The organism is Pedobacter sp. G11 (assembly GCF_003860265.1).
Lineage (GTDB): Bacteria > Bacteroidota > Bacteroidia > Sphingobacteriales > Sphingobacteriaceae > Pedobacter > Pedobacter agri.
Genome location: NZ_CP034190.1, coordinates 57672 through 115342, shown reverse-complemented (window position 1 = coordinate 115342; position 57671 = coordinate 57672). Strand labels below are relative to the sequence as shown.

Annotated in this window: 46 protein-coding genes and 1 pseudogene (2 of these 47 cut by a window edge); 36 read left to right on the top strand and 11 right to left on the bottom strand. The window is 37.0% G+C overall.

All coding sequences use genetic code 11. The annotated features are described in order from the left end of the window. The 9 genes and pseudogenes from EA772_RS22410 to fabG form a co-directional block, all read left to right on the top strand. Positions 1 to 179, top strand: a pseudogene (locus EA772_RS22410) (GxxExxY protein); it begins 119 nt to the left of the window's first position. Positions 180 to 370: 191 nt separating this feature from the next. Further along, positions 371 to 871, top strand: coding sequence for a methionine-R-sulfoxide reductase (locus EA772_RS00465; RefSeq protein WP_010599463.1), 501 nt, complete (start codon positions 371 to 373; stop codon positions 869 to 871). A gap of 219 nt (positions 872 to 1090) precedes the next feature. Beyond that, the gene (locus tag EA772_RS00460) at positions 1091 to 1471 is read left to right on the top strand and encodes a septal ring lytic transglycosylase RlpA family protein (RefSeq protein ID WP_010599464.1); all 381 of its coding nucleotides are present in this window, start codon (positions 1091 to 1093) and stop codon (positions 1469 to 1471) included. A gap of 454 nt (positions 1472 to 1925) precedes the next feature. Further along, on the top strand, positions 1926 to 2897 hold the full coding sequence (locus tag EA772_RS00455; RefSeq protein ID WP_010599465.1) for a ribonucleoside-diphosphate reductase small subunit: 972 nt from the start codon (positions 1926 to 1928) through the stop codon (positions 2895 to 2897). Positions 2898 to 3064: 167 nt separating this feature from the next. Continuing rightward, the gene (locus EA772_RS00450) at positions 3065 to 5449 is read left to right on the top strand and encodes a ribonucleoside-diphosphate reductase subunit alpha (RefSeq protein WP_124910768.1); all 2385 of its coding nucleotides are present in this window, start codon (positions 3065 to 3067) and stop codon (positions 5447 to 5449) included. 174 nt (positions 5450 to 5623) lie between these two features. Further along, positions 5624 to 5845: a cysteine-rich CWC family protein gene (locus tag EA772_RS00445; protein ID WP_116170768.1), complete on the top strand. Its 222-nt coding sequence runs from the start codon at positions 5624 to 5626 to the stop codon at positions 5843 to 5845. A gap of 671 nt (positions 5846 to 6516) precedes the next feature. After that, positions 6517 to 7392 carry a carbon-nitrogen hydrolase gene (locus EA772_RS00440; RefSeq protein ID WP_124910767.1) on the top strand — a complete coding sequence of 292 codons (876 nt, stop codon included), beginning with the start codon at positions 6517 to 6519 and terminating at the stop codon, positions 7390 to 7392. A gap of 188 nt (positions 7393 to 7580) precedes the next feature. Next, positions 7581 to 8657, top strand: coding sequence for an agmatine/peptidylarginine deiminase (locus EA772_RS00435; RefSeq protein WP_124910766.1), 1077 nt, complete (start codon positions 7581 to 7583; stop codon positions 8655 to 8657). A 128-nt stretch (positions 8658 to 8785) separates the two neighbouring features. Further along, a complete protein-coding gene (gene fabG / locus EA772_RS00430) occupies positions 8786 to 9529 on the top strand; it encodes a 3-oxoacyl-[acyl-carrier-protein] reductase (protein ID WP_010599469.1) in 744 nt (247 codons plus the stop codon). Between the two features lie 86 nt (positions 9530 to 9615). Here the strand turns inward: fabG and EA772_RS00425 are convergent, their stop codons facing one another. Then, positions 9616 to 10347: a murein L,D-transpeptidase family protein gene (locus EA772_RS00425; RefSeq protein WP_029204059.1), complete on the bottom strand. Its 732-nt coding sequence runs from the start codon at positions 10345 to 10347 to the stop codon at positions 9616 to 9618. Between the two features lie 221 nt (positions 10348 to 10568). Between EA772_RS00425 and EA772_RS00420 the strand changes: the two genes are divergently transcribed. Then, the gene (locus EA772_RS00420; protein ID WP_124910765.1) at positions 10569 to 12653 is read left to right on the top strand and encodes a hypothetical protein; all 2085 of its coding nucleotides are present in this window, start codon (positions 10569 to 10571) and stop codon (positions 12651 to 12653) included. Beyond that, positions 12640 to 13260: a trimeric intracellular cation channel family protein gene (locus EA772_RS00415; RefSeq protein WP_124910764.1), complete on the top strand. Its 621-nt coding sequence runs from the start codon at positions 12640 to 12642 to the stop codon at positions 13258 to 13260. The genes EA772_RS00420 and EA772_RS00415 overlap by 14 nt, the downstream gene beginning before the upstream one ends. A gap of 54 nt (positions 13261 to 13314) precedes the next feature. Here EA772_RS00415 and EA772_RS00410 read toward each other — a convergent pair whose 3' ends face one another. Then, a complete protein-coding gene (locus tag EA772_RS00410; RefSeq protein WP_010599472.1) occupies positions 13315 to 13614 on the bottom strand; it encodes a septum formation initiator family protein in 300 nt (99 codons plus the stop codon). Positions 13615 to 13719: 105 nt separating this feature from the next. Between EA772_RS00410 and EA772_RS00405 the strand changes: the two genes are divergently transcribed. The 6 genes from EA772_RS00405 to EA772_RS00380 all read left to right on the top strand — a co-directional run bounded on the left by EA772_RS00405 (position 13720) and on the right by EA772_RS00380 (position 24666). Further along, positions 13720 to 14298, top strand: a complete 579-nt coding sequence (locus tag EA772_RS00405) for an RNA polymerase sigma factor (protein ID WP_124910763.1) — start codon at positions 13720 to 13722, stop codon at positions 14296 to 14298. A 145-nt stretch (positions 14299 to 14443) separates the two neighbouring features. Then, positions 14444 to 15595 (top strand): FecR family protein, encoded by a 1152-nt coding sequence (locus EA772_RS00400; protein WP_124910762.1) that lies wholly within the window; start codon positions 14444 to 14446, stop codon positions 15593 to 15595. A 199-nt stretch (positions 15596 to 15794) separates the two neighbouring features. Beyond that, on the top strand, positions 15795 to 19061 hold the full coding sequence (locus EA772_RS00395) for a TonB-dependent receptor (protein ID WP_168187446.1): 3267 nt from the start codon (positions 15795 to 15797) through the stop codon (positions 19059 to 19061). Between the two features lie 18 nt (positions 19062 to 19079). Further along, complete coding sequence (locus tag EA772_RS00390) at positions 19080 to 20726, top strand: RagB/SusD family nutrient uptake outer membrane protein (protein WP_124910760.1); 1647 nt, start codon at positions 19080 to 19082, stop codon at positions 20724 to 20726. Positions 20727 to 20813: 87 nt separating this feature from the next. After that, on the top strand, positions 20814 to 22397 hold the full coding sequence (locus tag EA772_RS00385) for a discoidin domain-containing protein (RefSeq protein ID WP_124910759.1): 1584 nt from the start codon (positions 20814 to 20816) through the stop codon (positions 22395 to 22397). A 94-nt stretch (positions 22398 to 22491) separates the two neighbouring features. Further along, positions 22492 to 24666 carry an alpha-N-acetylglucosaminidase gene (locus tag EA772_RS00380; RefSeq protein ID WP_210405062.1) on the top strand — a complete coding sequence of 725 codons (2175 nt, stop codon included), beginning with the start codon at positions 22492 to 22494 and terminating at the stop codon, positions 24664 to 24666. A 169-nt stretch (positions 24667 to 24835) separates the two neighbouring features. On the opposite strand, the gene eno is transcribed toward EA772_RS00380, so the two are convergent. The 4 genes from eno to yihA form a co-directional block, all read right to left on the bottom strand. Further along, positions 24836 to 26131 carry a phosphopyruvate hydratase gene (eno, locus tag EA772_RS00375; RefSeq protein WP_116170781.1) on the bottom strand — a complete coding sequence of 432 codons (1296 nt, stop codon included), beginning with the start codon at positions 26129 to 26131 and terminating at the stop codon, positions 24836 to 24838. 383 nt (positions 26132 to 26514) lie between these two features. Then, the gene (locus EA772_RS00370; RefSeq protein ID WP_124910758.1) at positions 26515 to 28221 is read right to left on the bottom strand and encodes a M3 family oligoendopeptidase; all 1707 of its coding nucleotides are present in this window, start codon (positions 28219 to 28221) and stop codon (positions 26515 to 26517) included. Positions 28222 to 28375: 154 nt separating this feature from the next. Then, the gene (locus tag EA772_RS00365) at positions 28376 to 29233 is read right to left on the bottom strand and encodes a UbiA-like polyprenyltransferase (protein WP_124910757.1); all 858 of its coding nucleotides are present in this window, start codon (positions 29231 to 29233) and stop codon (positions 28376 to 28378) included. 228 nt (positions 29234 to 29461) lie between these two features. Next, positions 29462 to 30085, bottom strand: coding sequence for a ribosome biogenesis GTP-binding protein YihA/YsxC (gene yihA / locus EA772_RS00360; RefSeq protein ID WP_124910756.1), 624 nt, complete (start codon positions 30083 to 30085; stop codon positions 29462 to 29464). 169 nt (positions 30086 to 30254) lie between these two features. Between yihA and ubiE the strand changes: the two genes are divergently transcribed. From ubiE to murI, 13 genes are all read left to right on the top strand, one after another. After that, complete coding sequence (gene ubiE / locus EA772_RS00355; protein WP_210405061.1) at positions 30255 to 30986, top strand: bifunctional demethylmenaquinone methyltransferase/2-methoxy-6-polyprenyl-1,4-benzoquinol methylase UbiE; 732 nt, start codon at positions 30255 to 30257, stop codon at positions 30984 to 30986. Continuing rightward, positions 30983 to 31780, top strand: a complete 798-nt coding sequence (locus EA772_RS00350; protein ID WP_010599486.1) for an outer membrane beta-barrel protein — start codon at positions 30983 to 30985, stop codon at positions 31778 to 31780. The genes ubiE and EA772_RS00350 overlap by 4 nt, the downstream gene beginning before the upstream one ends. Positions 31781 to 31872: 92 nt before the next feature. Next, positions 31873 to 32631, top strand: coding sequence for an SDR family oxidoreductase (locus EA772_RS00345; RefSeq protein ID WP_010599487.1), 759 nt, complete (start codon positions 31873 to 31875; stop codon positions 32629 to 32631). 80 nt (positions 32632 to 32711) lie between these two features. After that, positions 32712 to 33152, top strand: a complete 441-nt coding sequence (locus EA772_RS00340; RefSeq protein WP_010599488.1) for a GatB/YqeY domain-containing protein — start codon at positions 32712 to 32714, stop codon at positions 33150 to 33152. Between the two features lie 191 nt (positions 33153 to 33343). Beyond that, entirely contained in the window at positions 33344 to 34108 is a 765-nt protein-coding gene (locus EA772_RS00335) for an alpha/beta fold hydrolase (RefSeq protein ID WP_010599489.1), read from the top strand. Next, complete coding sequence (locus EA772_RS00330) at positions 34108 to 34770, top strand: CBS domain-containing protein (RefSeq protein WP_010599490.1); 663 nt, start codon at positions 34108 to 34110, stop codon at positions 34768 to 34770. The genes EA772_RS00335 and EA772_RS00330 overlap by 1 nt, the downstream gene beginning before the upstream one ends. Before the next feature lie 9 nt (positions 34771 to 34779). Then, entirely contained in the window at positions 34780 to 35661 is an 882-nt protein-coding gene (locus EA772_RS00325) for an NAD kinase (RefSeq protein ID WP_124910755.1), read from the top strand. A 2-nt stretch (positions 35662 to 35663) separates the two neighbouring features. Then, positions 35664 to 36461, top strand: a complete 798-nt coding sequence (locus tag EA772_RS00320) for a DUF6089 family protein (protein WP_124910754.1) — start codon at positions 35664 to 35666, stop codon at positions 36459 to 36461. Positions 36462 to 36480: 19 nt separating this feature from the next. After that, positions 36481 to 37221 (top strand): isoprenyl transferase, encoded by a 741-nt coding sequence (locus tag EA772_RS00315; protein WP_010599493.1) that lies wholly within the window; start codon positions 36481 to 36483, stop codon positions 37219 to 37221. A gap of 152 nt (positions 37222 to 37373) precedes the next feature. Then, positions 37374 to 39914, top strand: coding sequence for an outer membrane protein assembly factor BamA (bamA, locus tag EA772_RS00310; protein ID WP_124910753.1), 2541 nt, complete (start codon positions 37374 to 37376; stop codon positions 39912 to 39914). Between the two features lie 98 nt (positions 39915 to 40012). Next, positions 40013 to 40540, top strand: coding sequence for an OmpH family outer membrane protein (locus tag EA772_RS00305; protein ID WP_124910752.1), 528 nt, complete (start codon positions 40013 to 40015; stop codon positions 40538 to 40540). Between the two features lie 61 nt (positions 40541 to 40601). After that, positions 40602 to 41180: an OmpH family outer membrane protein gene (locus EA772_RS00300; RefSeq protein ID WP_010602608.1), complete on the top strand. Its 579-nt coding sequence runs from the start codon at positions 40602 to 40604 to the stop codon at positions 41178 to 41180. A gap of 173 nt (positions 41181 to 41353) precedes the next feature. Beyond that, on the top strand, positions 41354 to 42172 hold the full coding sequence (gene murI / locus EA772_RS00295) for a glutamate racemase (protein ID WP_124910751.1): 819 nt from the start codon (positions 41354 to 41356) through the stop codon (positions 42170 to 42172). 168 nt (positions 42173 to 42340) lie between these two features. Here murI and EA772_RS00290 read toward each other — a convergent pair whose 3' ends face one another. The 4 genes from EA772_RS00290 to EA772_RS00275 are packed head-to-tail and all read right to left on the bottom strand — an operon-like array spanning position 42341 to position 49225. Next, positions 42341 to 43480, bottom strand: a complete 1140-nt coding sequence (locus EA772_RS00290; RefSeq protein ID WP_124910750.1) for a cytochrome-c peroxidase — start codon at positions 43478 to 43480, stop codon at positions 42341 to 42343. Positions 43481 to 43484: 4 nt separating this feature from the next. Continuing rightward, complete coding sequence (locus EA772_RS00285) at positions 43485 to 45044, bottom strand: DUF6850 family outer membrane beta-barrel protein (RefSeq protein ID WP_124910749.1); 1560 nt, start codon at positions 45042 to 45044, stop codon at positions 43485 to 43487. A gap of 49 nt (positions 45045 to 45093) precedes the next feature. After that, on the bottom strand, positions 45094 to 46416 hold the full coding sequence (locus EA772_RS00280) for a DUF4876 domain-containing protein (protein ID WP_124910748.1): 1323 nt from the start codon (positions 46414 to 46416) through the stop codon (positions 45094 to 45096). 10 nt (positions 46417 to 46426) lie between these two features. Beyond that, positions 46427 to 49225 (bottom strand): TonB-dependent receptor domain-containing protein, encoded by a 2799-nt coding sequence (locus EA772_RS00275; RefSeq protein WP_124910747.1) that lies wholly within the window; start codon positions 49223 to 49225, stop codon positions 46427 to 46429. A gap of 210 nt (positions 49226 to 49435) precedes the next feature. On the opposite strand from EA772_RS00275, the gene EA772_RS00270 reads away from it, so the two are divergent. Together EA772_RS00270 and EA772_RS00265 are read left to right on the top strand one after the other, a co-directional pair. After that, a complete protein-coding gene (locus EA772_RS00270) occupies positions 49436 to 51337 on the top strand; it encodes a class II glutamine amidotransferase (RefSeq protein WP_116170794.1) in 1902 nt (633 codons plus the stop codon). A gap of 199 nt (positions 51338 to 51536) precedes the next feature. Continuing rightward, a complete protein-coding gene (locus tag EA772_RS00265) occupies positions 51537 to 52100 on the top strand; it encodes a hypothetical protein (protein WP_124910746.1) in 564 nt (187 codons plus the stop codon). A 10-nt stretch (positions 52101 to 52110) separates the two neighbouring features. Here the strand turns inward: EA772_RS00265 and EA772_RS00260 are convergent, their stop codons facing one another. Beyond that, positions 52111 to 52737, bottom strand: a complete 627-nt coding sequence (locus EA772_RS00260) for a LysE family translocator (RefSeq protein ID WP_010602889.1) — start codon at positions 52735 to 52737, stop codon at positions 52111 to 52113. 143 nt (positions 52738 to 52880) lie between these two features. Between EA772_RS00260 and EA772_RS00255 the strand changes: the two genes are divergently transcribed. From EA772_RS00255 to EA772_RS00240, 4 genes are all read left to right on the top strand, one after another. After that, complete coding sequence (locus EA772_RS00255) at positions 52881 to 54314, top strand: MFS transporter (protein ID WP_124910745.1); 1434 nt, start codon at positions 52881 to 52883, stop codon at positions 54312 to 54314. Positions 54315 to 54376: 62 nt separating this feature from the next. Beyond that, on the top strand, positions 54377 to 54832 hold the full coding sequence (locus tag EA772_RS00250) for a dCMP deaminase family protein (RefSeq protein WP_116170797.1): 456 nt from the start codon (positions 54377 to 54379) through the stop codon (positions 54830 to 54832). Between the two features lie 147 nt (positions 54833 to 54979). Further along, entirely contained in the window at positions 54980 to 56509 is a 1530-nt protein-coding gene (gene guaA, locus EA772_RS00245; protein ID WP_010602892.1) for a glutamine-hydrolyzing GMP synthase, read from the top strand. 107 nt (positions 56510 to 56616) lie between these two features. After that, a protein-coding gene (locus EA772_RS00240; RefSeq protein ID WP_124910744.1) for an ABC transporter substrate-binding protein crosses the window boundary here: on the top strand, positions 56617 to 57671 show its 5' portion. Its footprint extends 157 nt past the window's final position; 1055 of the gene's 1212 nt are visible here — the first part of the coding sequence; the start codon lies at positions 56617 to 56619; the stop codon falls past the right edge of the window.

Below are 57671 nucleotides of genomic sequence, written 5' to 3'. Positions count from 1 at the left end.
GTTTCTACGCGGATTTCATTGTATTTGATTCGGTGATTTTAGAAGTTAAAGGTAAGAGTGGAATAGCAAGTGAAGGCTTAGCGCAGACAATAAATTATTTAAAATGCTCTGATTGTAAGGTTGGTTTAGTTTTAAACTTCGGCAAACCAACTTCGGAAATTAGGCGTGTCGTGTTTTAATTGACACTCTATATTACAAGGTTAGATGTTGCCCTTTTATAACTTTTCCGAGTACTCCGTGTTTCTGTGGCGATTTTCTTATGTCTTGGTGTTTTGTCTTCACATCACGCTAATTTATCATCCCTTTGTAAACACTAAGGCAAACCATTAAACCTACAAACCAAAACAAAAATTGCAGCGTATATTGTAATATGAAAACGATGTTAAATAAACTATTTTTGATCTCGGCTGTTGTTTTAACTACAGGTCTTTCTGCTTGTGCTCAAAAGCAAGAGAAGAAAGCAGCAAAGCAAACACAGCCATCAGAAAATATTATAAAGAAGAAAATGAACTGGAATACATTAACACCCGAAGAAGAGAGAGTAATTGTTAATAAAGGAACAGAATATCCTGGTACAGGGAAATATGAGCATACTACAGATAAAGGAACTTATACCTGTAAACGGTGCAATGCTGAATTGTACCGCTCGGAAAGTAAGTTCGATGCCCGCTGTGGATGGCCTGCATTTGATGATGAAATTAAAGGCGCTGTGAAGCGTATTCCCGATGCAGATGGATCGCGTACAGAAATTGTTTGCGCCAATTGTGGCGCACACTTAGGGCACGTTTTCACCGGAGAAGGATTTACAGATAAGAATACACGTCATTGCGTAAATTCAATTTCGATGAACTTTGTGCCTGATAAAAAATAAGGTGATGTAGTGAGGTTAGGTAGAGGCGTACAACGATGAGTTGTACGCTTTTTTTGTATGATTATTTTCATAATCAAAAAGTTTTTGACCTGCGAAATATTTTGATTTAGCGACTTTTCAAGGCGTATCGTGTAGTGTTCAATTCCTGAATTTTTCCACAATTTATTGATTATAAACTAAATGCTTATATTTGCAGGCTCAACAAAGAAATTTTAGCCTATGAAGTATTTTCTGTTATTAAGTTTTTGTTTCCTGTTTTTACAAGGTAAAGCACAAAATTCTGACGCATCAAATGAGCCAGATAGTATTCAAAAAACAGTTCTTGCAACTTACTACCACAGAAAATTCGAAGGCCGCCGAACCACAAGCGGCGCAAAATACAGAGCTAAAAAATTCACAGCGGCGCACCGTACTTTACCCATGGGTACACTGGTAACTGTCACCAATCCAGACAACGGAAAATCGGTTGTGGTAAAGGTGAACGATCGTGGGCCTTATTCCAAAAGACTTGCTATAGATTTATCTGAAAGTGCTGCCAAAGAGATTGGTATTTATACTAAAGGAATAGCGAAAGTACGTCTGGCTTATACCTTAGAGTAGTATTCCAATTTGCTCTATTTACGGGTAGTTTTATAGGCTAAATTTAAGTTATTAACACTTGTTTTGGTTTGCTAAACCCTTGAAATTAAACGATTAGCTTTTTTTTCGCTTGAAAATGATATTTAGCTGATCGTTTTTCCCCAGTTATCAAGCGGTGTGTTAACAACTTTGATTCACAAAAAAGGCCTGTCGTATCTATATTTGTTATAACAAAGTTCTTTAACTTCTTGCGCTTGAAAACAAATATAAAAGCTTAGTTTTTAGTAATTTATCTGTACATCTCTCAGATCGTAAATTTAAATTGTCCTAACTAAAAACTCAGTTGTTTGTCAGTCGCAGGGGTTAGCACTTTCACTAGAGTTTTAATACAAGACATTTCAGTCACCATATAAAATTGGTGGATGCGTGGTTTTGTCGGCTCTAACTAAATTGATTAAAAGATAAAGTATCAGCTATGGAACAGGAATTATTACTACAAGAAAACAAAGACAGGTTTGTGCTGTTGCCGATCAAATATCCGGCAATATGGGAAATGTATAAAAAAACCGAAGCTAGTTTCTGGACAGCAGAAGAGATTGATCTTTCTGACGACCAAAAACACTGGGATAATTTGAATGATGGCGAAAGACATTTCATTTCTCATATCCTTGCTTTCTTTTCTGCTAGTGATGGTATCGTAAACGAAAACCTGGCTGTAAACTTCATGAGTGAAGTGCAGCTGCCAGAAGCACGTTGTTTCTACGGTTTCCAGATCATGATGGAAAATATTCACGCAGAAACCTATGCTTTATTAATTGATACATACATTAAAGATCCTGAAGAAAAAGATCGCTTGTTCCATGCTATTGATACTGTTCCGGCAGTAAAAAGAAAAGCAGAGTGGGCTTTGAGATGGATTGAAAATGGAACTTTTGCAGAACGTTTGGTAGCATTTGCTGCGGTTGAGGGTATTTTCTTCAGCGGAAGTTTTTGCTCTATCTTCTGGTTGAAAAAACGTGGTTTAATGCCAGGATTAACTTTCAGTAATGAGTTAATCTCTAGAGATGAAGGTTCTCATTGCGAGTTTGCTTGCCTATTGTACAGCATGTTGAGCAATAAATTAAGTGAAGAAGCTGTTCACAGCATCATTAGCGATGCCGTAGAAATCGAAAAAGAATTTATCACTGATGCATTACCGGTTGCCTTAATCGGAATGAATGCCAAATTAATGAGTCAGTATATCGAATTTGTAGCCGATAGATGGTTACAGGAATTGGGTTACAAAAAAATCTATAATGCAACCAATCCTTTCGATTTTATGGAAATGATTTCATTGCAAGGAAAAACCAACTTCTTCGAAAAACGTGTGGGCGATTATCAAAAAAGCGGTGTATTAACATCAGCTGACAATAAAGCGCAGGCGTTCTCTTTAGATGAAGATTTTTAAGACAGCTTAAAGCAGAAAGACTAAAGTTGAAAGTTTGCCCTTGCCGTCATTGCGGGGAATGAAGCAATTTTAATGCAAGAGAAAAATAAACAAGAATTATAAACGTGATTAAAAAGTCTTGATACTTAATACTCACTACTAGATAAAAAAAATAAATCTCATAAAATATGTTCGTACTAAAAAGAGATGGCCGGAAAGAGCCGGTACAATTTGACAAAATCACAGCCCGTATTCAAAAGTTGTGTTATAGTTTAAATTCGGATCTTGTAGACCCAATCGATGTAGCCAAAAAGGTAATCGAAGGTTTATATGATGGTGTAACCACATCAGAGTTGGATAACCTTGCTGCAGAAACTGCTGCTTCGTTAACTACGAAACACCCTGATTACGCCTTGTTAGCATCGCGTATCGCGGTTTCTAACTTGCATAAAAACACTACAAAATCATTCTCGGGTACGATGAAAATGTTGTACGAATATTTCGACCCGAAAGCACAAAAGCCAGCACCGCTTATTGCTGATGATGTGTATGAGATTATTGCAAAAAATGCAGATATTTTAGATAGCTCTATTATCTATGACCGTGATTTCGGTTTTGATTATTTCGGTTTTAAAACTTTAGAAAAATCTTATCTGTTAAAAGTTAACGGTGCAATTGTTGAGCGTCCTCAACATTTATTTATGCGTGTTTCTGTCGGTATCCACAAAGAAGATATCGAAAGTGCAATTAAAACATATAACTTAATGAGTGAGCGTTGGTTTACACATGCTACACCAACATTGTTTAATGCCGCTACACCAAAACCTCAAATGTCATCATGTTTCTTGTTAACCATGCAAGATGATAGCATTGAAGGTATTTATGATACCTTAAAACAAACGGCTAAGATTTCACAAAGTGCTGGCGGTATTGGTTTAAGCATCCATAACATCCGTGCAACAGGTTCTTACATCGGTGGTACAAACGGTACAAGTAATGGTATAATTCCAATGTTACGTGTATTTAACGATACTGCTCGTTATGTAGACCAGGGCGGAGGTAAACGTAAAGGTGCTTTCGCAATTTATTTAGAGCCTTGGCATGCAGATGTTTTCGAATTCCTAGACTTGCGTAAAAACCACGGTAAAGAAGAAATGCGTGCCCGTGATTTATTCTATGCCCTTTGGATTAACGATTTGTTTATGCAACGCGTTAAAGATAATGGCGATTGGACATTATTCTGCCCACATGAAGCACCAGGCTTAGCAGATTGTTTCGGTAAAGAATTTGAAGATTTATATACTAAATACGAAACTGAAGGCCGCGGTCGTAAAACCATTAAAGCACAAGAACTTTGGTTTGCCATTTTAGATTCTCAAATCGAAACCGGTACACCTTATATGTTGTTTAAAGATGCAGCGAACAGCAAATCTAACCAACAAAACTTAGGTACAATTAAGTCTTCTAACTTGTGTACGGAGATTATCGAGTATACATCTAAAGATGAAGTTGCCGTTTGTAACTTAGCATCACTAGCTTTACCTCGTTTTGTAATTAACGGGCAATTTGACCACCAAAAATTATACGATGTAACTTATCAGGCTACTTTAAACCTGAATAAAATCATCGACCATAACTATTACCCGGTTCAGGAAGCTGAAAACTCAAATATGCGCCACAGACCAGTTGGTTTAGGTGTGCAAGGTTTGGCAGATGCCTTTATCTTATTGCGTTTACCTTTCGAAAGTGATGAGGCAAAACGCTTGAACAAAGATATCTTCGAGACGATTTATTTCGCGTCGATGACAGCTTCTAATGATTTAGCAGTGAAAAACGGTCCTTACCAAACGTTTGAAGGTTCGCCATTATCAAAAGGACAGTTCCAGTTTGATTTATGGAATGTAACACCAGATAGCGGAAGATGGGACTGGGAATCATTACGCAAAAAAGTAGTGAAAGATGGTGTGTATAACTCACTATTGGTTGCACCTATGCCAACTGCATCTACATCTCAAATCTTAGGTAACAACGAATGTTTCGAGCCATATACTTCAAACATCTATACGCGTCGTGTATTAAGTGGGGAATTTGTAGTGGTAAACAAACACTTATTGAAAGATTTAGTAGCATTAGGTTTATGGAATAACGATATGAAAAACCAAATCATATTGGCTAACGGTTCAATCCAGGCAATTCCATCAATCCCAGATTACATTAAAGAATTATACAAAACGGTTTGGGAAATTAAGATGCGTAACATCATCGATATGGCTGCAGACCGTGGCGCTTACATTTGTCAATCGCAATCTTTAAACTTGTTCGTAAATGCGCCGAACACTTCAAAATTAACTTCAATGCATTTCTACGCATGGGAGAAAGGTTTGAAAACCGGTATGTATTACTTACGTACACAGGCAGCATCTCAAGCAGTTAAATTTACTGTAGAAAACCAAGGTGGTAAAGCTATTGAAGCGGTAATTCCTGCTCAAATGACTCAAGATCAAGTTGCAGAAGAAATCGTTGACGGACCAGTTTGTTCAATGGAAGAAGGCTGCATTAGCTGTTCAGGTTAAGCGGAAAGCTTAAAGTAGAAAAACCAAAGCGAAAGGCTTGTTACTTCGCAGTCACTGCGAACTACAAGCAATCTTAAAGCAATAAATACGTTAGGTTTTGGGCAAACGCTCAAAACCTTATTTTTTGTTCATATTTTTGCAAGACAATCAGGCTAATCTTAAGCCTTATCTGATATGCCTTCAACCTTACCACATAGCAAACACGAAATCATTCCCTGCGAAAGATGCGGAACGGCTATTGAATGCAAAGCAAATTCATACACTAAATGCCAGTGTAGCGTGGTCCAGTTAAGCATTAACGAGGTTCAATACATTTCCGAATTGTATGATGGCTGTTTGTGTGCGAAATGCCTATTCGAACTGCAACAGGAATATAGAGAAGAAATAGGCGTCTAAATTCTACAATCAATTTGAGTAAAGTTTTGAAGCGTTCGTCATTGCGAGGCACGAAGCAATCTTTTTAGATTAATATTACTTTAATGAGATTGCTTCAATCGAAGAAAAATCGAACTCGCAAAGACGGAAATGGAGTGTCTAAATTTAGTTTGAAAAGCAGTTTTCTTTTTGGTATCGACAATCCCGCCATTGCTTCAATCTTTTAAAAACAATTTCTGTCATGCTGATTACGACGTATCTGTTTCATCGGTTGCAGATGCTTCGTGCCTCAGCATGATAGCCTATTCAATGTTGTTGCATTTAAAAGGATTTCCGCTGCCGTCGGGTTTAAATAACAACCTTTGGTGGTCTTGGCGATTTGCAACCCAAAATAGTAGCAAAAGCTATTCTTTTCTAAACGGGATAGAAGTGATATCCTTTTTTTGTTGTACTTCGCCAGGCTCAGTGTGACAATCGCAAAAAAAGATTTAACGGATAGACCGACTAACAGCTAATAAGGATTACTGCATTTGCTTTCCAAAAAACAATTACAAAATTATGCCGTTCTACTTTTAAACAAAATAGTAACTTTGACGAAAATTTTGAATGAACGAATTTTGAGTGAGGGGATGGCGTACAAGCAATAACATTCTACCATTTAATCATTCTCTCATTCTCTCATTTCAATAAACATGAAGAAAGTAAAAGTTGGCCTGGTACAAATGACTTGTACTAAAGATAAGCAGGAAAATTTAGATAAAGCGATTGTAAAAGTAAGAGAAGCAGCAGCAAAAGGTGCACAAATTGTGTGTTTGCAAGAGCTTTTTACTTCTTTATATTTCTGCGATGTTGAAGATTACGATAATTTCGATTTAGCTGAAAAAATTCCTGGTCCATCAACCGATGCTTTGCAGGAGGTAGCGAAGGAATTGGGCGTAGTTGTGATTGCTTCGTTATTTGAGAAACGTGCTGAAGGTTTATACCATAACACCACTGCTGTTTTAGATGCCGATGGTTCGTACTTGGGTAAATACCGCAAAATGCATATACCTGATGACCCTGCCTATTACGAAAAATTTTACTTCACTCCGGGCGATTTAGGCTATAAGGTTTTTGAAACCAAATTTGCGAAAATCGGTATCTTAATTTGTTGGGACCAATGGTATCCGGAAGCTTCAAGAATTACAGCTTTAATGGGTGCAGATATCATGTTTTATCCGACAGCGATTGGTTGGGATACTACGCAAGATGAAGAAACTAACCAAGACCAATATAATGCCTGGCAAACGATTCAGCGTTCACATTCGGTAGCAAACGGCGTTCCTGTGGTAAGTGTAAACCGCGTAGGTTTTGAGCAAGAGGGTAGGATGAAATTCTGGGGTGGAAGTTTCGCTACGAATGCGCAGGGTAAGTTGCTTTATCTGGCATCACACGACAAAGAGGAAACTGAAGTGGTGGAATTGGATTTAGACCAAAGCGATTTTATGCGTAAACACTGGCCATTTTTAAGAGACAGAAGAATTGATTCTTACCAGCCGATTACGAAAAGATATATTGATGAGGGCTAAGCTGAAAGGGTGAAGACCAAAGCTTAAAGCAAAATCTTTAAAATAGTCTCTCGCTAAGAGATAATTAATTTCAAAATAATAATGTGCTCGTCATCGCGAGGTACGAAGCAATCTCAATCAATAAATCAAAATAGATTGCTTCGTACCTCGCAATGACCAAGTAAAAACGTCAGTACTAATACAGACATATGTCAAATTTCCCTCCAAGAAAAGAGTTAAATCTAAACCAATTCGATTATTCTCCAAAGCAACAAGGTTATGCTTTTCCAGCAGAATGGGCAAAACATGAGGCTACCTGGTTAAGCTGGCCACATAAAGAAGCAAGCTGGCCGGGAAAAATTGAAACGATTTACAAGCCTTATTGTGAATTTATTAAAGTTGTTGCCGAGGGCGAAAAGGTTCGCATCAATGTAAAAGATGAAGAAATGAAAGCTTTTGCAGTTGCTGAATTAAACAAAGTTGATGCAGATTTATCGCAAATTGAATTTTATTTTAACGAAACCAACGATGCCTGGTGCCGTGACCATGGGCCCGCATTTGTGTTAAAAGGAAATGAAAAAGCGGTAATAGATTGGGGTTACAATGCCTGGGGTGGAAAATATCCTCCTTTTGATTTGGATGATGTAGTGCCAACCAAAATCGCAAAACATTTCGACCTGCCTTTATTTACTCCTGATATTGTGATGGAAGGTGGTTCGGTTGAATTTAATGGCGCTGGCACGGTTTTAACGACAACATCTTGTTTGCTGAATGAAAATCGTAATCCACACTTAACAATAGAGCAGATTGAACAATATTTGCTTGAATATTATGGACAAGACCAGGTTTTATGGTTAGGTGATGGGATTGTGGGCGATGATACGGATGGACATATCGACGATATTACACGTTTTGTAAATGAAGATACTGTTTTAACAGTTGTAGAAAGTAATCCTTTGGATGAAAACTACATTTTGTTGCAGGAGAATTTGGAAGCATTAAAAGCCATGAAATTGAAAGATGGCCGCTCATTGAATATTGTGGAATTACCAATGCCTTCGCCGGTAATTTTTGAAGATACACGTCTGCCAGCTTCTTATGCTAATTTCTATATTGCTAATGCTGCAGTTGTTGTGCCGACTTTTAATGATGTGAATGACCAAAAAGCTTTAGATATTATACAAGGTTGTTTTCCAGATAGAAAAGTGGTTGGAATAAATTCAGTTGATATTATCTGGGGATTAGGAAGTTTCCATTGTTTGAGTCAGCAGGAGCCAGCGGTTTAGCTTGCAGTTAAAAATTAAAGTTTTCAGTTTTGGGCTTTAGCCAGCATTAAGCGATTAAACAATTTCAACAGTTAACCAATTATACTAACTTTACACCCTTAAAATATTCAACTTTACAACATTTCATAATGAAATTACTAGAAGGAAAAACAGCATTAATTACTGGTGCATCGAAAGGTATTGGTCGTAAAATAGCTGAAAAATTTGCAGAGCAAGGTGCTAACGTTGCTTTTACCTATTTGTCATCAGTAGAAAAGGGCGAAGCATTAGAACAAGAATTACAAAGCTTTGGAACAAAAGTTAAAGGCTACCGTTCTGATGCATCTAAATTTGACCAGGCAGAGCAATTAATCAATGATATTGTTGCAGAGTTTGGCACAATAGACATCGTTGTAAATAATGCAGGTATTACCAAAGATGGTTTGTTGATGCGTATGAGTGAAGAAAACTGGGATGATGTAATAAATATCAACTTAAAATCTATTTTCAACGTAACTAAAGCAGCTTCTAAAGTGATGATGAAAGCCCGTAAAGGTGTTTTCATTAACATGAGTTCAGTGGTTGGTGTTCAGGGTAATGCCGGACAAGCGAACTACGCTGCATCAAAAGCTGGAATCATTGGATTCACCAAATCTGTGGCTAAAGAATTAGGTTCAAGAAACATTCGTGCTAATGTTGTTGCTCCAGGTTTCATCCGTACAGAAATGACTGAGGTTTTAGACCCTGCAGTTGTTGCGGGTTGGGAAAAAGATATTCCATTAAAGCGTGCTGGCGAAACGGAAGACATCGCTAATGTTTGTGTGTTCTTAGCATCAGATATGAGCGCCTATGTAACCGGACAAACACTTTCTGTTTGCGGCGGAATGCTGTAGGTGCAGATTGTAAGGATTTAAGGTTGGGAAGTTGAAATGTTTTAGTTTTGAAACCTTTCAACTTTTCAACCTTTTTAGTAATCCAACTATTTTACAATATATTTTCCTTTGGCAACCTTAAAATTTATGGCGTTTTTATCTTTCTCAAATGCCAAATATCCCTGCTGCAAAGTTTTCCAAAAATCAACATGAGCCGGAAACTGGATGGCATATTTCTTCATATTTTCCTCAGTCATTTTGAAAGGATAAATATTTACAGGAATTTTTTTTGTCTTCAAATCAGTAGAGAAAATGGCTAGTAAATAAAGTTCCTTAATTTTATCATCGGTTAAGGGAATACAGCCAACCGTTTCGCAACTTCCGTGGATGTAGATATCCCCACCCGGACTATTCTGTTTACCTGTCCGCTCTATATCAACATGGTTGGGATAGTTAATCCCTAACGATAAATGATAGTTACTCATTGGGTTTAAAACATTGATGTAATAAAATCCCTCTGGCGTTTGTTTGTCGCCCTCCATTACCTTCGGACCCAATAGTCCAGAACTTGCACAAAATTCGTAAACTTTAATCAACCGATAAAACTTATCTCCTGGATTTTTCATCCAGACTTCTAAAGTTTTTTCTGCTTTATAGGCATTGATTAACATTAACGGACTATGACCAATACTGAATTTTGAAAGTACTTCACGAAGAGAAGTCCATTTTTCATCGTAAGCATTTTTAACTCGCTCAAATTGTAGTTGATTATGCGTTAGTGTTTGTGCATTTGCCATGATGCTGAAGGATAAGAGAAAGGTTAAACAGATTAGTTTCATGAAATTTGCTTTGGATAAAGCTAGTAATTTAACCACAGAAGTTTGTAGATGCAATAGACGCAGATAACACAAAACGTTTTTGCAATTTTTACAATTCTCCTTCGCTCATTTAGTTGTATCTCCTGCCTAACTTTGTAGCACCTTTCTTATTACTGCCTTTTCTCTGCGTAAAATGTTTGCGTTCTTTGCGGTTAAACACAAAATTAGCATCTTTATAAAATATGGATAGCTTTTTTGCTGGTACTTCTATTTTGTATTTTCTGGGTTGCCTTGCTTTGGGTATTTTGTACGCCTGGCTATTATATCGAAGAAATAAAAACCTCGACAAAAAACTCCAATATAGTTTAGCGGCACTCAGAATAATTGTTGTCACCGCTGTTGCCTGGTTGTTATTTGCTCCATTAATCAAAACACTAAACTATACGTTAGATAAGCCTGTAATCATCATTGGGCAGGATAATTCTCTTTCCGTTGGTCAGGTTAAGGCAGCTGGTTTCAACCAAAAATTATACGAACGAAATCTGAAAGCGCTACAGGATAAACTTTCAGATAAGTACGAAGTAAAAGCTTATCATTTTGGCGATTCTGTAGGCGATGGGTTCGATTTTAAAAACCTGGGAAGACTGACTGATGCAGCTTCATTTTTTCAAAAAGTTAAAGATGAATATGCTAATAGAAATGTTGGGGCAATCGTTTTAGCAACTGATGGCATTTTCAATCATGGCGGAAATCCTTTGTACAGTATCAATCAGATTAATGCACCAGTTTATACTATTGCTTTGGGTGATAGCATTCCGAAAAGGGATGTGTTGATTGCTAATGTAAATTATAACAATATTGTATATCTGGATGATGATTTTACCATTGAAGTTCAGGTTCAGGCATTTCAAAGTGATGCAGAGAATACAACACTAACAGTTAGCCAGAATGGAACCAAAGTGCAGCAACAAAGCCTGGCTATTAACGGAAATTCTTTTGTGAAAGCCGTCCCTGTAAAATTACATGCAGGTAAAATAGGTGTTCAAAAATATACCGTTCAGTTGAGTACGCTGCAAAACGAAATTACGACCAGAAATAACACCCAAACTTTTTATGTTGAAGTAATTGATGGCCGACAAAAAGTATTGTTGGCGGCCGCTGCGCCACATCCGGATTTAAGTGTCCTGAAGGAAGCCATTTCACTTAATAAACACTATGAGGCAAAACTCGCTCTTGCAGATGATTTAAATGCTACTGACCCATCCAAATTTGATTTAATTGTGTTGTATCAGCTCCCTGATGCTCAAAATATTTCAACTTCATTTGTTCGGAAGTTAAGAGCTTTAAAAAAGCCTATCTGGTATATTTTGGGTGCGCAAAGTAATGTTAGTGCATTTAATCAAATCCAAAATCAGGTCAACCTGGCCTCTGCGAATGGTTCGGTACAGGAAGTTTATCCAAATCTTGCCAATAGCTTCACCAGCTTTAATCTATCAGAAGAGGATCAGAAACAATTTGCAACTGTCGACCCACTATTGATGCCATTTGGCCGATTGACTGTAAATGCCAATGCCACGGCAGTTTTTAATCAGCGTATCGGCAAGGTAAATACTCAAATGCCACTATTATTTTTTACAAACGAAAATGGTTTAAAAAACGGTTACTTGATGGGAGAGGGTTTGTGGCGCTGGAAATTATCAGTTGCCGAAAATGAAGCTGATCAATCCGCCTTAAATGATTTAATTTCAAAAACTGTCCAATATCTTTCGGTTAAGGATGATAAGCGAAGATTTAAGGTCTTTACATCAAAGTCAGCTTACGACGAAAACGAATCAATCCAGTTCAACGCAACATTATACAACGAAAGTTACCAACCTGTAAACGAATCAGAGGTGAAGTTACAGGTTAAAAATGAGGCTGGTAAAATATTCAGTTATGTGTTTTCGAAAACTGAAAATGGCTACCAACTAGATGCCGGTACCATGCAAGCCGGAAATTATTCATATGTAGCCAATACAGTTTTAGGAGGACAAAAATTTACGGCTTCAGGAAGTTTTTATGTTAATGCACTCATTGCCGAATATCAGCAAACAACCGCAAACCATCAATTGCTCAATACCATATCTAAACAAAGTAATGGAGAGCTTTTTATGCCGTCCGATTTGCTGAAAATCGCTGATGAGATTCTGAAAAATGAGAATATCAAAACCATTAGTTATGAAGACCGTAAATACGATGAACTCATTAATATGAAATGGCTGTTTGGACTCATTTTAACTTTACTTTCGGTTGAGTGGTTTTTACGTAAACGCAATGGAGAATTATAATATTTCTACTTCGGAGGTAATTGAAGTTTTAGGAACCATTGCCTTTGCCATCTCCGGCACTTTTAATGCCATGCAGCGTAAACTCGACCCATTTGGCGTTTTGATTATTGCATTTGTAACTGCAATAGGTGGCGGTACCGTTAGGGATTTATTGCTTGGTGATACACCTGTTGCGTGGATGCGGGATATGCAAACCTGCTTAATTGTCTTGTTTACTGCATTGGGCACAATGTTTTTCAAAACTCATGTGCAGAAATTAAAAATTACGCTGTTCTTATTCGATAGTCTTGGATTAGGCTTATTTACAATGGTTGGAATATTAAAAGGTATGGCATTTGGTTTAAACCCCGGGATTTGCATTGCTTTAGGAACAATTACGGGTTGCTTCGGTGGAATTATAAGAGATACTTTGCTAAACACGATTCCACTGGTATTTAGACGAGAAATTTATGCTACAGCCTGCATTTTAGGTGGATTACTGTACTACCTGCTCATTGAAATTAATGTTGAAAGTGTGGTGGCAAAACTTGCTGTGGTTGCTTTTATTTTTGTGTTGAGAATTGTAGCGGTGAAGTTTAAGCTATCTCTACCAAAGTTTGATTATTAAAAAACGAAATTTTAAACTTTAACTCTTGAAATCTTTCAATCCTAAAAATTCTTATTAATCTTTTTTCTCTTCATGAATGATCACAAAGACATCTTCATTATCTTTTTTCATGAAATACTTCTCACGGGCGAATTTTTCCGCAGTATTTAAATTTGTGTTTAACTCGTTTAAATCCTTTTTAACCTGGGCGGTTTCTTTTTCAAAATACTCCTTTTCCTCCTGTAATTTATTCGCCTGGCTTCGATACTCGTACTGAGACATCATATCATTTTTGTCGAAAAATAACATCCAAACAGCGAAGGCAGCGGTTGCAAGGAAATATTTATTGCGGAAAAGGTCTATTAAACGTTTCATTTTCACAAATATAAAAAAAACAATGATGAGTTGTTAACTTAACTCATTTTCAAAAGTAGTAGAATTTTATTGTTTTGTTATAATTTTGTTACTTTGGGGTTCCAAATGCAGAATTATTCCTTGTTTACAGATTCAGAACTTAGCGACTCCTTAATCGAGGGAGATAGGCTTGCATTTGATGAGATTTATTTACGTTATTGGAGAACGCTGCATCAAAAGGCCTGTCGGATTCTAAATGATGAAGATGAAGCTGCGGATATTATTCAGGAGGTGTTCGTATCACTTTGGCAAAGAAGAAACGAAGTTAAAGTTGCTAATTTAAAAGCTTACTTAAACCAGGCTGTAAAGTTCTCGGTACTCAAAGCCATTCGCGAGAATAAGGTAAGTGAAGATTTTTATGATAAGCTTGCTAAAATTACAGGTGATTTAGTTTTTGAAGATCCGCTGGTTTTTAAAGAAATGCGCCATCTTATTCAGCATTTAATAGATGATCTCCCGGAAGATTGCAGAACCATTTTCAATTTGAGCAGAATTGATAACTTAACCTATAAGAAAATCGCACTTCAGTTGGGTATTTCTGAAAAAACGGTAGAAAAGAAAATGTCGCTCGCTCTTAAAAATATTAAGGCAGGGCTAAGTTTAAATTTATGCCTTTTAATACTGGTTGAACATGTATTTAATTAATCATCCCGATTAATTTACATTCCTGATTATTAGTGTGTTGTCATTTTGTGTAATGGCAAATGCATCCCTAATAATTATTTTTTTCAAATTATTTGATAATAAGCGTAGGGTGTAGCCATGTTTTTGGTACTTATATATATCTACCATGAAAAAAGACCAATTTAAAATCTTAATCGATAAATATCTGCGAAACCAGGCGACTGAGGATGAGGTTTATCTCATTGATAAATATTACGATAAACTCTCTGGCCATACAGAAAATGAAGCGTACCCACATGATACTGTGAGCGAACAAGCCTTGCTTTCCAAAATTAATCACGAAATAGATGCTATTGAAGAAAGTAAGGCTAGCACTCCAAAGCAAACAGTTAAACTATTTCCAAACTGGTTAAAAATAGCTTCGGTTTTAGCAATCATTTCATTGGCATATTATTTTTTTCAGGAAAAAAACCTCAAGGTTCAGCAAGGTGCTGTTGATTATGCCAGCAAAATTCTTCCAGGAGGAAACAAAGCTATACTTCGCCTGGGTAATGGTAAAAGTATCGATTTGACAGCTGTGAGAACAGGAAAACTAACGGCTTTCGGTAGCTCAAGTGCCAGTAAAATCCAGGTTGATGAGGTTTCATTTGCTGATGGTATTGCAGAAACCAGCGGTCCTCAGCAACTTAATGTAATAGAAGTACCTGTAGGCGGTTTTTTTAAAGTTGTATTATCAGACGGAACTAAAGTTTGGTTAAACTCGGCATCATCATTAACATTTCCGAGCGATTTTATTGGCCCACAAAGAAATGTAAAACTTACAGGTGAGGGATATTTTGAAGTAGCACATCAGGCACAGAAGCCTTTTGTAGTTGAAACGAACAAACAATCAGTTGAAGTTTTAGGAACCCATTTTAACATTAATGCTTATGCTGATGAAGATCAGGTTAAAACAACTTTATTAACGGGAAGTGTGAAAGTGCGTACACCGAATAAAATGCAGTCGGCCCTCTTAAAACCTGGTGAAGCCGCAATTTTTACAGACAAAAGTTTAAGTGTTCATCAAGCTGACGTGAATCAATCTATTGATTGGATTAATGGGAGGTTTAATTTTTCGCATACAGATATTAAATCAGTACTTCGAAAAATTGCCCGCTGGTACGATATAGAAGTTTCTTATGAAGGCGATTTTACCGGGGTTGAATTTGGAGGAAAAATATCGAAGAAAAAAAATCTAAAAGAAACCCTGAATATGCTAAGCAGAACTGGAGATGTTAAATTTAAAGTAACTGGAAGGAGGGTAGTGGTTATGCCGTAAAAATTTACAACTAACAGTAGCTTAAGCAAACCGAAAGTGCTACCAACACTTCCGGCTAAATGGCTTCGTTAAAAATGAGAACAAACAACTATTCAAACTGGTGCTGTAAGCATCTCAACTAACCAAAAACAAATATATGAAATTTAACAATTTTAAATTGTATAGGGATTCCTATGCGAAGGGCAAAATTTTGTTAACTATGAAGCTAACTGCAATATTCTTGTTCACTTTTCTTACATCTGTAGGGGCAACGTCATTTGGACAGCGAATAACTTTAACAGAAAAAAATACAACACTTGAGAAAGCACTCATTGCAATCGGTGACCAAAGTGGCTATGATGTATTATACAATTCTGCAAAAATTAAAAAAGCTAAAATTTTTAATATCAATCTACGTGATGTTACCTTACAGGAAGCCTTAAATAAATGTTTTCTGAACCAACCCTTTAATTATTCAATTGAAACGAATTCGATTGTGGTACGAGATAAAGTGTCGTCTTCTCCTGCTGTAAATGCTGCAGCTGTTGATATTAAGGGGAAGGTAATTGATGAGACAAATAGTGGCCTACCTGGCGCCACGGTAAAGGTAAAGGGCACAAACGTGGCAGTGGTGACCGATAATGATGGAAAATTTTCAATTAAAAATGTAAGCGATGATGCTATTCTTCAGGTATCTTTCATCAGTTATGTCACCCAGGAAGTGAAAGTAAATGGTAAAACTGATCTGCTCATACAATTAATTGCAGAATCAGGCAGTTTGGAAGAAGTTGTAGTTTCGGCTTATGGCCAAACACAGAAAAAAGTAAGTGTTACGGCATCTATTTCCACTATTCAAACGAGAGAACTTAAACAAAGTCCGGTTGCTAACTTGAGTAATGCATTGGCTGGCCGTTTACCAGGTTTAACCAGCATTCAATCTTCGGGCATTCCAGGTGCTGATGCATCAACAATTTATATCAGAGGTATTGGAACTTACGGCGCAAACAGATCACCGCTTATTGTAATAGACGGTTTGCCAAGAGGCGATGCCAACTTTGGTGACATTGATGTAAACGAGGTTGCTTCGATTAGTATTTTAAAAGATGCAGCAGCAACTTCACTTTATGGTATACAAGGTGCAAATGGTGTAATCTTAGTTACTACTAAAAGAGGAAATGTGGGTAAAACAAATATCAGCTTCAATGCTAACTACGGTTTACAAACCCCTCAACGTCTTCCTGAAAAATTTAATAGTGTTCAACGGGCTACTTTAGATAATATAGGCGCTCAAAATGATGGTTTAAATCCAATCTGGACAGCCAAAGAGATTGAGCTCTTCGGAAATCAAAACGATCCATATACCTATCCGGATGTAGATTGGAACGATGTAATTTTTGAGAAATATACGCCTCAACAACAATATAACACCAATATAAGCGGCGGTAATGAAAACGTGAAGTATTTCGCCTCGTTAGGTTATTTAAATCAAGGAACTTTATTTAAAGATGCAAACGATAATAAGTATGGAGTAAAACAGAAATACGATCGCTATAATTTTAGGTCGAACATTGATATTAAAGCAACCGAAATGCTTAATCTTCGGGTTGATTTAGCCTCTCGTTTAGAAAACAGAACTGGCCCTGGTCCAGGTTATGCAACTATTTTCAACTGGGTAAATCTTATTCCTAACTATGTTACACCAGTGTATAACCCGAACGGTACTTATGCTGCAGGTAGAATAACTGCTTCTGATATTAGAAATCCATTAGGTGCGCTAAAAGAAAGTGGTTATTATGACAATTACTTCAATAGCACAAACGGAACTATTGAGGCAAGCCATAAACTGGATTTCATCACAAAGGGCTTGAGCATTAAAGCATTGTACTCTTTTGAAAACTATGCTGAAAGTAATTATGCACAGTACCAACAATTTGATTCCTTTAGATATCGCAAAGATCCGGTAAGTGGCGCCGAAACCTACACGCGTTTCAGCGAGGCTTCATCGTTATCGCGTGCTTATGGTACTGCTTCAACACGTTATTTTACTTATAATGCACAGTTGAATTATAACCGCGATTTTGGAAAAAATAACTTTACGGGCTTGTTGTTATTTAATAGAAATTACAACTCCCGTTCAAACGCATTACCTTCAGTTTACGAAGGTTATGTAGGCAGGGTAGCGTATAATTACGACTCTAAATATTTCGGCGAATTTAATATTGGTTATAACGGTTCAGAAAATTTCCCTAAAGGAAACAGATTTGGCGTTTTCCCGGCAGTATCTGCTGGTTGGTTAATTTCAGCAGAGCCATGGTACAAATCGAAAACGGTTAACTTATTAAAATTAAGAGGATCATTTGGTTATGTGGGTAACGATAAATACAGCTCCGACATTAATTCTGTTGTAGATAGATGGTTATTCATTAGTGATTATGCCCGCAGTGGGGGTTTTGATTTTGGTACGACACCTGCTAATCCAGGCGGATACATATCTTCAAGAATTGGTAATCCGAACATTACATGGGAGCGTGCTCAAAAAATCAACTTTGGTTTAGAATCGGGTTTCTTTGATAGTCATTTAAAATTTGAGTTTGATGTTTTTAGAGATGACAGGACAAATATATTGTCGGTTCCTTTAACCATACCATCTTATCTAGGAATTAATAACCCTCCACGCGTAAATGTAGGTAGGGTAATCAACAAAGGTTTTGAAGGTTCGGTAAATTTCAATACCAATATCGATAAGCTTAATTTGTTCGGATATGTTAACTGGACTTATAACAAAAATAAAATTGTTGAAAGAGATGAACCAAATCTGGCCTATCCATATCAATCGTTAACCAATTTACCTGTTGGTTACCAGTTGGGTTATGTTGCAACCGGATTATTCAATAATCAGGCGGAAATAAACGGTGCACCTAAGCAAACATTTGCCGGAGCCGTAAAACCAGGAGATATCCGCTATACAGATATGAATAATGATGGTATCATTAACGAAAATGACCGTGTAGCACTTCAGATCGTAAATTTCCCTACAAATGTTTTTGGGGTATCGCTTGGAGCATCATACAAAGGCATTGATTTTAGTGTATTGTTTCAGGGAACGTTAGGAGGAAAAACCTATGTACCTTATCTAGGACCTAACCGATTGGCAGATATCTGGACACCAGAAACCGCGGCGACTGCGACCTATCCATTAGTACATTACTCATTAGCAGGTGGACTAAACAACAGTCAGATTAACTCTTTCTTTATTTATTCTTCTGATTATTTAAAACTGAAAAACATTGAGCTAGGTTATAATCTGCCAAAAACATTATTAAGCAGAATTAAAATCAACAATTTAAGGGTTTTCTTCTCCGGCTTAAACCTATTTACCTGGGATAAGTTGCCTTATGATGATTTTGACCCAGAGCAGGTAGCGAATGGAACAGCAATTTATCCAACCCAGAAAATTTACAATTTAGGTTTATCGATGTCATTTTAATCATTAATACTTTATCAAATGAAAAAAATTAAATTCTGCATAGTAACTACAGTTTTATTTGCTGTGCTATTTTCATCTTGCAAAAAAAGCTTCTTAGATCAGGTACCTAGTGATTACATCAGTGAAAAGGAAGTTTTTGGAAACATCACCAACACGGAGCTTTTTGTAAATAACTTTTATACCTATATAGGCTCCTGGAATTATGGTACAGGTACTTCTTATGTAACCTCGGCCATGACAGATGAATCGAAACAAAGATGGTCTAACGGAGCCATCCTTTTTAACACGGGCTCCTGGAATCCGAGTAACTTTTCTCCACTGAGTTTAGATTGGAATAGCGCTTACGAAAAAATACGCTCCATCAATACCTTTTTGGCTAACTATGATTTAGTGCCTGAAGATCCAAACGACCCATCAAGGCGTACCCGATTAAAAGGTGAGGCTTTAATGTTAAGAGGCTATTATCATTTTATGTTATATCGCGGATGGGGTAAAATTCCTTTGATGACCGCTCCATTGGCCCCGGCTACTGATGGTGATGGTGTTTTTTTAGAGCGAAGTGATTTACCTGTAGTTGTTGCCACCATAACAAAAGACCTGGATGAGGCCATGACGCTTTTACCAGAAAAACATAGCAGCAATGGTTTATGGGGTAGAGCCACCAAAACAATATGCATGGCTATTAAATCAAGACTTAATTTGTATTACGCAAGTAAGTTATCAAATCCTAATAATGAACTGGGTAGATGGCAGAATGCAGCGACAGTTTCTAAACAAGCATTAGATATGGCCTTAGCAAACGGATATGCTTTGTTGCCTAAATATGCAGATGTATTTCTAAGCTATGCCAATAACGAAATTATATGGGGAAGAAATATGGGAACTGGTACCGGCAGTTCTGGTATTGACCAGGTAATGCAACCATTAGGTTATAGTGGCTGGACTAACAGCGGTCCGATACAAGATTTGGTTGATGATTATGAAATGAAAACAGGTGTGCCAATTAAAGCTGCCGGTTCTGGTTGGGATCCAAAACACCCTTATAAGGATAGAGACCCTAGGTTTTACGCCACAATTTTACATCCAGGTGCAAGATGGAAAAACCGTACCATCAACATTTACAGTAACGATAAAGATAACGCAGCAGAACCAGGAACTAATTACTGGTGGAGGAAGTATATGACAGAAGGTTTGACATTATCAACTGGTGCTGGGGGTTCAAACAAATCATTTTCATTATTCAGATTGGCAGAATTATACCTGAATTATGCCGAAGCACAAAATGAAGCTGTTGGCGCTGATTTGAATGTTTACAATGCCATCAATGCCATCAGAGCCAGAGCAGGAATGCCTAACATTCCAGCTGGTTTATCGCAAGCGCAAATGAGAGAAGTGATTAGACATGAAAGAAGAATTGAATTGGTGTTTGAAGGTCATCGCTTTTGGGATGTGAGACGCTGGAAAATTGCAGAGATTGTTGATAACAAGCCTGTTTTTGGCGTAAACTATACGATTGCCGGTGCTACAGATACGACCTTTACATACTTTCAATCGCAAAACAGAGTGTTCGATGCTTCGAAACATTACCTAATGCCTGTTCCACAATCTGAAATAGATAAACTGGTTGGTAAAAATCCGGGTTTCACGCAAACACCAGGTTGGTAATATTCAAAACAAATTCATGCCATTGGGGCCGTTTCCATCATTGAAACGGCCCTTTTTTAAAGATTTACTAATTTTTAATTCATCGTTATGAAAAGAAATTATAACCTATTCTATATAGTCATCATCATTATATTAACCACTTTCGCCTGTAAAAAAGGCACAGGTGAAGATAATCCGATTATTCCTCCGGTTTCGCCTCCCGTTACTGGTAATATTGTCTACAAATCTGATTATGCCTATAACTTAAATGTGGTATATTTTGTGCCAAACAATGTAATAGCTAACGCTGATTATGAGGAAAGGATTAGCAAAATTTTAATTGAAGGCCAAAAGTTTATATCAAATGGGATGAAAAGCTGGGGCTTTGGCGAAAAATCTTTTGGGTTATTAAAAAATGCAGAAAACACACGTGTAAAAATTCACTTAATTAAAGCTCCTCTAAATAGTGATGCCTATGCAAATTATCCTGCAATTGAAACTTTGGTTAAAGCCTATTTCCAACAAAACCCACAAGAGTTAAAAAGTGAACATTACCTGGTGCTAACGGCATCAAATAAAAAGTATGATGAAGGCGAAACCGATACACATGCAATACCTTATTATGGAGTAGGCCGTTGGTGTTATGCCGTAGATTTTCCAGGTTTAAAATATGAAAACTTAGGAAAACCAGGTAGTGTTGGAGACAAGGCTACTGTTTACATTGGCGGTATGTTGCACGAGTTAGGCCACGGAATTAACTTGCCGCATAACGGACCTAGCGCATCTCAAGCTGCAAATCCAGCTTTCGGGATGACATTAATGGGGTCTGGTAATTACACTTATGGAAAATCGCCCACGTTTTTGAGTTACTTCGATGCGGCTACACTTAATAATTGTCAGATTTTTAGCAAAGAGGTGAAAACATTTTATGGTGCCGTAACTTCTAAAGTTACCGAAATCGATGCCAAGTACTTAAACGGCGAAATTATCGTTTCAGGAAAATATACATCTAGCAACCCAGCCAGCCACATCACGTTTAGAAATATTGAAAGTTCTGACCCTGATGGTTATGCATCGATTACTTTTACCACCAAGCCTGGTGCCGATAATTCGTTCAGTGTAAAGATGCCGGTATCAGAATTCATAAAAAAAGGTAATAGTAATTATACCTTGCAAATCTTTTTTCATCATGAAAACGGCACAAATACGAGTACAAGTTATGCTTATAAATTTGCTGATAATATTCCTGTAATTGATTTTGGAGACCGCACACTTCTGGCTAGAACAGGTTGGACCATCAGTGGCTTTTCTACAGCTCAGGGAAGTTTTGCTGCAACAAATGTTTTGGATGGCAATGCAAATACCTATTGGCATACCTCGTGGGATAATGCTCAGCTCCATCCGCATTTTATCACGATAAAAACGGGAGCTTCAGCGGTGACAGCTAATGGCTTGTCTATTAATACCCGGCAAGATACGCAGGCAGGTGCAGGCAAAATAAAAGATTTTAGAATTGAAACCAGTAATGATGGAACCAATTGGACTACCGTATATAACGGAACAATGGCGTTAAATGGTGTTCAATACTTTTCATTTAATGGTGCTAAAACTTTTAATTATATAAAAATTGTTTCGTTAAATGATTATTTGGGTGAGAAATTCGCTTCCTTGTCGGAAGTTAATTTGTACTAATAGTCCCTTAAAATAGAAAGGAGCGTCATTATTTTTTGTGCTCCTTTCTTAAAACTACTTCAAAAGTATTTTATAGTTCAACTTTTCTATACACATGATTATTTATAAAAGAAGATTATTATTTGTAATCCTATTGCTCATTGGCTCTTCCACTATTAAGGCTCAAGACTTCAATTCGGTTAAGTCTATCGCAGAGCGAAGAGTGCCTTGGTTAGCAAAATCCCTAAAATTATCTAAACTTGTTTCCAGTGAAAAAGATGTTTTTGAACTCAGTTCTGACGGGAAAGAAGTTTTCATAGCTGCAACAAATGCAAATGCTGCTGCACAAGGATTGGGCTGGTACTTAAAATACTATTGCAATAGAAGTTTATCTCATTTGGGAAATAATCTTTCGCCGGTATCAAAATTACCGGTAATTAAAGATAAGGTAAAAATTAGCTCTCCTTTTCAATACCGTTATGCCTTAAATTATTGCACCATTAATTATTCGTTTAGTTTTTACAGATGGGAAGATTGGGAGAAAGAATTAGATTGGATGGCGTTAAACGGCGTAAATATAATGCTGGCGCCAATGGGCACTGAACTCGTTTGGTACAATACTTTAATTAAACTGGGTTATACAGATGCCGATGCAAAAGCATTTATTCCTGGTCCGGCATTTACAGCCTGGTGGTTGATGGGAAATTTAGAAGGATGGGGAGGAACAAACAGTTTGCAATTGATGCAGCTGCAATCAAATATTCAGAAAAAGGTGCTTTCCAGAATGAAAGAATTGGAAATTGACCCGATTCTGCAAGGCTTTTATGGCATGGTGCCACATGATTTGAATAAAAAGGTTGCCGCACTAAAAGATGCACAAATTATTGACCAAGGTAATTGGGTGTTCACGGAGTTTATCCGTCCGGCTATTTTAGCTCCAACGAATGATAAGTTTAATACCGTAGCTGACGTTTATTATAGCGAACTGAAAAAACTTTACGGAAGTGATATCAAATTTTTCGGTGGAGAACCTTTTCACGAAGGAGGTAAAAAGGGCGGAGTGGATATTACTGCTGTGGCGAAAAGCGTTCAGGATGTAATGCAGAAGAACTTTCCAAACAGTACCTGGGTGTTGCAGGGATGGCAAAACAATCCGGCAGATGCACTACTGGCTGGTTTAAAAAAAGAAAACACTTTAATAATAGAACTTTTCGGTGAAAATACTTCTAACTGGGAGCAGCGAAAAGGTTATGGAGGTACAAATTTCATTTGGTCTAACGTGAGTAATTTTGGAGAAAAGAATGGCTTATATGGTCGTTTGCAACGTTTCTTAGATGAAGTTTATAGAATTAAGCAAAGCCCGTATAAAGATTACCTAAAAGGCGTAGGCATTATCCCCGAAGGAATAAATAATAATCCTGTAGCATACGATTTAATGTTGGATATTGCCTGGAGAAACGAAAAACCTTCACTTGATAAATGGATTACAGATTATACCACTTACAGATACGGAAGCTACAACAAAGATATTGCTGATGCCTGGAAAGTGTTTACAGAAACGGTTTACAGTAGTCCGGTAAATGAAAAAGGTAAAATTGTTTATCAGGAGGGCCCATCAGAAAGTATTTATTGTGCAAGACCATCGTTAAAAGTTAATCCGGTATCATCGTGGGGTACACGTAAACGCAATTACGATACTAAACTTTTTAAACAAGCTGTTGCGCTGTTTATCAAAGCTGAAGCACAATTTAAAAATTCTGAAACTTACCAAACGGATAAAACGGATTTTTTAAGACAAGTAATGGCCGATAAAGGCGATCAAGCTTACGACGAATTGATTAATGCCATTCAGGCGAAAGACAAAAATGCGATAAAAGAGAAAGGTAACCATTTTCTAACCATGATTTTGCAGCAAGATAGTTTGCTCAACAATAATCATTTTTTCACTTTGAACAGATGGCTAAACCAAGCAGTAGCATTGGGGAAAGGCTTGCCGGATGCAAAGAATATTTTGTTTAATGCAAAAGCGCAGATTACTTTTTGGGGTCCGGATAATAATCCAAAAACAACGTTGAGAGATTATGCACACAAAGAATGGGGAGGTTTATTATCATCTTTATATTACAACCGCTGGAAGCTTTTTATAGATGATGCCCTGAATGATAAGATCACGCCGGCCAGTACTTTCTACGATATGGAAGTTGAATGGTCAAAAGATTCAAATCTATATCCTATTAAAAAATTAAAACAAAGTAAATTATTGGCTATACAGAGAAGCATATTGGAGTAGGTATAGTGATTTGGGGTGTTGATTTAACTTGTCTGATCATCCCTTTTTTTAACCAACATCTTCATGTTACCTTCACAAGATTGCTTCTTGCTCGCAATGACGAAATAGCATAAAACAAAAAATGCCGCTTAAATATTTAAGCGGCATTTTTTATAAATTAAATCGAAAATTATTTCTTCGCGTATTTGAATTTAGAACCGATGAAACGAGCATTCTCGCCTAATTCTTCTTCAATACGTAATAATTGATTGTATTTTGCAATCCTGTCAGAACGTGAAGCTGAACCAGTTTTGATTTGACCACAGTTCAATGCAACCGCTAAATCTGCAATCGTAACATCTTCAGTTTCGCCAGAACGGTGACTCATTACCGAAGTATAACCACTGTTTTGTGCTAAAGTAACCGCGTTAATGGTTTCAGTTAAAGAACCGATTTGATTTACTTTTACCAGGATTGAGTTTGCAGTAGCCTCATCAATACCACGTTGTAAACGCGTAACGTTAGTTACAAATAAATCGTCACCTACCAATTGAACACGGTCGCCAACTTTATCAGTTAAGCTTTTCCAGCCTGTCCAGTCGTTTTCATCCATACCATCCTCAATAGAAATAATTGGATATTTTGCAGAAAGGTCAGCTAAATATTGTGCTTGCTCTTCGCTAGAACGAATTACACCAGTAGCACCTTCAAATTTAGTATAATCGTATTTACCATCTTTGTAAAACTCAGATGAAGCACAATCTAAAGCTAAACAGATTTGAGAACCCGGTTTGTAACCAGCCGTTTCAATTGCTTTCAATACTGTTTCAATTGCATCTTCAGTACCATCAAAAGTAGGAGCGAAACCACCTTCATCACCCACAGCAGTAGATAAACCTCTATCGTGAAGAATTTTCTTTAAGCTATGGAAAACTTCAGTTCCCCAACGTAAAGCCTCAGAGAAAGACGGTGCACCAACAGGCATAATCATAAACTCCTGGAATGCGATAGGGGCATCAGAGTGAGAACCACCATTGATGATGTTCATCATTGGAATTGGCAAGGTATTCGCGTTAACACCACCAATGTAACGGTATAAAGGCTGGCCAATCTCATCAGCAGCAGCTTTAGCAACGGCTAAAGAAACACCTAAAATTGCATTGGCACCTAAGTTACCTTTGTTTTCAGTACCATCAAGTTCCAACATTAATTTATCAATTGCGTTTTGTTCAAAAACATCGATACCTCTTAGAGCAGTAGCAATTTTAGTATTTACATTTTCAACCGCTTTTAAAACGCCTTTACCTAAATATGTAGATTTATCACCATCACGCAATTCAACGGCTTCATATTGACCGGTAGATGCACCGCTTGGTACAGCTGCACGACCAAAAGCACCTGCTTCGGTTACTACTTCTACTTCTATTGTTGGATTTCCTCTCGAGTCGAGGATTTGTCTCGCATGGACATTAACAATTATGCTCATTTTATTTGATTTTTGTTGATTTTTTTAACCTGCTTAGTGTACAAAGTACAATTACTAAGCTTAACTTCAAAGTTAGTATATTTTTTAAATAAATAAAGTGTTTTAACGGTTAATGTTACGATCGTAACTTTATCGTTTTGGAGTCCTAAAATTTTGCATAAAAAGTATTTAAAGAACTTATTGGCGATGTTAATCTGATCAAAAATAAAGCTTAGCCAAAAACTATTTTTTGCTGATTTTCAGTTAGGTATATCGCATCGGTTTTAAACATAATCGGATTTTGCTGAGAATATTTATTGTAACAAGTTAATGGCAACAAAAAAGCCGTAGTTGGTAAACTACGACTTAGATTAAAAAGTTATTGTCAGGCAGCCCGATTGCCGCTAATTCAATTTCTCTAGTTCTGCTTTTACAAATTCGGCCAGTTCTTTCACATAATCTGCACTAAAATCAAATTTGATTCCTGCCGTTTCGTAAATTTCATTCATTGGTTTCGTGTAACCCAATGATAGTGCCGCTAAATATTGATCTAATGCCTTTGAAGGATTTTCTTTATAATTTTTCCAAACCGCGATAGCACCTAATTGTGCAATGGCGTATTCAATATAATAAAATGGCACTTCAAATAAGTGAAGTTGTTTTTGCCATACATTGCCAAATTGTTGTTCCAATCCGTTCCAGTCGGCAAAGCCTGCTCCAAAACGGTTGTAAATCTGTTTAAAAGTTTCTTCTCGGTCTGCTGCGGTATGGTCCGGATTGGTATAAATCCAATGTTGAAACTGATCGATTACGGCAACCCAAGGCAATGTTTTTAAAACATCGGCCAGTTGTTCTTTCTTTGCACGAATTAAATCTTCTTCATTATCGAAATAGACATCCCAATTATCCATTGAGATCAATTCCATACTCATTGAAGCCAGTTCAGCTACCTCTGACGGGCAATGCTTAAAATCATTTAATTCTAAATTGGCGGTAAGAAAAGTATGAATCGCATGACCACCTTCGTGAACCATGGTTGTTAAATCGCGAAGAGAATTGGCTGAATTCATAAATATGAAAGGTGCTCCGGTTTCTGCCAATGGATAATTATATCCACCCGGCGCTTTTCCTTTCCGGCTTTCTACGTCAAAAAGATTATTCGCCTTCATTGTAGCTAACTTTAGCCCAAGTTTTTCATCAATCGCATTAAAACAAGCAATACTTTTATCAATTAATTCTTCGCCATTATTGAAAGGTTTTAAAGCTGGTTTACCGCTTACACTCACTTCCAAATCCCAAGGCTTTAGAGTTTCTAAACCCAAAGCCTCACGGCGTTTTTCAGCTTGTTCTTTTAAAATGGGAACAATTTCCTTTTCAATGGCATTAGCAAAATCATAACAATCCTGAGGCGTATAATCAAAACGACCCAAAGCCTGGAACATATAATCACGATAGTTTTCAAAACCGGCATTTAGCGCTACCTGATTCCGTAATTTAATCAGTTCATCAAACAAAATGTTTAAGTCATCCTTATCAATCAAACGACGCTGTTGAATAGTTTTCCAGGCATTTTCGCGAACTTCGCGATTTAAATCTTTAATGAATATTGATGCCTGTTCAAGTGTATATTCCTGTCCGTTGATTTCCACACTCATGGCACCAGTGATACTTTGGTATTTTTGCTGTTTCACCTGCAATTGTGTAAATAGCTCAATATTTTCCTCACGGTAAATTTCCAAAGCCTTTTTAATCGCTCTGCTGTAAACGAAAAACTTTTCTTTATCCAGATCATCCATAAACGGACTTTCGACAAATTTTTTATTCAGCTCGTTCGATAGAGGGGAAATTTTCGGCTCAATTTCTTCAGCGAAATACTGGAAGTTTTTAACCAATTCTTCATTCGCCGTGTCGCAGCTCATTTTGATATATCTCCAGGCGAAATCTTCTTCCAGGGCAGCTTCCAGTTCAGAACGATCTTTCAGCCATTGTTCCAATTCATCCACATTGTTAATTTCGCGGCTTTGCAATTCGCTAAACAGTGGCTCAAGGCTTTCCCATGTGATGGTTAGGTTATGAGGGATATATTTTCTGGTCTTTTTTTCTATAATCATGGTTTCTTTATTTGTTGCATGCGAGCATGAGTAATTGAAGGAATAATCTAAAAATATCTAAAATCTATATTTAATTATTGTGTGAATGAACCGTTCGGTACAATATCCGCTCATTCACAATTTACTCATTCAAACCTTGTTCATATGCTATTATTTATTTCGTTCTAATATAAGCATCAATCAAAAAGCAAATGGCAAATACTACCGATGCATAGCCATTTAAGGTTTGAAAGGCTCTGTTAACTTTACTAATATCGTTTGGTTTTACAAGCAGGTGTTGATATACCAGCATCGAGCAGAAAAATACAATTCCGACATAATAAACCCAGCTAAACTCGGTGAAAAATACGGGTAAAATAACGCAAGCTGCCGATAAAATATGGAGCAAAACCGACACATGAAGTGCATTTTTAATGCCAAGAGTTGAAGGGATAGAATGTAATTTTTCCTCACGGTCGAAATCTTCATCCTGCAGGGCATAAATAATATCAAATCCACTCACCCAAAATAATACGGTTAAAGAATATAATACCGGAACCAAAGCAAAATGACCGGTAACTGCAATGTAGGCGCCAATAGGGGCTAGTGATAATCCTAAACCTAAAACCAAGTGGCAAAGTGCCGTAAATCTTTTGGTATAGCTATAAAATAATACAACAAATAATGCTACTGGCGATAAATAAAAACAAAGTGGATTAATGAAATAGGTGGCTACAGAAAAAAGTACGCAGTTAACAATTACAAATATCAATGCCTCTTTAGCCGAAACTTTTCCAGCCGGAATATCACGCATTTTTGTACGTGGATTTTTGGCATCAATATTTCGATCAAGGTAGCGGTTAAACGCCATGGCAGAATTTCTTGCGAAAACCATGCATAGCAGAACCAAAATTAACTTATACCAGGAGAAGGGATTTTCAGTAGTGGTTACACCCAGGAAAAATCCAATCATGGCAAACGGTAAAGCAAAAACTGAGTGAGCGAATAATACGAGTGAAAAGTATTTTTTCATTGATGAGAAAGGGTTAACTATACAAATCGGTTAACTGGTTAATTGTGTTAATTGGAACAATGGTTTGATCGGTCATGGATGATAGCTGCAAGGGCAGAAAAATCATGCTTTAAATTTAATTAGCAGCTAAATCATACACTTTCAAGTTTAAGCAATGATCTAATAGTCTTGTATTATTAAACTATAACGCATTGATCAATGAACTAATGACCAAAAACAAATAAACATTTAAAATTTCTTATAATCTGTTGGGAGAACGAAATCCTGGTTTACTTCAGTGATAAAATTTAAAACATCATCTTTCCCATTTCCTTTTTCTGCTGATGTAATAAATGTAGCCGGAATTTCCTCAAAAAATTCACCTAGTTTTTTCTTAAAAGCGGCTACGTTTTTTTGTGTAGTTGTCATCCCTTGTTTATCAGCTTTTGTAAAAATCAGCGAAAAAGGAATTTGTTTCTCTCCAAGCCAGTAACAAAACTCAATATCTATCTGCTGCGGATCTAATCTGCTGTCAATTAGCACAAAAACACATTGCAAACTTTCTCTTTTGGTAATGTAAGCCCGAATAAACTTTTCCCATTTCTCTCTGCTTGTTTTAGAAACTTTGGCGTAACCATAACCAGGTAAATCTACGATATACCATTTTTCATTTACTAAAAAATGATTAATCAATTGTGTTTTGCCAGGGCGTTGAGAAGTTTTTGCTAATCCATGCTGATTAACCAACATGTTAATTAGTGAAGATTTTCCAACGTTAGAGCGGCCAATAAAAGCATACTCGGGCATAGTTGGGGGCGGTAATGCCGAAATCTGGGTGTTGCTGCAAACAAATGTTGCCGTTTTGATAACCATATTGCAAAGGTAGGGTTTTGAGTCGGAAGTGCGAAGAAGGAAGTCGGTCGTCTAAATTGCATATTCTCGTGGAAATGTAAAGTTTAAATTGCCGAATGCGTTTTGATGCTGCTGACTTCGGACTCCAGGCGAAAGACTCACGACTTTTTCCCTATCTTTGCCACATATCATGAATCAGAATATCACTCCATATCAAGTAGAAGATGCAACCAAAAAAGAACAGGTTGCAACGATGTTTAATAACATTTCAGGTACTTACGATTTTTTAAACCATTTTCTTTCTCTTGGGATAGACGTTTTATGGCGTAAAATGGCGATCAAAGAACTTGTTTCAATCCAACCCAGGAATTTGCTTGATGTGGCTACCGGAACCGGCGATTTTGCTTTCGAAGCAATTAAAAAACTTCATCCGGAGAAAGTAATCGGCGTTGATATTTCTGAAGGAATGCTCGAAGTAGCGAAGAAAAAAATTAACGAACGTAGTTTAAATGAAGTTTTTACCGTTCAGGTAGGCGATTCAGAGGGCTTGCATTTTGAAACCAATTCTTTTGATGCAATAACCTGTGCCTACGGTGTTCGTAACTTCGAAAATCTTGAAAAAGGTTTGGCCGACATGTACCGCGTATTAAAACCTGGCGGCAAAATGGTTATTCTGGAGTTTTCGAAGCCAAGGGTTTTTCCTGTTAAACAGCTTTACAACTTTTACTTTTTATATGTAACCCCATTCTTCGGGAAACTTTTTTCTAAAGATGCCCGGGCCTACACTTATTTACCAGAATCGGTTGCCGCTTTCCCTGATGGAAAGGATTTTACGGGGTTGATGGATAAAGTTGGTTTCAAAAGTACCAAACAAAGAATTTTAACGTTTGGAATAAGTTCAATATACGTCGGTACTAAATGATAAAAAAAATAAGCCTGATTCTTTCGTTGTGTACTTTGTCAACATTAACTTTTGCCCAAAACTGGGGAGGAGGGATAGATGATGAAGATTGGAGCTTCGGGTTTAATTTTCAATATATCTCTGCAGAATATAAAATTCTTAAAAAAGATAACTGGCGCTCACCTTTTTATGAGGTCCCAAACTCGTTAGAAGTTTCTTACGATTCGAATTCTGGTTTGCCGGTCACCAGTGCATTAAATTCCATTTCCAGTAAACCTTCGCAGGGTTTTGGTTTAGGTTTCGTGATGAACAGGAGGATAGCTGAAAATTTTGATATCAGGGCTACACCTTCATTAATTTTTAGTGATCGGGTGGTCACTTATGAATATTTACCGATGGAGTCGATCACGGTGGGGAACGGTCAAGTGAAAAATTTTCAAAGCGTTATCGATAAAAAGGTTCAGGCTACCATGTTCGAATTCCCTTTAGGGTTAAAAGTGAAGTCTAATAGAATGAATAATTTTCGGGCTTATTGGTTAGGTGGCGCCAAATATTCTATTGATATTGCTTCAAAGAAAAAGTTCTTTGACGAAGGTGAAACACCGATAAATAAATTTTTAAAGAACAGACGGAATTACCTTTCTTACGAAACCGGAATCGGATTTGACTTATTTTTCGAATATTTCAAAATGTCGCCTGAAATCAAGCTGGCGTATTCTACCAATGACCTCCTTCAGCATGATAATACCGTTTATGCAAATCCGATTGATAAGTTAAAATTACGTCAATTAACGTTCAGTTTAATTTTTCAATAGCCGTACAATTCAAAAAAACTTACCTTTGCTTGCCTATCTAAATCAAAGGCTGTTATAGCTTATTTGGTTTACTGAAGCTAAATTATTCATATATGGCTAAAATTGCATTAATTACAGGCGCAACTTCTGGTATTGGCGAGGCTTGCGCACATACTTTTGCTCAACAAGGTTATCATCTCATTCTTCTTGCCCGTCGCGAAGACAGACTTGCAAAATTGTCGCACCACTTAGCAGATAAATATGCAGTTGAAATTAAACAGGTTTTGACTGATGTTCGTGATAAAGAAAAATTATCAGCAGCGCTGGAAGTTTTACCAGCAGAATGGAAAAAGATTGATGTTTTGGTAAACAATGCGGGTTTAAGCCAGGGATTGGATCCAATTGATAAAGGAAACACTGATGATTGGGATACGATGATCGATACCAATGTAAAGGGGCTGCTTTATGTAACTAAAATTGTTTCCAACTGGATGATTCCAAACAAATCGGGTCACATTGTGAATATTGGCTCAATTGCAGGTAAAGAGGTTTATCCTAACGGAAATGTATATTGTGCCAGCAAACACGCGGTTGACGCACTGAGTAAAGGCATGCGAATCGATCTTCTGCCTCACGGTATTAAGGTTACTGAAATTAATCCCGGAATGGTAGAAACGGAATTTTCTGTTGTGCGTTTTAAAGGTGATGAAGAGCGGGCAAAAAAGGTTTACGAAAACCTAGAGCCATTAATTGCAGATGATATTGCTGATGCCATTTGGTATGTGGTTAGCCGCCCAAAGCACGTAAACATTAATGATATGTTAATTATGCCAACCGTACAGGCAACAGCTACGATTATAGATAGGAAATAGTTGTTTGGCTTTTTTAGTGGGGTGGGCATTAACTAACACTGAAAGCTAAAAGACAAAATATCCAAAAAACGAAAAAACCAATGATACAAATAGATCAGGAAATAAAGAAAGCCATGTTGGCTAAAGATAACGCACAATTAAGAGGATTAAGAGCCATTAAAGCTGCGCTGCTTTTGGCTAAAACCGAGAAAGGTTCCTCAGAAGAAATTACTGAAGAAACTGAGTTGAAAATCCTACAGAAGTTAATCAAACAACGTCGTGAGTCTGCAGATATTTATAAATCTCAAAACCGTGAAGATTTATTTCAGGTAGAGGAAGAGGAAATTGCGGTAATTAATCAGTTTTTGCCTAAGCAGTTAGATAGGGCTGAAGTTGAATTGATTATTGAGCAGGTAATCAAACAATCTGGCGCTACATCGGTTAAAGATATGGGTAAGGTAATGGGCCTGGCCAACAAGGAATTGGCAGGCAAAGCTGATGGTAAATTAATTGCTGAGATTGTAAAAGAAAAGCTTGCTTAATGGAGTTGAAAGCTGAAAATTAACAGGGAAATCGAACCTTAAAATAAATTTCTTCATACACGATGTCGCGTTTAGATAATTTAAATAGGGTTTTTATACCGTTTTCAGTTTTATTTCAGAAAAATGGCATAGAAATGCGAAAATTTAATTTTACTCTACTAACTTAGTGCACAATACCATCTAGAATATATATGACTTACGAGATAATAGAAGAAGACGGATTTAAATACATCGAAGCTGGAAAAGGCCAGACGCTGGTATTGCTACACGGCCTAATGGGCGAATTAAGCAACTGGGAGCTTGTTATTGAACAGTTTAAAGATCGTTATCATGTTGTTATCCCAATTTTACCTATTTACGAATTGCCGATTTTAACTTTAGGTGTTAAAGCTCTATCCAGATATTTACATCGTTTTTTAAAGTTTAAAAAATTAAATCAGGTTGTTTTGGTTGGTAATTCTTTGGGCGGTCATGTTGGTTTGGTTTTTACCGTTGCCCATCAGGAATTCGTGAAGGCTTTGGTGTTAACAGGTAGTTCTGGTTTATACGAAAATGCTTTCGGAGGCTCATTTCCTCGCAGAGAGAGTTATGATTACATCAAAGAAAAAGTAGAATTTACATTTTACGATCCGGCTACGGCGACCAAAGCGCTTGTTGATGATGTGTTTAAAACAGTAAATGACCGATCGCGTGTCATCAGGATTTTAACCATGGCCAAATCTGCCATTCGCCATAATATGGCAAAAGAACTATCAAAAATTACTATCCCGGTTTCATTAATCTGGGGTAAAAACGATAAGGTTACACCACCGGAAGTGGCAGAGGAATTTCATCAGCTGTTGCCCAATTCTGAGTTGAACTGGGTTGATCAATGTGGTCATGCGCCAATGATGGAACATCCGGAGATATTTAACGCCTACCTGGAGAAGTTTTTAGATAGAATTTTATTAAAATAATGTTTGCTGCAGAAATCATATCGAATGCTATCCCATCATTGAGAACCGATGATACTGTGCAAAATGCTTTAGATCGTATGAACGAATTTAAACTTAAGCATTTGCCTGTTGTAAACGAGGTTGCTTTTTTGGGTCTTGTGTCGGAAGATGATTTGCAAAGCATTCATAATCACGATATCCTCTTGTCGGATCCTGCGGTAAATATGCTAAATGCCTTTACCTTAAGCGATGCACATACTTATGATGTAATTCGTTTAATGAGTCAGCTTAAGCTTACCGCTGTACCAGTGCTCGATCAGCAGAAAAACTATGTTGGTTTAGTATCGATAAATAACATGGTAGATGCCGTTGCAGCGCAGTATGCGGTAAATGAGCCAGGAGGTATTATTGTGCTGGAAATTAGCAACCGCGATAATTCTCTGGCGCATATTTCACAAATCGTAGAAGCAGATAATGCTCAGATTTTATCTTCCTATGTTAATTCTTTTAACGATTCTACCCGGATGGAGGTAACGTTGAAAGTAAATAAAACAGAAATTACTTCACTTGTTGCTTCTTTTGAACGATATGATTATCTGGTAAAAGAAGTTTATAACAATACCCAAATTGATGATGGTTCTCAAGAACGATATGATTCCTTCATGAACTATTTAAATGTATAAGGCTACTTTATGAGGATTGCAATTTACGGAAGAGATTTTAACGATACGGTTTTGCCTTACGTACAGGAGGTTTTTGATCATTTGGCAACACACCAGATTCAGCCCGTTTTATATTCGAAATTTAAAACATCTCTTCACGGTAAAATAAAACTGCCTTCCAACACCATTATTTTTCACAACCATAAAGAACTGAAAGAAAATGCAGATGTTTTATTAAGTTTAGGGGGTGATGGAACATTGCTAGATACACTTTCATTAATCCGCAATTCCAATATTCCGGTTATTGGAATTAATTTTGGCCGATTAGGTTTTTTGGCTAGTATCAATAAAAATGAAATAGAATCGGCATTAAATGCGCTGATAAATGGTGAATATACTTTAGATACGAGATCGCTTTTAGTGCTAGAATCGGATAATGGTTTGTTTGGCGAAGAAAATTTCGCATTAAACGACATTACCATTCACAGACGTGATAATTCGGCAATGATGATTATTCATGCTTCAATGAATGATGAATTTATCAACTCGTACTGGGCAGATGGTTTAATTATCGCTACGCCAACCGGTTCAACTGCTTACTCATTAAGTTGTGGCGGTCCTATTATTTATCCGGATTCTGAAAATTTTGTAGTTACCCCAATTGCACCGCATAATCTAAATGTACGCCCGGTAGTAGTGCCGGATGATAATAAATTATCGTTCGAAGTAGAAGCCAGAGAATCAAAATTTCTGGTATCATGCGATAGCAGAACCGTTACGGTAGAAAGATCAGTTAAAATATCAATAAAAAAAGCCGACTTTTGTATAAATCTTATTCGACTTAACAATGAAACTTATTTAAACACGTTAAGGAATAAATTATTATGGGGAATTGATACCCGTAACTACTAAGTATGACGCTAAACAAATTCCTGTTAATCATCTCTTTTCTTACCATTTCCGAGCAAGTTGTTCACGCTCAGGAAGGTAACTGGGAAATCGGCCTTATGGGTGGAGGAGCAGGCTATATGGGCGATTTAAATCAAAATAACCCTTTGCAAATTAGTGGATTATCGGGTGGTTTGTATGCTAAAAGAAATTTTAATCAATATTTAGGTGTTCGTTTAAACTATACTTATGGCCAAATTCAAGCCAAAGATTCTGAATCAAACAATGCCCAGTTCAGAGATCGCAATTTAAGTTTTAATACTTCTCTAAATGAAATAAGTGCCCTGGTTGATTTCAATTTTTTTAATTTTAAGCTTGGTGGTGGTACGCGTCAGTTTACGCCCTACCTTTTTACAGGGGCAGGATTTGTAGCATTTAAACCTAAGTTTAAATACGATGGAGAAACCTATCGGCTCGATCGGTTAGCTACTGAGGGGCAAGAGGAGGGATATAAAAATGCTGTTTTAACTATTCCATACGGCGTTGGTTTGCGCTACAATTATAAAGATACCTGGAGTGTATTTACAGAATTAGGCTACCGAACACCGCTAACTGATTATATCGACGATGTGAGTGGAAGATATCCTGGCCTGGAAAGACAGGTAGTTGTTGGCAATCCTTCCATAAATTTATCCGATCCATCTATCGGTCAGATTGGTGTACCTGGTACACAAAGAGGTGATTTTAGAAAAAGGGACACTTATCTATTTGTTAGTGTTGGCATATCTTTTACCTTTGTATCCTCAAAATGCTACTCGTTTTAAGCTGATTTTGACATAATTAATGGATTTTAAAGAACAAATAGACTATAGCCGCCTGCCAAAGCACATTGCCGTGATCATGGATGGTAACGGAAGATGGGCAAAAGGCCAGGGCAAAGTACGTGTTTTCGGGCATGAACAAGGTGTACTTTCAGTGAAAGATATTGTAGAAGGTTGCGTAGAAGTGGGTATTGAATACCTCACACTGTATGCGTTTTCAACAGAAAACTGGAACAGGCCTAAAGAAGAAGTAGATGCGTTGATGCAGATTTTGATCTCGACCATTAACCGGGAAACCGAAACCCTGAACAAAAATAATGTTAAGCTAAACGCCATCGGTAACATAGCATCTTTACCACAAGAATGTATTGATGACTTAAAAGAGGCTATGGCAAAAACTGCTCACAATGAGAAATGTACCCTAACCTTAGCTTTAAGCTACAGTGCCAAATGGGAAATTTTGGAGGCAGCAAAAAAAATCGCGGCAGCAGTAAAAGACAATTCCATTACGTTAGATGATATTGATGAAGATCTTTTTTCATCCAAACTTACTACTGTAAATATTCCAGACCCTGAATTAATGATCAGAACTAGTGGAGAACACCGAATCAGCAATTATTTGCTTTGGCAAATGGCTTATACGGAGTTTTATTTCACTGATGTATTATGGCCGGATTTCAGAAGAGAAGATCTTTTTGAGGCTATTGTTGATTATCAAAAACGCGAACGCCGGTTTGGTAAAATTAGTGAACAATTGAACTAATTTTTCTTTTAACACTTTTTAACAAGCGTTTAAACTAACTTAGCACCACTTTTATACGATAAATGTAACCATCAAAAGGGAAACATGGCAAACCAAAAATTTGCTTGAAAAACATTGTTACCTTCGTGGCCATTACTGAACAAATTATTTTAATGAAAAGAATATTTCAAGTTTTAATCCTACTCGTTTTAGCTGCTCCGGCCTTCGCTCAAATACGTCCTACAGGTAAGGCACCAGCAACCCCATCTTTAAAAGTTGGAGGCTTAGATCTCGATTATTTTAGTCCGAAAGAATATATCATTGGTGGCACAACCGTAACCGGAACCCAGTATCTTGATAAAGATGTTTTAATCACCCTATCTAAATTAACCAAAGGCGATAAAGTTGTTCTTCCTGGTGAAGCTACTTCTGATGCCATTAAAACGCTTTGGGCACAAGGATTGTTTGATGATGTTAAGATTAATATCGAAAAGTTTGTTCAGGATTCAGTGTATTTCGAAATTGAAGTGATAGAGCGCCCTCGCTTAAGCTCAATTGATTTAAAGGGAATCAGTAAATCACAAAAAACAGCGATTCAGGAAAAGTTAAATGATAAAACCGGTAAAATCGTAAATGATAACCTATACAATACCACTTCGGCCATTGTAAAGAAGTACCTGTTGGATAAAGGTTATTTCTTTACCACGATTAATTATACTACCCGTAAAGATCCAAATGCAGAGAATAGTGTTGTTTTGGAAGCAAATATTGATAAAGGTGGACGTGTTAAAGTTCAGCATATCGATTTTACAGGCAATAAAGATTTCAAAGCGGCCAAACTGAGAAAGTATTTGAAAAATCCAAAGCAGTTTGCGTGGTGGCGCTTTTGGGGTTCAGGAAAGTTCTCTAAAGAAAAGTATGAAGAGAATAAAGTGAAAATGGTAGCTAAAATGCATGAGAAGGGTTACCGTGATGCTGAGCTTTTGAAAGATACCATCTATCAACACAATAAAAAAAGAGTTAATATCAGAATGGATCTTTACGAAGGAAAGAAATATTACTTCGGAAATATTACGTGGGCAGGTAATGCGATTTACCCTGACAGTATTTTAAATAAGGTATTAACTATTGAGAAAGGCGATGTATTTAGTGAAGAAAAGCTAAATAAAAAGCTAAATGGTGGTGGTGAAAATGGTGGAGACATCAACAGTATGTATACGGATAACGGTTATTTAACTTTTAATATCGATCCGGTTCAAACCAAAATATATGGCGATACAGTTGATGTAGAAATGCGGATGTATGAAGGCCCGCAATACACCAATAACAGGATTACATTAAAAGGAAATACCATTACCAATGATAAAGTGGTTTTACGTGAGATTCGTACAAAACCAGGACAAAAATTCAATAAAAGTGATTTAATCCGTACCATTCGTGAGATTGGTCAGTTAGGTAACTTTGACGAATCTAAAACCGTTCCTACACCTCGTCCTAATCCGGCAGATGGTACTGTTGATATCGAATATGCTGTTGAAGAAAAACCTTCAGATCAGATTGAGTTATCAGGAGGTTTTGGTGGTGGCCGTATTATCGGTACTTTGGGCTTAACATTTAATAACTTCTCGTTAAAAAACTTATTTAACTTAAAAGCCTACAAACCACTTCCAAAAGGTGATGGACAAAAATTAAGTTTGCGTGGACAAACGAACGGTAAATATTATCAATCATACAGTTTCTCTTTCTCTCAACCATGGTTTGGTGGCGAGAAACCAGTAAGTTTTGGTGTAAGTGCTTTTACTTCATTGCAATCAAATGCAGCAACAAACGATTCAGATTTAATGAAAATTCGTTTGAATGGTGTTACCGTAAGTTTAGGTAGAAGGTTAAACTGGCCAGATAACTATTTTCAGTTGAGCCATGCTGTTAACTTACAACAATACATTCTAAATAATTATCAAGGTTATTTATTTAATACGGGTACATCGTACAACTTAAACTTATCTCAGGAGATTAGCCGCGATTCAAGGGATTCGCCTATTTTCCCTAAATCAGGTTCATTCATTCGTTTCACTGTTCAGGCTACGCCACCTTATTCATTATTCAATAAAACGAACTATGCAACAGCACCTGATAAGGAGAAATATCGTTTTACGGAATATCATAAATGGAAATTTGATTCACAATGGTACCAACGTGTAGCAGGTAACTTTGTAATTAAGGCACAGGCACAGTTTGGTTTCTTAGGTCAGTATAATAAAGCAGTAGGTCAGTCAGCATTTGAGCGTTTTAAATTGGGTGGTGATGGTATGCAAGGTTTTGATTTCTTACAAGGATCAGAGCTGATCGCGATGCGTGGTTATGCCAACAATACAGTTATCCCGGTAGGATCAAACCCAAGTATTGCACAACAATCTGGTAGCCCTATTTATACGAAATATGTATTGGAAGCACGTTATCCGGTTATAGCAAGTCAGCAAGCTACAGCCTTTGTGCTGGCCTTTGCTGAGGGTGGTAACACCTGGAACAGGTTTAGTGATTTTAATCCATTCAATATCAGAAGATCAGTTGGTGTTGGTGCCAGAATATTTTTACCGATTTTTGGTTTGTTGGGTATTGATTATGGTTATGGTTTTGATGCGATTCCAGGCTTGCCAGATTCAAACAAAGGTCAGTTCCACTTTAGTATCGCACAACAATTAGGTGGATTTTAATTGATAAAGCGTAAAAAAATAATTAAATATGCAATAAAACACTATAAGTTGAGTTTAAACAAGGCTTAGGTTATAAACGAATTATAAAACACACACAAATGAAAAAGTATCTTTTTATCGCATTTTTACTTTGCGCCACTTTTGGTGCTTATGCACAAAAGTTTGCATATGTAGACACAGAGTATATTTTGAAGCAGATGCCTGAATACAAATCGGCGTTGAGCCAGTTAGAGGGCGCATCAAAACAATGGCAACAACAGGTAGATCAAAACTTTTCTGAAATAGATAGGATGTATAAAGCCTATCAGGCTGATCAGGTTTTATTAACCGATGATATGCGTAAGCGCCGTGAAAACGAAATTATCGAAAAAGAGAAACAAGCAAAGGAATTTCAACGCTCAAAGTTTGGTCCTGATGGTGAACTTTTTCAAGCCAGAACCAAATTAATCAAACCAATTCAGGATAAAGTTTCTGATGTGATTAAACAAATTGCAAAAGCAAAATATCTGGATTTTATTTTTGACAAGAGCAGTGAAGCAACCATGATGATTTATGCAAGCAGCAGCTACGATGTTAGTAATGATGTAATTGTGAAATTAGGTTACAAACCAGGGTCAGGAAATTAGTATATTCGCCCCCTTAGAATTTAGAAAAACAATAAAAAAATAAAAAAAGTAAAATAGAACGATGAGAAAGTTAATTAACGTATTCTTTGTAGCAGCAGGGTTAATGTTTACAGCGAATATGGCAAGTGCGCAACAGAAATTAGGTCACATTAATTCAGAAGATGTTTTTGCTAATCTTCCTGAAGCTAAAACAGCTCAAACTACCTTAGAAACTTTAGGTAAATCTTTACAGGGAAGCATTGATGGAATGATCAAAGAATATCAAACTAAATTGGCTGCTGCCCAGGCTAAAGAAAAAACTTTAAGCGAGGCGAACAAAGAGCAAGTTGGTAAAGAATTACAAGTTGCCGGACAAGAGTTACAAGATTTAGAGAAACGCATTACTGATGCCCGTACTAAAGCATCTCAGGATGTAGGTACTAAACAAGGTGAGTTATTCCAACCAATTCAGGCTAAAGTGGCAACTGCAATTTCTGCTGTAGCTAAAGAAAAAGGCTTGGCTTACGTTTTCGATATCGCGAACGGACAAGGTGGTAACAACTTAGTTTTCTGGGAAGGTGGCGATGATATCACTGCTGCAGTTAAAAGTAAATTAGGTATTTCTGCTACTGCTGCTAAACCAGCTGCACCAAAGAAATAAGTCTTAAGTTTTTAGTCTGGAGTCGTGAGTCTCCATGGCTAACTCAAAATATAAAACGGGATCGGGGAAACTTGATTCCGTTTTTTTTTCGACTAGTGTTGTAAGGTTACAAAAAACATTGTAACGTTGTAATGTTAAGATTTTGTTTTAACGCTTCCACATTTAATCAATAAATGCAAAAAACATCTCCAATAGGTATTTTCGATTCTGGTTATGGAGGATTAACGGTTTTCAGGTCTATAGCCGATCGATTGCCAGACTATCAGTACATCTATCTAGGCGATAATGCCCGTTCTCCATACGGCGATCATTCTTTCGATACCATTTATAAATATACTTTAGAATGCGTGGAATGGCTTTTTGACAAAGGCTGTGAATTGGTAATTTTGGCCTGTAATACTGCTTCAGCAAAAGCACTTCGTACCATTCAGCAAAAAGATTTGCCTGCAAAGTATCCTGGCAAAAGGGTACTTGGGGTAATCAGGCCAACTGCCGAAGTGATCAACCAATTCACATCAAGCAAAACTGTAGGCGTGATGGGCACACGGGGAACGGTTAATTCTCAATCTTACCTGCTGGAGATAAACAAATTTTTCCCGGAGATAAAAGTTTACCAACAGAGCTGCCCGATGTGGGTGCCGTTAATTGAGAATAACGAGCATCTTCAAAGTGGGGCTGATTTTTTTATTAATGAGTATTGCCGCCAGCTGATGACACAGTCTGACGATATTGATTGTGTTTTATTGGCCTGTACACACTATCCTTTATTGCTGCCTAAGCTCAAAAAAGTGTTTCCAGATTATATCAATATTCTAACACAAGGCGAAATAGTAGCGGTCAGCTTGGTCGATTACTTACAGAGACATCCTGACATCGAAAAGAAACTGAGCAGGAACCAGGAGAAATCATTTTTCACCAGCGGCGATCCGCTAGCATTTGATGAACATGCCTCGATCTTTTTTGGGGAGGATTTGAAATCAGAAAAGATGTAAGAGCATATTGGTATTAAAGATGCCTTGAAATGCCTTTATCATGCCTTAGGGTATGACGTTGCATGCGATAGGACTACTTGGTACATTAGTAACCCTAAGTGAATTGAGTGAATGTACGAAAACACCAGTTAAGCTTAGGGATAATGACCGAACGGCTATCTAGTAAAACTACTGCGGCAACTTCTCTACCCGAACTAAAACAGTAGGAGAGGTGAGTGCATCTAAAAAAGAAACGACAGCATCCTTTTCAGCTTTGCTCAACATTAAACCTTTTAAAAGCTTATCATTTTTAGGCAATAACGGATCATTTTCCTGTTCTGGTCTAACCCTTTGCACAGGCATGCCGACATTGTACATGTTCATCACTCCATCCATATCAGGAAACAATCCGTTATGAAACCATGGAGCAGTTTTCATCACATTTCTCAATCCAGGTGTTTTGAACTTACCCACATCTTCAGGTTTTTTGGTGACATTGTATAGGCCTAAATCCTCGTATTTACGTTTAAAATAGGTCAAACCATCATTATGAAATTCGTTGTCGGTAAACAAAGGGCCATTATGGCAATTGATGCAGCGGGCTTTGGTACGGAACAGATGTAAGCCCACAATTTGTTGATCACTCAAGGCTTTTTTGTCTCTGGCCAGGAAACGATCAAATGGTGTTCTTCTGCTCACAATGCTGCGTTGAAAAGTAGCCAGACTTTCGAAAATTCTTTTATTGGTAATTGTTTTCGATCCAAATGCTGCTGTGAAATATGGTTGATAACCTTTTATTTTCGTCAGTTTTTTAGGAAGCATTTTCATGTCCTGATGCATTTCATTGTGTGCTGCTACCGGGCTTTCTGCTTGCTCCTCTAAACTTGCTGCTCTTCCATCCCAAAATAGACGTTTATAAAACCATACATTTTCTAAAGATGGTGCATTACGGATATTGGTTAAATGATCATGACCAACAGAAACCTGGCGACCATCAGACCAATGCAAATCTGGTGCATGGCAGCTTGAACAAGAAATCTGATTAGAGCCTGATAATCGAGGATCGAAAAATAAAATTTTTCCAAGTTCTACCACATTCTTCACCGAATCATTTTTTAGATCAACCGGTGAGGGTGGAAGTTCCCCTAATTCCTGAAAAACGGCCCCTTTATCAACAGTGGGTTTTGGCCACTGGTCAGTAGGTTTTGAATAAACTTTACGCAAGCTATCTATACTCAATTCATCATCATCATTAAAATTCGTTGATTGAAAAGAAAATAAGATTAATCCGGTTAGGATTAAGGCAAGCGTGACCAATACTTTATTCATGGGGTTAAAAATACAGATTTAAGCTAATATTGGAAGAAAACCGATCTTTGCCGGGGGCAAATGGGAAGGTATTCTCTACTATTTTCTGTTTATTTAAGTATGCTGCAGAAGCTTTGAACCCTGCCTGGACCTGATTAAAAATTTCGAAACTATAATCTGCCGACAAGCTTCCGCCAAGCCGAGTTGAAGTATTATAGATGTAATCAAAATAAATGACCTTTTGGGTAAACTGACCAACATTTGAGCCAGGTACATCAAAGCGGTTGGTCAAAGGAACACTATAAACTCCTGATAAACTTACACCCCAAACGTTAGATTGAATAGTTGTTTTTGTATAACCAAATCCTGCACGCCAATCCAAACGATTATATTTTACATTATTGCCTGTTAATCCATCCTGTTTTTGTTCTTCATTTTGATTTGCAGAAATATAGAAGTTATACAAATTACCTTTTGAAGAAGTAATGCTTAAATTGGTTCTGAATGATAGGCTATTATGATTATAGAGGTAATTATTTGCCATGTAGATATAATTCAAATCCTTTCCGTCAATATTATTATAATTGATTGATGTAGATATGTTTTTATTACCGATTTTTTTCAACCAAAATAGTGAGAAATCGCTGGTTTCTAAATTGTAATCATTATAGTCTGCAAAACCTTCTCCACTTCTCCTAACAAACTTTTGTTTTTCTTCGAGATAACTATAAGTAAAGAAAAAATTGCCAATTGCGGATTTTGTAAAGTTAAGATAGGTTTCAAAACCACTTCTCTTCTGATCATTTTGATAAGTCCTATTAGTATTGAAGACGTAAGCCTCTCCGTAGCCATTAACCAAGTAATTATTATATTCTGGTTTCAATGTATTTTGAGACAAACTTTGGTTTTTGTAGGCCACATTAACTCTTTCTTGTCCATAACCATATCTATACGCTGCACCAATCTTCAATTTTTCAAATAGAGTGTAGCCAAGGGTAGCAATCATATTTAACTGAAAATCATCAACACTTCCTCTCGGATCATTTGTTGAAAAATGATTTCCAATTCTGTAATTTCCTCCAATACCAACAGGTAGATTAGTTTTAATTAGATTTTTTTCTGCCAGAGCCTTTAAATTGTATAAAGTTCTTTCATAATTAAGATTAATGGGAGAACCGTAATAGTAAGGGGCAGATATATTATTTCGGGTTTGATGATTATACATTGTACTATCTTCTACACTTCTCTCATACTTGAAAGCCCCCCATAAATTTACCGACTTAAGTTTGGTATTACCTTCTGTTGCTAGGTACACTTGAGTTAGTTTAGTTGCGTTTTGTGCCGTCATTAGATGTCCTTTTTCATAATTGGTACCAAGGCTAATTTTGCTAAATTTTGCGGGCATTAATTCGTCAATATTAAATGGGCTAGACTTTGCAAATTCATATCCTGCGTAATGAGCAGAATCAGCACTAAAGATTTTATTCTTTAAACCCGGATTTTTTAATGTAGTATCGATTTTCTGACTAAATGCAGTACTAAACATCATTTGAAGTACTACTATCGATAAAATTATTTTTCTCATTTTATATTTCGATTAATCAACAACTAAATCATTGATTAAAATTTAATGGTTATTTAAATCCTCTTGGGTTTGCTAAAGTGAAGTAATCGAAATCCTCTGTTGAATTATTCGTGTCCTTCAAAATAATGCGGTTATTGTCTGTTCGGAGCGTTTTTCTAATTACAGATTGTGAACTATACGAACCATTAGGTGCATAAGTAAAGCCTGCATCAAGTGAAGCGCCAAGTTTTTTAGGGATTCTTGCAGAGGCAGTATTTGGTTGTAATTCTACTGCATCAATAACTAATGCATTTGGTATTTGAAAATACTTATCGGCGCTTGATGATGGTGGTGCAACCGTTGGGAAATTATATTGTGGTAGGTTTTTAACTTGGGTAAGACCATCTCCTTTAAATAAAATCACCCCGGTTCTGCCGAGCGCATCTAATATTAAGTCGGTTCCAAAATAGGATAAAACTTCTACATTAGGTACCTGAGGATTATCGATATCAGATGCCAAAGGTTTCGCCAAGAAAGATCCATAATAAGCCTCGAATTCAGCTGTGCTTAAATCTATCGTTAATGATGGGTCTCTAACAGTAATGCTTTTTCCATCATTTCCCGTAAAAGGTGATTTATGATTTAATGCAGTTTGAGCAATAATAAAACTTTTACCAGGCTTTACAGGATGCTGTTTGCCAGTACCTGGAATCATGAATAACGCTCTTGGGTACACGTAATTATTGTTTGCATCAATATTTGATGGCATATTCAATGATTTGCTCCAGTCGTATTGTCCATTAGGTAAAGTATTATAACCAGTATTGGTAAAACTTTGTCTGCCAATTATTTCACCGATAAATAAACTATCAGCATATAAAACTGAATCGGTATTGTTGTAAATTTCGATAAACTGATCCCTAAAACTAGCTCCGGTTGTGGTATTTGAGCCTGCATAGTGGATTTGTTTAATTAGCCAATTACCAATTACGCCCGATACCAAACTTAGTTCGATGTTACCCGCATTGTTTAACGTCAGTGCTCTGCTTTTTTGTGAAGCGTTAAACACTACGTTTTCAGTTACAATTTCACCAGTTAATTTGGTATAATCTGCTGCTTTTATTTCGATACTGGCATTAATATCATAAATCCCAAGCGAAACATTAGCCAATGATACCTTTCCATTAGCATCTGTTTCAACGATATTAGACTTGTTGGTGTTGATATTTTTCAGTTCAATCCTCACCTTACCCAAGGAGAGCACTTTTCCTAATTCAGCGGAGGCATACTTTGTTGAAATGTTAATATTGATAGGGCTTATTTCAGGTTCCTGATTTTTTTTGCAACCCAAAAACATGATTGGAGATAGAAGTAATATTAGTAACTTTTTCATCTTATACTAATTATAATTTAATGGATAACTCGGCTCCAAAAGTTGGAACATTATTAGGGAACACATAACTCCCTGCCGGTGTAACGTAGTATGGTTGATAGTTGAAAAGATTATATACATTAAAAGCAAACTTGAAACGTTTTTTTATCTCTTTTGCGATACTTAAATGGTAGTTTGAAATGATCTTTGGCAAATCTGTTTCTGACTGTTCTTCAGGTGTAACATACAAATGTCCGTAAGAAGGGTTGGTTCTATCAAAATTGGTGATTGGTATATATTGGTTGGTTCTGGTATAATATCCCAGGGGAATTCGTGAACTTTCTGTATTAACGGTTTTGTTAAGAATATCAAATTCTGCGGTAAATTGAATAATCAAACTTAGTTTAGGAATGTGTGTACTGCTTGAAATTCTTCCGTTACTGAAATAGGCTTTTCTATTAGTTGGTTCATACTGACCTATGAATGCATAATTAGGATCGGTATTTATTGTTGTAGGGATTTTATTGCTTAATGTTGGAGATTCAGAATGATAAGCTGTTCTGAATAAACCGCCGCTCATATTGAATGATGTTTTTATTGCCTTTATTTCAGGACTACTTAAAATAACTTCAAAACCCTGGTTATCTGAAGATAAATCATTTTTAAATGCATAGTAATTTATAGCATTATATTTACTGCCTGTTTGCACTATAGTTGGTTTTGCACCAGGGTTTAATGTTGCAGTATAAGTGGGTAATAGGATGCTTTGGAGATTTTGAACGGTGGTAATACCATTTCGCGATTTTTTATTAAATGCAGTTAGAGAAAGGTTAAACTTATCTAGCTTTAATTGGGCAGATAATTCAATACTTTCACTTTTTGAAGGTTTTAATCCAATATTTGTTGGTTCGTATCTCTCTACGTAAACCAAATAAGTGCTTTCGTTAACCTTTCCGTTATAAGCATTTAGAAGGGGAATTTCGAAAAAAGTTGGTCCGGGGTAACGTTGTGCCAATGCTGGCGATTTATAAGATAAACCATAGGCTAAACCAAATCTTAAATTTTTGCTTACCTCGTAGTTGATATTTGTTCTTGGAGAGAAAGAGCCATAACCGTTTTGGATATCAGATCTTAAACCTGCACGTACATTTAGCGGTTTCCCGAAAACATCTGTAGTAAAAACATCTTCTATATATACGCCCAAATCTTTTTGCGCTATCGCTAATTTAAAGTCATAATAACGCTCAGAGCTCTGTGTACTTAAGCTAGTACTTGATACTGCAACACCACTTCTTGGTGCATTTGGATCGATGGTTTGCCCTAAACCTCTATTAGCGCTGTAGTTGAAACCACCTCCAAAGGACAAGTTGTGCACAATATCTCCGGTAGAAAAACCACCGGTAAAATCTAAATTAGCAGATGCAGTAACAGGTCTTCCATCAATTAATGACCTCGCTGTGTACACACCTGTATCATAATTGCCTTCGTGTATACCAGTTGTTACGGCGTTTGTATAAAGTACGTAGGGTTGATTCATGAGTTGTTCTTCATAACTTACCTGATGACCTTCTGAATATCTCAAATTTAGACCAATGTTTTTCAGGAAGCCGTTTTCCAACCGATAGTTACTCCTGTTAGCTATGCTGAAATTCCAGCTGTCAAATCTTGTTTTTGTACTGGTAACATCATCTGGATCTTGCTTTATTCCATCCAGGTTTCTTCCATAATCAACACTAAAAGTATTTTTCAGCCGTCGATTGTTGCCAAACGAGTTGCTCCACATGGCGTTTGTATTTACACGGCGGTAGGCTTTCAATTTATCACGGTTATCCTGAAAAGAGTTCACGTAATTTACGCCAACATTCACTGCACCTAATGTTGGACTTAATTCAAAACCTTTAGATATATTATAGGATGTTGCATTATCTCTCAATTGCATTCGAACATAAGCAGGCGATCGCCCTGCTTGTCGCTCAATAATGATAGCGCCATCGGTTAAGTCTCCGTATTTTGCGGGTGCAACACCGGCAATAACTTCAATGCTTTCAATATTATCCGCTGGTATCTGCCGTAAATCTGTTCCGCCAAATGTATAGTCGCCAGAATAGCTTGTCAAACTACTTCCATTCAGCGATGGTCTTGTTGCACCATTTAAACTCGTATACGAACCTTCAACAAACGAATTTCCAACACCCAAACTTCTACCAGGATTGTAACTTTGCATATTTGCATTATTGGTTAGGGTATTTCCGTCCATAATGATGGCCACACCAAATGCGTTGTTCAGTTCAAATGCGCCCTTTCCATCAGTGGTTGGTGCGTAAGCTGCTCTTAAATTAACATTTTGAACGCTTTGTAATGATGGAGCTGTTATTTTTCTGTTTGGAATCTGATTTAACAAGTCATTCACACTCAATGCCGGTGTTTGCTCAATTATATCACGGTTAATCACCAACGATGAATTGGTCTGGCCGGAATAATTTCGTTTAGCATTGATCTCAATATTTTCTAAACTTAAATCGAGTACCTTTAAGTCAATGTTTCCAAGATTTGTTCCTCCTGCTTTCACGGTTACCGGAATTCTTAATTTTTGATAACCAATGTAAGAGAACTCGAGTGTCAAAATGTTGTTAATCTCCAAGCCATTTATTCTAAAGACACCACGTTTATCGGTGTTGGCATATTGATTGGTTTCAATAACCTTAATATTAACAAGCTCTAACGGCTTGTTCTCAGGGTCTACCACTTTCCCGGTAACCACGTTTTGCGCTTGCGCTATCCCAGCGAAACAAACTAAAACTATAGATAGTGAAATGTAAAGTTTTTTCAATTTAGTCTTATTCTAATAATGGGCGCAAATATGAGAATTTGCAACCTTTTTACAAAACTATTTAGACTAATTCCAAATAATTTAACAATTTGAAATTATAAGTAACTGAAAACGTATCATTTCAAATTAACTCGTTTGTGACAAAAGAAAACACTTTTGTTTAGGTTGTGATTATTTAAAAGGATAACTTTGCGCCTTCAAACCCACACAATGAGTGATCAGATAAAACACGAATGCGGAATCGCTTTTATTCGCCTGTTAAAACCACTTTCTTACTACCAGCAAAAGTACGGTACAGCACTTTACGGCCTTAACAAATTATACCTTTTAATGGAAAAACAGCATAACCGGGGCCAGGACGGCGCAGGTATTGCCACTATTAAACTGGATATGAAACCTGGCAGTAGGTACATTAGCCGATACCGGAGTATGGCTTCGAATGCGGTAGCAGATATCTTCGAATACGTACAAAATAAGTTCGTAGATATACAAGAAAACACACCTGAACTAATGCAGGATACAGAGTGGCTCAAAAACAATGTTAGCTTTATCGGCGAGGTGTTATTGGGCCATTTGCGTTATGGTACACATGGTAAAAACAGTATCGAAAATTGCCATCCTTTTTTAAGGCAAAATAACTGGATGACCCGTAATTTAGTCATTGCTGGTAACTTCAACATGACCAATGTTGATGAGTTATTGGAGCAATTGTATGAGTTGGGGCAACATCCAAAAGAAAAAGCAGATACTGTTACCGTTCTGGAGAAAATTGGTCACTTTTTAGATGATGAAAATCAAGATCTCTTTGATCAGTACAAAAAAGAAGGACACGATAATGTATCCATCACACACAAAATATCCGATCATTTAGATATTGCAAATATCCTTCGCCGCTCGGCCAAAACCTGGGATGGTGGTTATTCTATTTGTGGTATGGTTGGTAACGGCGATTCATTCATCATGCGTGATCCGGCAGGTATACGCCCGGCTTATTATTATTACGATGATGAAATTGTTGTTGCAGCTTCTGAAAGACCAGCTTTACAAACAGCCTTCAATATTCAGTTTAAAGATGTGAAGGAAATTGATCCTGGTCATGCTTTAATCATTAAGAAAAACGGCGAGGTGAGCATGGAACAGTTCCGCGAACCTACCGAAAGACTATCGTGTTCTTTTGAACGCATCTATTTTTCAAAGGGAAGTGATGTGGAAATCTATCGTGAACGTAAACAATTAGGTCGTTTATTGAGTGATAAAATTCTTCAGGCAGTAAACTACGATTTAAAAAATACCGTATTTTCTTTCATTCCAAATACCGCTGAAGTAGCTTTCTTCGGAATGGTTGATGGCGTTCAGCAATATGTACGCAGGCACCAGAAAGATATTCTTTTACATAAAAAAGAAGAACTGACTGATGAGCAACTGGAAGATTTATTATCGTTAGCACCTAGAGTTGAAAAACTAGCCGTTAAAGATGTAAAGTTGAGAACATTCATTACTCAGGATGCGGATAGAAGTGAAATGGTAGCCCACGTTTATGATACAACTTACGGTATTATCAACAATCATCAGGATACTTTGGTTGCATTAGATGATTCAATTGTTCGTGGTACTACCTTGAAACAGAGTATCATTAAAATTGTAGATCGCTTACATCCGAAAAAAATTATTATTGTTTCTTCTGCACCTCAAATCCGTTATCCTGATTGTTATGGTATCGATATGAGCAGGATGGGGCAGTTTGTAGCTTTCGATGCAGCAATTCAGTTACTAACTGAGCGTGGCATGTGGCAGGTTATTGAAGATGTTTACGCGAAATGTAAAGCTTCTTTATTGCTGCCGAAAGAGGAGATTATAAATCATGTAAAGGATATCTACAGACCATTTACGCCTGAAGAAATTTCTGCCAAAATTGCGCAAATTATTACACCAAAAGGTACAGTTGCAGAGGTGGAAGTGATCTATCAGAGTTTAGAAAACCTGCATGAAGCTTGTCCGAAAAATAAAGGCGACTGGTATTTTTCTGGTAATTATCCAACTCCAGGCGGAAATAAAGTAGTGAACAAGGCTTTTATCAACTGGAAAGAAGGAAACAACCAGAGGGCATATTAAAACTTTTCAAATAATTTTAAAAATAGATAGCTCACATTTTATGTGGGCTATTTTTTTTGCATAAAAAGAAACATTTACGGCATAACGCGAATGATTATTGAATCTGAATGTTTTTTTTAGCACTATCGCCACTAATTAGAATCGCCAGATTTACCAGGTTGATAAAAACATTTCGACAGCTGTACATGTTAATTCCACTATGAAAAATCTGATAAAATCCTGCCTGATATTTGCCATTTGTTTAGGTTTCGGCTGTTCTGATGGTAGCCAGCAAAAGGTAACCAACGCGATAGATAATACGAGCGATAGCATTTCTAATAAGTTATCTGAATTGAATGATACACTAAAAAATGTACGCGATGAGATTAAAAGTAAAATTCCAAAAGTTGAGATTAATGTTAGCAAAAGTGTTTCGATCGGGTTGCAGTGGATTAGTTTTGAAAGCGAGAAAGGTACTGCTGAAATAACCAAGAAGGCAGATAACTGGTTTGCTATAAAGGGTGAGCAAACCAATAGCCAAAATGAATATCTTAAAATTAATGGACGAATGAAAAGGCTGGATGCCAATCGAGTTTCATTTGAAGGCACCATCATAACCTATATCAAAGATAACAATGGGGGTGTGCCCTGCGAAAAAACTGGTGCTCAGGTATTTTTAAAAAAGGGAGACAGAGTTTATTATCGTCTTCAAAATATGGAAAATTGTGCAGGCGGCAGATTGCTAGATTATGTCGATATCTACAATCTTGATGAAGTGTTATAAATCTGTTTGATCAGGCGTAAAACTGAATATAGGTCTTGTAAATCAGCCAGAAGGCAAAGAAGATGATTACTACGCCAGCTATTTTGTTAAGCGTTTTTAGTGCATCTTCCTTGATTTTGTAACGGAGTTTACTGGAATAAAAGCTCTTTGCGCCATCAATGCTCAATTGCGTGGCCATCGCAATAAAGAAACACACGAGTTTTTCATTTAGCATATTATTGAGTTTAACGGAAATGATTCCGCTGACAATAATCCAGAACATTAACGTTGAAGGAGTAAGTATGCACATCAGGAAACCTTTTAAAACATAACCTCTTTTGCTAACTTTTTGAAGGGTTTTTGAATCATAATTGACCTTCATTTTCGATACCAGGTAATATATTCCTACAGCGAGTAAGAAAATTCCGCCGATGGAACCAACATATTTATCAAAGCTCGCTTTATAATCAAAAAACTGACTGCCAAAAAGCACCAATGCAATTAAAATAACATCACTAATTATAACCCCAATAGCCAAAGAAAAGCCCGCCATAAAGCCCCTTTCTATACTGGTTTTAATCATTGCAAAAAATACCGGACCTGTTAAAAACGACGAAATAATCCCTGCCCCTATACCTAATAAAATGGCTTCAAACATGTATTGTATTGTTTATAATATGCGAATATGCAATTTTATACCTAAACAAGGCATATTTATTTTTGTTGCATTAGTTGCATAAAAGTTACCCTCGGTTAATTTTTTTTTATCTATGTTTAGCCCCACTAAAACTAAATTTAAAAATGAGTTCAGAACAAACACAAACCAAGTGGGCCCAATTTATACCCCTGGTTACCGTATTCTTTTTTTGGGGCTTCGTTGCCGCAAGTAATGATATTTTAATTCCTGTTTTTAAGAAAGCTTTTGATCTTTCACAAGCTGAAAGTCAACTGGTTTCCTTGGCGTTCTATATTGCTTACACCGTTGGTGCATTAATTTATAACGGTATATCTGTTCTAATGGGGCAAGATATTGTGAATAAATTAGGTTATAAAAATTCCCTGGCACTGGGTCTGGTTATTTCTGCCGCAGGTACACTTTTATTTTACCCAGCTGCTAATTTGGCCTCATTTCCTTTAATGTTATCAGGTCTGTTCATCGTAGCACTAGGTTTTTCACTACAACAAACTGTAGCAAACCCATTGGCGATTGCTTTAGGGCCTATCAAAACTGGTTCTCAGCGTTTAACTTTGGCAGGGGGGATTAATAATTTTGGTACCACCATCGGACCACTAATTGTGAGTTTTGCAATTTTCGGATCTGCTGCAAATGCAAGTTCAGACATCAGCATTGAAAGTGTAAAAGTTCCTTATCTTATTTTAGGTGTTGCATTTATTGCAGTTGCTATTTTCTTAAAATTATCTTCGCTGCCTGATCGCCCAGCTTTAGTTGAGGCAAAAACGGAAGAAGTGGGTGTAAAAGGTTCAGCTTTGAAATATCCACAATTGGTTTTGGGCATGATCGCCATTTTTGTTTACGTAGGAGTTGAGGTTTCTACAGCAAGTAACCTACCTGCTTATATGGAAAAAGATTTAGGTTTCGCTCTTCATGATATTGCACCTTACATTTCTTTGTATTGGGCAAGTATGATGATTGGTAGATGGACGGGTGCAGTTGAAGCTTTTACTGACAACGTTCAGACTCAAAAAGTACTTAGATTTGTGGCGCCTTATCTGGCTTTTGGAATTTTCTTAGCGGTAAATGCTATTGCTGATCACGATTTAGCCCCTTTTTATGTTTATGGTTTGATAATTCTTGTTTTAATTATTGCTGACATGGCGAGTAAAGGTAATCCTGCAAGAATGTTATTAATTTTCTCGGGGATTGGTATTTTAGCGCTACTTATCGGGATGTTTACAACGGGCATGGTAAGTGTTTATGCCATCACTAGCGTAGGGTTATTTTGCAGTACGTTATGGCCATGTATTTTCACTTTAGCGGTTAGCGGCTTGGGTAAACATACCAGTCAAGGTAGTAGTTTCCTAATCATGATGATTATGGGCGGTGGTATTATCAGCTGGTTACAAGGTGCGGTTTCGGAAGTTACCGGTATTCAATACAGTTATATTGTAGGAATTCTTTGTTTTGCTTACCTGGCATTTTATGCCTGGAGAGTTAGCGGTATTCTTCGGTCTCAGGGAATTAATTTCGATCAGAAAATTTCTGGCGGACATTAATTTTTAATAAGCTATTTTTACAGCCACAAAGATTTATTCTTTGTGGCTTTTTTATTTTTATCATGACTAACAAACCAAGTTTCGATACCATATTTATGAATCTCGCAACCGATTTGGCCGCCCGTTCGCATTGCGTACGTGCCCATGTTGGTGCTGTTTTAACAAAGGATACCCGTATTATTTCTATCGGTTACAATGGTCCGCCAGCCGGAACACACAATTGCGATGAGGAATGGCCAGAACAGGGTTGTGCAAGAGATAGCAAGGGAAGTTGCTCATTGGCTTTGCATGCGGAAGAAAATGCGATTCTTTATGCGTCTAAAAATGGATCGAAGATAGAAGGTTGTACCCTATACACCACATTGTCGCCGTGTATTGCCTGCGCCCGGTTAATCCTATCCTCAGGGATAAAACTGGTTTACTATTCTCAATCTTATGCCGCTTACAAAGGTTTACCTAGTGATGAAGGTGTTGATTTTTTAAGGAAGTTTGGGGTAGAAGTGAAGTTGATGGGGTAACCGGTGAATGGAGTAATTGGTTAACTGTGAAATGGCTAAACTGTTGAATTTTTAAGCTTATTGCTAACAACTCGCAATGGATAACTTGCAGCCAGAAAATAACATGAAAACAATTTAACAATTCCCTTTCTTTCTCTATCTTTGCGGATGCAAGAAAAAATCATTATCGTCGATTTTGGTTCGCAATTTACACAACTCATCGCCCGTCGAGTTCGCGAACTAAATATTTACTGTGAAATCTATCCATACAACAACCTTCCTGAAATTTCAGAAGATGTAAAAGGTGTTATCTTTTCAGGTAGCCCGTATTCTGTTCGTCAGGATGATGCCCCTCAAATTGATTTGTCAAAATACCACAACAAATATCCTTTATTGGCTGTTTGTTATGGTGCACAATACATCGCTCAACAATCTGGAGGCGATGTTCAGCCATCTTCGACCCGTGAATACGGCCGTGCTAATTTGAGTTTTGTTGATCAGGAAAATAAATTATTTAAAGGAATTAATATCGATTCTCAGGTTTGGATGAGTCATGGCGATACCATCACCAGTATTCCGGAAGAGTTTGAATTAATTGCCAGTACCGATAGTGTAAAGGTTGCAGCTTATCACATAAAAAATTCAAATACTTACGCCATACAATTTCACCCTGAAGTTACACACAGTATTGATGGAAAGGTTTTATTAGAAAACTTCCTGGTTGATATTTGTGGATGTAGCCAGGACTGGACTTCGGCAGCGTTTATAGAAACTACTATTGCAGAATTACAGCAAACATTAGGCAATGATAAAGTTGTTTTAGGTTTATCAGGCGGCGTAGATAGTAGTGTGGCAGCCGTTCTATTACACAAAGCGATCGGTACAAATTTACATTGTATTTTTGTTGATAATGGCTTACTGCGTAAAGATGAATATGCACAGGTGCTTGAACAATACAAACACATGGGCTTAAACATTAAGGGGATCGATGCTAAAGATCGTTTCTTAAGTCAGCTTGCTGGATTAACCGATCCAGAATTGAAGCGCAAAGCAATTGGACGGGTTTTTATCGAAGTTTTTGATGATGCAGCACATGAAGTAACAGGTGTAAACTGGTTAGGTCAGGGTACTATCTATCCTGATGTGATCGAATCAATTTCAGTAAATGGTCCTTCAGCTACGATCAAATCGCACCATAATGTTGGTGGTTTGCCAGATTTTATGAAACTGAAAGTGGTTGAGCCATTAAAAACGCTTTTTAAAGATGAGGTTCGCAGGGTAGGTAAAGCTTTAGGAATCGATGATGTGATTCTTGGCCGCCATCCTTTTCCAGGTCCAGGTTTAGGTATTCGCATTTTGGGTGAGGTTACCGCAGAAAAAGTAGCTATCCTACAAGATGCTGATGCCATTTACATCAATGAACTAAAAGCCGCTGGATTATACGATAAGATCTGGCAGGCTGGGTCAATTTTCTTACCAGTGCAATCTGTTGGTGTAATGGGTGATGAACGTACCTACGAAAACGTAATTGCCCTTCGTGCTGTTGAATCAGTAGATGGTATGACGGCAGATTGGTGCCATCTGCCTTACCCGGTGCTTGCAAAAATTTCAAATGAAATTATTAATAAGGTGAAAGGTATAAACAGGGTTGTTTACGATATCAGCTCTAAACCACCTGCAACCATTGAATGGGAATAAATAAGTTGACCGTTCTTTTCTCAGTTAACTATATTATTAATCAAATATAACTTATGCTAGCAAGGTGGAATAAACTTTGCTAGCATATTTTGTTAAAAACAACAGGTATGAATTTTAGAAATGGTTACTATATTTTAGTTTTCTTTATTTTAGTTTTAGGTGCTTGTTCTCCTAAAATAAGAACACCAAAAACTGAAACCAGTAAACCTGTTGAGAAAGAAAAACCTGCAGAAAAAAAAGTGGTTAAAAAGTTTAGCCAGGCTAGCATTTCCCTGCTTGCACCCTTTAAACTCGATGAGCTGAATTTAAAAACAGCCACCAAAGCTGATGTAGAAAAATATGCGATGCCTATCGATTTTTATCAAGGGTTTAAATTAGGTTTAGATTCGGTAGCTGCTTCAGGTTTAAACTTTAAACTTAATGTTTTTGATACGCAAGACGACAATGCACATATTGCTGTGCTGTACAAAAATGATCGGTTTAAACAAAGTAATTTGATTGTTGGTCCGGTGTTTCCTGACGGACAAAAATTTATGGCTGCTTACGCAAAGGAAAACAATATTGCGGTAGTTTCCCCTCTGGCAGCATCTAATCCTTCAGAGTTTAACAATCCAAATCTCATTTCCATTGTAAACAATATCGATCTCCATGCACAAAAAATTGCCACTTATATTGGCAAAAGTTTTAATCCTGCAAATACCATTGTAGTGATTATTAATCCCAGAAAAACAGAAGATGAGGCCTTTGCTTCGCCCATCAGATCTTATTTGACCAGCAAAACAAAGTTTGTGGTTCAGGAATATGCATCAGCTTATACTTTTGAAACAAAGATGATCAAAGGCAAGCAGTATGTTGTTCTGGTTACATCATCTGATAGAACTTTCGTTTTACCTACTATTGATAAGTTGTTTAAGCTGAAGAATCTGCCTGCCGGAGGCTACAATATTAGTCTTTTTGGTCATCCCAACTGGGTAAAACAAAACTACCCAACGGATAAAGTGCAAGCGTTGAATACCATAATCAGTTCATCATATAAAATAGACTATAAAAGTGCTGCAGTAATTGCCTTTATAAAAAAATATCGCAAACAGTTCGGTTTCGAACCTGGAGAATATGCCTACAAAGGGTTCGATGTAGGTTTTTATTTTGGCAAACTACTTTC

Coding starts and splice junctions, on each gene's coding strand:
- ubiE (WP_210405061.1), top strand. CDS start 30,255: ATGAATCAGAATATCACTCCATATCAAGTAGAAGATGCAACCAAAAAA.
- EA772_RS00345 (WP_010599487.1), top strand. CDS start 31,873: ATGGCTAAAATTGCATTAATTACAGGCGCAACTTCTGGTATTGGCGAG.
- EA772_RS00315 (WP_010599493.1), top strand. CDS start 36,481: ATGGATTTTAAAGAACAAATAGACTATAGCCGCCTGCCAAAGCACATT.
- EA772_RS00255 (WP_124910745.1), top strand. CDS start 52,881: ATGAGTTCAGAACAAACACAAACCAAGTGGGCCCAATTTATACCCCTG.
- EA772_RS00370 (WP_124910758.1), bottom strand. CDS start 28,221: ATGATTATAGAAAAAAAGACCAGAAAATATATCCCTCATAACCTAACC.
- EA772_RS00425 (WP_029204059.1), bottom strand. CDS start 10,347: ATGAAACTAATCTGTTTAACCTTTCTCTTATCCTTCAGCATCATGGCA.
- EA772_RS00260 (WP_010602889.1), bottom strand. CDS start 52,737: ATGTTTGAAGCCATTTTATTAGGTATAGGGGCAGGGATTATTTCGTCG.
- EA772_RS00440 (WP_124910767.1), top strand. CDS start 6,517: ATGAAGAAAGTAAAAGTTGGCCTGGTACAAATGACTTGTACTAAAGAT.
- EA772_RS00400 (WP_124910762.1), top strand. CDS start 14,444: ATGAAAAAAGACCAATTTAAAATCTTAATCGATAAATATCTGCGAAAC.
- EA772_RS00300 (WP_010602608.1), top strand. CDS start 40,602: ATGAGAAAGTTAATTAACGTATTCTTTGTAGCAGCAGGGTTAATGTTT.
- EA772_RS00445 (WP_116170768.1), top strand. CDS start 5,624: ATGCCTTCAACCTTACCACATAGCAAACACGAAATCATTCCCTGCGAA.
- EA772_RS00270 (WP_116170794.1), top strand. CDS start 49,436: ATGAGTGATCAGATAAAACACGAATGCGGAATCGCTTTTATTCGCCTG.
- EA772_RS00365 (WP_124910757.1), bottom strand. CDS start 29,233: ATGAAAAAATACTTTTCACTCGTATTATTCGCTCACTCAGTTTTTGCT.
- EA772_RS00390 (WP_124910760.1), top strand. CDS start 19,080: ATGAAAAAAATTAAATTCTGCATAGTAACTACAGTTTTATTTGCTGTG.
- EA772_RS00340 (WP_010599488.1), top strand. CDS start 32,712: ATGATACAAATAGATCAGGAAATAAAGAAAGCCATGTTGGCTAAAGAT.
- EA772_RS00305 (WP_124910752.1), top strand. CDS start 40,013: ATGAAAAAGTATCTTTTTATCGCATTTTTACTTTGCGCCACTTTTGGT.
- EA772_RS00385 (WP_124910759.1), top strand. CDS start 20,814: ATGAAAAGAAATTATAACCTATTCTATATAGTCATCATCATTATATTA.
- EA772_RS00335 (WP_010599489.1), top strand. CDS start 33,344: ATGACTTACGAGATAATAGAAGAAGACGGATTTAAATACATCGAAGCT.
- yihA (WP_124910756.1), bottom strand. CDS start 30,085: ATGGTTATCAAAACGGCAACATTTGTTTGCAGCAACACCCAGATTTCG.
- bamA (WP_124910753.1), top strand. CDS start 37,374: ATGAAAAGAATATTTCAAGTTTTAATCCTACTCGTTTTAGCTGCTCCG.
- EA772_RS00265 (WP_124910746.1), top strand. CDS start 51,537: ATGAAAAATCTGATAAAATCCTGCCTGATATTTGCCATTTGTTTAGGT.
- EA772_RS00290 (WP_124910750.1), bottom strand. CDS start 43,480: ATGAATAAAGTATTGGTCACGCTTGCCTTAATCCTAACCGGATTAATC.
- EA772_RS00320 (WP_124910754.1), top strand. CDS start 35,664: ATGACGCTAAACAAATTCCTGTTAATCATCTCTTTTCTTACCATTTCC.
- EA772_RS00460 (WP_010599464.1), top strand. CDS start 1,091: ATGAAGTATTTTCTGTTATTAAGTTTTTGTTTCCTGTTTTTACAAGGT.
- EA772_RS00350 (WP_010599486.1), top strand. CDS start 30,983: ATGATAAAAAAAATAAGCCTGATTCTTTCGTTGTGTACTTTGTCAACA.
- guaA (WP_010602892.1), top strand. CDS start 54,980: ATGCAAGAAAAAATCATTATCGTCGATTTTGGTTCGCAATTTACACAA.
- EA772_RS00465 (WP_010599463.1), top strand. CDS start 371: ATGAAAACGATGTTAAATAAACTATTTTTGATCTCGGCTGTTGTTTTA.
- eno (WP_116170781.1), bottom strand. CDS start 26,131: ATGAGCATAATTGTTAATGTCCATGCGAGACAAATCCTCGACTCGAGA.
- EA772_RS00405 (WP_124910763.1), top strand. CDS start 13,720: ATGCAGAATTATTCCTTGTTTACAGATTCAGAACTTAGCGACTCCTTA.
- EA772_RS00415 (WP_124910764.1), top strand. CDS start 12,640: ATGGAGAATTATAATATTTCTACTTCGGAGGTAATTGAAGTTTTAGGA.
- EA772_RS00420 (WP_124910765.1), top strand. CDS start 10,569: ATGGATAGCTTTTTTGCTGGTACTTCTATTTTGTATTTTCTGGGTTGC.
- EA772_RS00250 (WP_116170797.1), top strand. CDS start 54,377: ATGACTAACAAACCAAGTTTCGATACCATATTTATGAATCTCGCAACC.
- EA772_RS00395 (WP_168187446.1), top strand. CDS start 15,795: ATGAAGCTAACTGCAATATTCTTGTTCACTTTTCTTACATCTGTAGGG.
- EA772_RS00450 (WP_124910768.1), top strand. CDS start 3,065: ATGTTCGTACTAAAAAGAGATGGCCGGAAAGAGCCGGTACAATTTGAC.
- EA772_RS00435 (WP_124910766.1), top strand. CDS start 7,581: ATGTCAAATTTCCCTCCAAGAAAAGAGTTAAATCTAAACCAATTCGAT.
- EA772_RS00330 (WP_010599490.1), top strand. CDS start 34,108: ATGTTTGCTGCAGAAATCATATCGAATGCTATCCCATCATTGAGAACC.
- EA772_RS00285 (WP_124910749.1), bottom strand. CDS start 45,044: ATGAGAAAAATAATTTTATCGATAGTAGTACTTCAAATGATGTTTAGT.
- EA772_RS00455 (WP_010599465.1), top strand. CDS start 1,926: ATGGAACAGGAATTATTACTACAAGAAAACAAAGACAGGTTTGTGCTG.
- murI (WP_124910751.1), top strand. CDS start 41,354: ATGCAAAAAACATCTCCAATAGGTATTTTCGATTCTGGTTATGGAGGA.
- EA772_RS00325 (WP_124910755.1), top strand. CDS start 34,780: ATGAGGATTGCAATTTACGGAAGAGATTTTAACGATACGGTTTTGCCT.
- EA772_RS00380 (WP_210405062.1), top strand. CDS start 22,492: ATGATTATTTATAAAAGAAGATTATTATTTGTAATCCTATTGCTCATT.
- fabG (WP_010599469.1), top strand. CDS start 8,786: ATGAAATTACTAGAAGGAAAAACAGCATTAATTACTGGTGCATCGAAA.
- EA772_RS00410 (WP_010599472.1), bottom strand. CDS start 13,614: ATGAAACGTTTAATAGACCTTTTCCGCAATAAATATTTCCTTGCAACC.
- EA772_RS00280 (WP_124910748.1), bottom strand. CDS start 46,416: ATGAAAAAGTTACTAATATTACTTCTATCTCCAATCATGTTTTTGGGT.